The organism is Bradyrhizobium sp. WSM4873, assembly GCF_055811355.1.
The window spans coordinates 74,487-130,186 of sequence record NZ_JBVVPS010000009.1 but is presented as its reverse complement, the minus strand read 5'-3'; the positions used below and the strand labels follow the sequence as shown (position 1 = coordinate 130,186).

The 55,700-nt window shown below is 64.5% G+C and carries 57 protein-coding genes, 1 tRNA gene and 1 pseudogene (1 of these 59 only partly in view); 26 read left to right on the top strand and 33 right to left on the bottom strand.

Features of this window, described 5'->3' with window-relative positions; translation table 11 throughout:
- The 3 genes in view from AC0L21_RS15175 to AC0L21_RS15165 are tightly spaced (at most 6 nt apart) and all read left to right on the top strand, a layout consistent with a single transcriptional unit that may run on beyond the window.
- Positions 1–1,082 carry the 3' portion of a CaiB/BaiF CoA transferase family protein gene (locus tag AC0L21_RS15175; RefSeq protein ID WP_473262647.1) on the top strand. It extends 85 nt beyond the left edge of the window, so 1,082 of the gene's 1,167 nt are visible here — the last part of the coding sequence; its start codon lies off the left edge, out of view; its stop codon occupies positions 1,080–1,082.
- Positions 1,083–1,084: 2 nt separating this feature from the next.
- Entirely contained in the window at positions 1,085–2,008 is a 924-nt protein-coding gene (locus AC0L21_RS15170; RefSeq protein ID WP_473262646.1) for an HpcH/HpaI aldolase/citrate lyase family protein, read from the top strand.
- A 6-nt stretch (positions 2,009–2,014) separates the two neighbouring features.
- Positions 2,015–2,959, top strand: coding sequence for an AEC family transporter (locus AC0L21_RS15165; RefSeq protein WP_473262645.1), 945 nt, complete (start codon positions 2,015–2,017; stop codon positions 2,957–2,959).
- Between the two features lie 32 nt (positions 2,960–2,991).
- Here the strand turns inward: AC0L21_RS15165 and AC0L21_RS15160 are convergent, their stop codons facing one another.
- The 3 genes from AC0L21_RS15160 to tenA all read right to left on the bottom strand — a co-directional run bounded on the left by AC0L21_RS15160 (position 2,992) and on the right by tenA (position 4,966).
- Positions 2,992–3,432, bottom strand: a complete 441-nt coding sequence (locus AC0L21_RS15160) for an RES family NAD+ phosphorylase (protein WP_473262644.1) — start codon at positions 3,430–3,432, stop codon at positions 2,992–2,994.
- Positions 3,433–3,441: 9 nt separating this feature from the next.
- Positions 3,442–3,963, bottom strand: coding sequence for a type II RES/Xre toxin-antitoxin system antitoxin (parS, locus tag AC0L21_RS15155; RefSeq protein WP_210183136.1), 522 nt, complete (start codon positions 3,961–3,963; stop codon positions 3,442–3,444).
- Between the two features lie 328 nt (positions 3,964–4,291).
- Complete coding sequence (tenA, locus tag AC0L21_RS15150; protein WP_473262724.1) at positions 4,292–4,966, bottom strand: thiaminase II; 675 nt, start codon at positions 4,964–4,966, stop codon at positions 4,292–4,294.
- Between the two features lie 484 nt (positions 4,967–5,450).
- On the opposite strand from tenA, the gene AC0L21_RS15145 reads away from it, so the two are divergent.
- Positions 5,451–5,855 carry a nuclear transport factor 2 family protein gene (locus AC0L21_RS15145; RefSeq protein ID WP_473262643.1) on the top strand — a complete coding sequence of 135 codons (405 nt, stop codon included), beginning with the start codon at positions 5,451–5,453 and terminating at the stop codon, positions 5,853–5,855.
- 660 nt (positions 5,856–6,515) lie between these two features.
- Entirely contained in the window at positions 6,516–7,166 is a 651-nt protein-coding gene (locus AC0L21_RS15140; protein WP_473262642.1) for a hypothetical protein, read from the top strand.
- A gap of 65 nt (positions 7,167–7,231) precedes the next feature.
- Here AC0L21_RS15140 and AC0L21_RS15135 read toward each other — a convergent pair.
- Positions 7,232–7,308 (bottom strand) — tRNA-His (locus tag AC0L21_RS15135).
- 194 nt (positions 7,309–7,502) lie between these two features.
- Positions 7,503–7,934 (bottom strand): phasin, encoded by a 432-nt coding sequence (locus AC0L21_RS15130; protein WP_473262641.1) that lies wholly within the window; start codon positions 7,932–7,934, stop codon positions 7,503–7,505.
- A gap of 651 nt (positions 7,935–8,585) precedes the next feature.
- Between AC0L21_RS15130 and AC0L21_RS15125 the strand changes: the two genes are divergently transcribed.
- Positions 8,586–12,017: a PAS domain-containing sensor histidine kinase gene (locus AC0L21_RS15125; protein ID WP_473262640.1), complete on the top strand. Its 3,432-nt coding sequence runs from the start codon at positions 8,586–8,588 to the stop codon at positions 12,015–12,017.
- Positions 12,018–12,150: 133 nt separating this feature from the next.
- Here the strand turns inward: AC0L21_RS15125 and AC0L21_RS15120 are convergent, their stop codons facing one another.
- The 11 genes from AC0L21_RS15120 to AC0L21_RS15070 form a co-directional block, all read right to left on the bottom strand.
- Positions 12,151–13,323, bottom strand: a complete 1,173-nt coding sequence (locus AC0L21_RS15120) for a thiolase family protein (protein WP_473262639.1) — start codon at positions 13,321–13,323, stop codon at positions 12,151–12,153.
- A 153-nt stretch (positions 13,324–13,476) separates the two neighbouring features.
- Positions 13,477–15,066 carry a phosphoglycerate dehydrogenase gene (gene serA, locus AC0L21_RS15115; protein ID WP_247358003.1) on the bottom strand — a complete coding sequence of 530 codons (1,590 nt, stop codon included), beginning with the start codon at positions 15,064–15,066 and terminating at the stop codon, positions 13,477–13,479.
- A 134-nt stretch (positions 15,067–15,200) separates the two neighbouring features.
- Positions 15,201–16,373: a phosphoserine transaminase gene (locus AC0L21_RS15110; protein WP_473262638.1), complete on the bottom strand. Its 1,173-nt coding sequence runs from the start codon at positions 16,371–16,373 to the stop codon at positions 15,201–15,203.
- Between the two features lie 79 nt (positions 16,374–16,452).
- Entirely contained in the window at positions 16,453–16,659 is a 207-nt protein-coding gene (locus AC0L21_RS15105; protein WP_473262637.1) for a hypothetical protein, read from the bottom strand.
- Positions 16,660–16,817: 158 nt separating this feature from the next.
- The gene (locus AC0L21_RS15100) at positions 16,818–17,282 is read right to left on the bottom strand and encodes a GNAT family N-acetyltransferase (protein WP_473262636.1); all 465 of its coding nucleotides are present in this window, start codon (positions 17,280–17,282) and stop codon (positions 16,818–16,820) included.
- Between the two features lie 15 nt (positions 17,283–17,297).
- A complete protein-coding gene (locus AC0L21_RS15095) occupies positions 17,298–17,897 on the bottom strand; it encodes a glutathione S-transferase family protein (RefSeq protein ID WP_473262635.1) in 600 nt (199 codons plus the stop codon).
- A 70-nt stretch (positions 17,898–17,967) separates the two neighbouring features.
- Positions 17,968–18,795, bottom strand: coding sequence for an outer membrane protein (locus AC0L21_RS15090; protein WP_473262634.1), 828 nt, complete (start codon positions 18,793–18,795; stop codon positions 17,968–17,970).
- A gap of 167 nt (positions 18,796–18,962) precedes the next feature.
- Positions 18,963–19,790: an outer membrane protein gene (locus tag AC0L21_RS15085; protein WP_473262633.1), complete on the bottom strand. Its 828-nt coding sequence runs from the start codon at positions 19,788–19,790 to the stop codon at positions 18,963–18,965.
- A gap of 236 nt (positions 19,791–20,026) precedes the next feature.
- Positions 20,027–21,274 carry an MFS transporter gene (locus tag AC0L21_RS15080; RefSeq protein WP_473262632.1) on the bottom strand — a complete coding sequence of 416 codons (1,248 nt, stop codon included), beginning with the start codon at positions 21,272–21,274 and terminating at the stop codon, positions 20,027–20,029.
- Positions 21,275–21,409: 135 nt separating this feature from the next.
- The gene (gene glmM / locus AC0L21_RS15075) at positions 21,410–22,753 is read right to left on the bottom strand and encodes a phosphoglucosamine mutase (protein WP_027565344.1); all 1,344 of its coding nucleotides are present in this window, start codon (positions 22,751–22,753) and stop codon (positions 21,410–21,412) included.
- A gap of 220 nt (positions 22,754–22,973) precedes the next feature.
- Positions 22,974–23,141, bottom strand: a complete 168-nt coding sequence (locus AC0L21_RS15070; protein ID WP_473262631.1) for a hypothetical protein — start codon at positions 23,139–23,141, stop codon at positions 22,974–22,976.
- Positions 23,142–23,276: 135 nt separating this feature from the next.
- Between AC0L21_RS15070 and AC0L21_RS15065 the strand changes: the two genes are divergently transcribed.
- Positions 23,277–24,413 (top strand): alpha-hydroxy acid oxidase, encoded by a 1,137-nt coding sequence (locus AC0L21_RS15065; RefSeq protein ID WP_473262630.1) that lies wholly within the window; start codon positions 23,277–23,279, stop codon positions 24,411–24,413.
- A gap of 229 nt (positions 24,414–24,642) precedes the next feature.
- On the opposite strand, the pseudogene AC0L21_RS15060 reads toward AC0L21_RS15065, so the two are convergent.
- The 8 genes and pseudogenes from AC0L21_RS15060 to AC0L21_RS15025 all read right to left on the bottom strand — a co-directional run bounded on the left by AC0L21_RS15060 (position 24,643) and on the right by AC0L21_RS15025 (position 33,239).
- A pseudogene (locus tag AC0L21_RS15060) lies at positions 24,643–25,265 on the bottom strand (single stranded DNA-binding domain-containing protein).
- A gap of 15 nt (positions 25,266–25,280) precedes the next feature.
- Complete coding sequence (locus AC0L21_RS15055) at positions 25,281–25,907, bottom strand: hypothetical protein (RefSeq protein ID WP_473262629.1); 627 nt, start codon at positions 25,905–25,907, stop codon at positions 25,281–25,283.
- Positions 25,908–25,974: 67 nt separating this feature from the next.
- Positions 25,975–26,808: a shikimate dehydrogenase gene (locus tag AC0L21_RS15050; protein ID WP_473262628.1), complete on the bottom strand. Its 834-nt coding sequence runs from the start codon at positions 26,806–26,808 to the stop codon at positions 25,975–25,977.
- A gap of 93 nt (positions 26,809–26,901) precedes the next feature.
- Positions 26,902–28,656, bottom strand: a complete 1,755-nt coding sequence (locus AC0L21_RS15045; RefSeq protein WP_473262627.1) for a SulP family inorganic anion transporter — start codon at positions 28,654–28,656, stop codon at positions 26,902–26,904.
- A 109-nt stretch (positions 28,657–28,765) separates the two neighbouring features.
- The gene (locus AC0L21_RS15040; protein ID WP_007614761.1) at positions 28,766–29,038 is read right to left on the bottom strand and encodes a helix-turn-helix domain-containing protein; all 273 of its coding nucleotides are present in this window, start codon (positions 29,036–29,038) and stop codon (positions 28,766–28,768) included.
- A 155-nt stretch (positions 29,039–29,193) separates the two neighbouring features.
- On the bottom strand, positions 29,194–31,242 hold the full coding sequence (locus AC0L21_RS15035) for an elongation factor G (RefSeq protein WP_473262626.1): 2,049 nt from the start codon (positions 31,240–31,242) through the stop codon (positions 29,194–29,196).
- A gap of 151 nt (positions 31,243–31,393) precedes the next feature.
- Complete coding sequence (locus tag AC0L21_RS15030) at positions 31,394–31,873, bottom strand: DUF992 domain-containing protein (RefSeq protein WP_473262625.1); 480 nt, start codon at positions 31,871–31,873, stop codon at positions 31,394–31,396.
- A gap of 163 nt (positions 31,874–32,036) precedes the next feature.
- Entirely contained in the window at positions 32,037–33,239 is a 1,203-nt protein-coding gene (locus AC0L21_RS15025) for a pyridoxal phosphate-dependent aminotransferase (RefSeq protein ID WP_007596745.1), read from the bottom strand.
- A 523-nt stretch (positions 33,240–33,762) separates the two neighbouring features.
- Here AC0L21_RS15025 and AC0L21_RS15020 point away from each other — a divergent pair.
- The 6 genes from AC0L21_RS15020 to AC0L21_RS14995 all read left to right on the top strand — a co-directional run bounded on the left by AC0L21_RS15020 (position 33,763) and on the right by AC0L21_RS14995 (position 37,661).
- Complete coding sequence (locus tag AC0L21_RS15020) at positions 33,763–34,413, top strand: glutathione S-transferase family protein (protein ID WP_473262624.1); 651 nt, start codon at positions 33,763–33,765, stop codon at positions 34,411–34,413.
- A 157-nt stretch (positions 34,414–34,570) separates the two neighbouring features.
- Positions 34,571–34,747 (top strand): hypothetical protein, encoded by a 177-nt coding sequence (locus AC0L21_RS15015; protein ID WP_007614766.1) that lies wholly within the window; start codon positions 34,571–34,573, stop codon positions 34,745–34,747.
- Between the two features lie 73 nt (positions 34,748–34,820).
- Positions 34,821–34,979 carry a hypothetical protein gene (locus AC0L21_RS15010; RefSeq protein ID WP_007596748.1) on the top strand — a complete coding sequence of 53 codons (159 nt, stop codon included), beginning with the start codon at positions 34,821–34,823 and terminating at the stop codon, positions 34,977–34,979.
- A 129-nt stretch (positions 34,980–35,108) separates the two neighbouring features.
- Positions 35,109–35,921 (top strand): PAS-domain containing protein, encoded by an 813-nt coding sequence (locus AC0L21_RS15005; RefSeq protein ID WP_473262623.1) that lies wholly within the window; start codon positions 35,109–35,111, stop codon positions 35,919–35,921.
- A gap of 66 nt (positions 35,922–35,987) precedes the next feature.
- On the top strand, positions 35,988–36,443 hold the full coding sequence (locus AC0L21_RS15000; protein WP_473262621.1) for a GNAT family N-acetyltransferase: 456 nt from the start codon (positions 35,988–35,990) through the stop codon (positions 36,441–36,443).
- Between the two features lie 276 nt (positions 36,444–36,719).
- Positions 36,720–37,661, top strand: coding sequence for an aldo/keto reductase (locus AC0L21_RS14995; RefSeq protein ID WP_473262620.1), 942 nt, complete (start codon positions 36,720–36,722; stop codon positions 37,659–37,661).
- Positions 37,662–37,679: 18 nt separating this feature from the next.
- Here AC0L21_RS14995 and hmuQ read toward each other — a convergent pair whose 3' ends face one another.
- From hmuQ to AC0L21_RS14980, 3 genes are all read right to left on the bottom strand, one after another.
- The gene (gene hmuQ / locus AC0L21_RS14990) at positions 37,680–38,003 is read right to left on the bottom strand and encodes a heme-degrading protein HmuQ (RefSeq protein WP_473262723.1); all 324 of its coding nucleotides are present in this window, start codon (positions 38,001–38,003) and stop codon (positions 37,680–37,682) included.
- A 77-nt stretch (positions 38,004–38,080) separates the two neighbouring features.
- On the bottom strand, positions 38,081–39,298 hold the full coding sequence (locus AC0L21_RS14985; protein ID WP_473262619.1) for a DUF1501 domain-containing protein: 1,218 nt from the start codon (positions 39,296–39,298) through the stop codon (positions 38,081–38,083).
- A 2-nt stretch (positions 39,299–39,300) separates the two neighbouring features.
- Positions 39,301–40,866: a DUF1800 domain-containing protein gene (locus tag AC0L21_RS14980; RefSeq protein ID WP_473262618.1), complete on the bottom strand. Its 1,566-nt coding sequence runs from the start codon at positions 40,864–40,866 to the stop codon at positions 39,301–39,303.
- Between the two features lie 114 nt (positions 40,867–40,980).
- Here AC0L21_RS14980 and AC0L21_RS14975 point away from each other — a divergent pair, with 114 nt between their 5' ends.
- A complete protein-coding gene (locus tag AC0L21_RS14975; RefSeq protein ID WP_473262617.1) occupies positions 40,981–41,193 on the top strand; it encodes a cysteine-rich CWC family protein in 213 nt (70 codons plus the stop codon).
- A 65-nt stretch (positions 41,194–41,258) separates the two neighbouring features.
- Here the strand turns inward: AC0L21_RS14975 and AC0L21_RS14970 are convergent, their stop codons facing one another.
- The gene (locus tag AC0L21_RS14970) at positions 41,259–41,957 is read right to left on the bottom strand and encodes a glutathione S-transferase family protein (RefSeq protein WP_473247176.1); all 699 of its coding nucleotides are present in this window, start codon (positions 41,955–41,957) and stop codon (positions 41,259–41,261) included.
- A 181-nt stretch (positions 41,958–42,138) separates the two neighbouring features.
- On the opposite strand from AC0L21_RS14970, the gene AC0L21_RS14965 reads away from it, so the two are divergent.
- Positions 42,139–43,254: an MBL fold metallo-hydrolase gene (locus AC0L21_RS14965; protein WP_473262616.1), complete on the top strand. Its 1,116-nt coding sequence runs from the start codon at positions 42,139–42,141 to the stop codon at positions 43,252–43,254.
- 26 nt (positions 43,255–43,280) lie between these two features.
- Positions 43,281–43,862 (top strand): SCO family protein, encoded by a 582-nt coding sequence (locus AC0L21_RS14960; protein ID WP_473262615.1) that lies wholly within the window; start codon positions 43,281–43,283, stop codon positions 43,860–43,862.
- Positions 43,863–43,888: 26 nt separating this feature from the next.
- On the opposite strand, the gene AC0L21_RS14955 is transcribed toward AC0L21_RS14960, so the two are convergent.
- On the bottom strand, positions 43,889–44,119 hold the full coding sequence (locus AC0L21_RS14955; RefSeq protein ID WP_473247179.1) for a hypothetical protein: 231 nt from the start codon (positions 44,117–44,119) through the stop codon (positions 43,889–43,891).
- Entirely contained in the window at positions 44,116–44,895 is a 780-nt protein-coding gene (locus AC0L21_RS14950) for a TSUP family transporter (protein WP_473262614.1), read from the bottom strand. The genes AC0L21_RS14955 and AC0L21_RS14950 overlap by 4 nt, the downstream gene beginning before the upstream one ends.
- A 311-nt stretch (positions 44,896–45,206) precedes the next feature.
- On the opposite strand from AC0L21_RS14950, the gene AC0L21_RS14945 reads away from it, so the two are divergent.
- From AC0L21_RS14945 to uvrB, 7 genes are all read left to right on the top strand, one after another.
- Positions 45,207–46,124: a LysR substrate-binding domain-containing protein gene (locus tag AC0L21_RS14945; protein ID WP_473262613.1), complete on the top strand. Its 918-nt coding sequence runs from the start codon at positions 45,207–45,209 to the stop codon at positions 46,122–46,124.
- 125 nt (positions 46,125–46,249) lie between these two features.
- Positions 46,250–46,477, top strand: coding sequence for a hypothetical protein (locus tag AC0L21_RS14940; RefSeq protein WP_007614796.1), 228 nt, complete (start codon positions 46,250–46,252; stop codon positions 46,475–46,477).
- A gap of 56 nt (positions 46,478–46,533) precedes the next feature.
- Positions 46,534–46,764 carry a hypothetical protein gene (locus tag AC0L21_RS14935; RefSeq protein ID WP_473262612.1) on the top strand — a complete coding sequence of 77 codons (231 nt, stop codon included), beginning with the start codon at positions 46,534–46,536 and terminating at the stop codon, positions 46,762–46,764.
- A 169-nt stretch (positions 46,765–46,933) separates the two neighbouring features.
- Positions 46,934–47,302: a hypothetical protein gene (locus tag AC0L21_RS14930; protein ID WP_473262610.1), complete on the top strand. Its 369-nt coding sequence runs from the start codon at positions 46,934–46,936 to the stop codon at positions 47,300–47,302.
- The gene (locus AC0L21_RS14925; protein WP_473262609.1) at positions 47,265–47,741 is read left to right on the top strand and encodes a hypothetical protein; all 477 of its coding nucleotides are present in this window, start codon (positions 47,265–47,267) and stop codon (positions 47,739–47,741) included. Before AC0L21_RS14930 ends, AC0L21_RS14925 begins: the two co-directional genes overlap by 38 nt.
- 15 nt (positions 47,742–47,756) lie before the next feature.
- A complete protein-coding gene (locus AC0L21_RS14920) occupies positions 47,757–48,683 on the top strand; it encodes a DNA/RNA non-specific endonuclease (protein WP_473262607.1) in 927 nt (308 codons plus the stop codon).
- Between the two features lie 86 nt (positions 48,684–48,769).
- Positions 48,770–51,745, top strand: a complete 2,976-nt coding sequence (gene uvrB / locus AC0L21_RS14915) for an excinuclease ABC subunit UvrB (RefSeq protein ID WP_473262606.1) — start codon at positions 48,770–48,772, stop codon at positions 51,743–51,745.
- Positions 51,746–51,791: 46 nt separating this feature from the next.
- Here the strand turns inward: uvrB and AC0L21_RS14910 are convergent, their stop codons facing one another.
- The 3 genes from AC0L21_RS14910 to AC0L21_RS14900 form a co-directional block, all read right to left on the bottom strand.
- The gene (locus AC0L21_RS14910; protein ID WP_473262605.1) at positions 51,792–52,157 is read right to left on the bottom strand and encodes a hypothetical protein; all 366 of its coding nucleotides are present in this window, start codon (positions 52,155–52,157) and stop codon (positions 51,792–51,794) included.
- A 7-nt stretch (positions 52,158–52,164) separates the two neighbouring features.
- Complete coding sequence (locus AC0L21_RS14905) at positions 52,165–52,551, bottom strand: hypothetical protein (RefSeq protein ID WP_473262604.1); 387 nt, start codon at positions 52,549–52,551, stop codon at positions 52,165–52,167.
- Positions 52,552–52,669: 118 nt separating this feature from the next.
- Positions 52,670–52,912, bottom strand: a complete 243-nt coding sequence (locus tag AC0L21_RS14900; RefSeq protein WP_473262603.1) for a hypothetical protein — start codon at positions 52,910–52,912, stop codon at positions 52,670–52,672.
- Between the two features lie 283 nt (positions 52,913–53,195).
- Here AC0L21_RS14900 and AC0L21_RS14895 point away from each other — a divergent pair, with 283 nt between their 5' ends.
- The 3 genes from AC0L21_RS14895 (at position 53,196) to AC0L21_RS14885 (ending at position 55,435) form a co-directional block, all read left to right on the top strand.
- Entirely contained in the window at positions 53,196–53,648 is a 453-nt protein-coding gene (locus AC0L21_RS14895; RefSeq protein ID WP_473262602.1) for a nuclear transport factor 2 family protein, read from the top strand.
- A gap of 214 nt (positions 53,649–53,862) precedes the next feature.
- The gene (locus AC0L21_RS14890) at positions 53,863–54,303 is read left to right on the top strand and encodes a nuclear transport factor 2 family protein (protein ID WP_473262601.1); all 441 of its coding nucleotides are present in this window, start codon (positions 53,863–53,865) and stop codon (positions 54,301–54,303) included.
- Between the two features lie 214 nt (positions 54,304–54,517).
- On the top strand, positions 54,518–55,435 hold the full coding sequence (locus AC0L21_RS14885; protein WP_473262600.1) for a hypothetical protein: 918 nt from the start codon (positions 54,518–54,520) through the stop codon (positions 55,433–55,435).
- The last annotated feature ends 265 nt before the right edge of the window (positions 55,436–55,700 follow it).

The window sequence follows — 55,700 nt, the reverse complement described above, 5'->3', positions numbered from 1 at the left end:
GGCATCTCGCGGACTGGGGCGCGCGCGTCATCAAGATCGAGCGGCCGGGCGATGGCGATTTCTGCCGCGACTACGATCACGTGATGAACGGGATGTCGAGCCAGTTCGTCTGGACCAACCGGTCGAAGGAGAGCCTCGCCATCGACATCAAGAGTCCTGATGGTCAGGAGGTGCTCGAGGCCCTGCTGCCGCAGGCCGACGTCTTCATTCAGAACCTGGCGCCCGGCGCGGCGGAGCGGCTGGGCCTCGATGCCGCATCGCTCCTGCAAAAATTTCCCCGGATCATCGCCTGCGACGTTTCGGGCTATGGCGCGGGCGGCCCCTACAGCAACAAGAAGGCCTACGATCTCCTGGTGCAGTGCGAGGCCGGCGTCCTCGCCATCAACGGCACCGAGGCGGAGCCCGCCAAGGTCGGACTTTCGGTGGTCGATATCGCCACCGGCATGTACATCCTCAACGGCGTGCTGATGGCGCTGTATCGCCGCGAGCGCACCGGCAAGGGCACCGCCTTCCAGGCCTCGCTGTTCGATTCCATCACGGACTGGATGAGCTATCCCGCCTTCTACACGCAGAGTACGGGCCGGCCGCTGCCGCGAACCGGGGCCAGGCATGCGACGATAGCGCCGTATGGGCCTTTCCGCGTCGGCGACGGCAACACGATCTTCTTCGGCATCCAGAACGACCGGGAATGGCGATCGCTGTGCGCCATCGTGCTTGGCGATGCCGCCTTTGCCGATCACCCCCGCTTCCGCACCAATCCGCTGCGCATGCAGAACAGGGACGATCTGCAGGTCCATATCGAGCAGCGTTTTGCGGCGATGACCAGTGACGAGGTGCTGCGGCTGCTCGACGAGGCCTCGATCGCCAACGCGCATCTGAATTCGGTCGAGGCATTCCTGGAGCACGAGCAGCTCCGCTCCCGCGCCCGGGTGCAAACGGTGGGATCTCCCTGCGGCCCGGTGATGAGCTTCCTGCCGGCTCTCACCATTCCCGGCCTGTCGCCCCGGATGGATCCGGTGCCTGACGTCGGGCAACACAACCAATCCATCCTCAGCGAGCTCGGTCTCGCAAAGGAGACATGACGATGGCGCCTCAACGGCCGACGCGGGTTTATCTGGCCGTTCCCGCGCATCGCTCCCGTCTCGTCGCCAAAGCTGCCGCCTCGGCCGCGGACGCGGTGTTCATGGATCTCGAGGACGCGGTGCCGCCATCAGAGAAGAGCGCGGCGCTGGAGGAAGCGGCGCGGGCGCTGTCCTCGCTGGATTGGGGCAACAAGGTCGTAGCGGTCAGGGTCAACGCCGTCGACAGCCCCTTCATCGCGCAGGAGATCCGCAAGCTCGCTGCGCTCCCCCGGCTGGATTCGGTGATCGTGCCGAAGGCGGAGCGCGCGAGCGACATCGCCGCCATTGCCGATCAGCTGCGCGCGGCCGCGCCCGGTCGCCCCTCGCCTGTCGCGCTCGAACTGCTGATCGAGACCGCGCTGGGTCTCGTCAATGTCGACGCGCTCGCCGCCGCGCACGACAGCGTCGCCGCCCTTCATCTCGGCGTCGGGGATTTCGCTGCCTCGATCGGCGCCCGCTCCTCGGAAATCGGCGCGTCGCCGGACGGCTACCGCCACGTCGGCTCCGCCGAGAGCGGCTATGCCTCCGCTCCGCTCGACCTGTTCGCCTATCCGATGATGCGCCTGCTGGTGGCCGCCCGCGCGTTCGGCCTGCGCGCGATCGACGGCCCCTGCGGCGCGTTCCGGGATGCCCAACTGACGGAAAGCAGCGCGCTCAAGGCGGCTGCGATGGGTTTTGACGGCAAGCAGGTGATCCATCCCGACCAGATCGAGCCGACGCTGCGGGCGTTCGTCCCGTCCGACACTGAGCTCGCGCACGCGCGGCGCGTGGTCGAGGCCATGGAGCAAGCCGAGGCGCAGGGCCAGGGCGCGGTGACCCTCGACGGCAAGATGATCGACTATGCCAATGTCCGCATGGCGCGCCGGATCATCGAGATGGGGTCGTAGCGGCGCATGGCCACCATGCTGATCGTCGCGCCGGTGTTTGCGCTGATCGCGGCGGGCTATGCCGCGGTGCTGTTTCGCTTCGTCTCCGAGACCGCACACAAGGGCATCTCCGAATTCGCCTTCAGCATCGCGATCCCCGCTTTGCTGTTCCGCACCATCGTCGTGTCGGAATTTTCCGGCGTCAGCCCCTACCGGATGTGGGGCGCCTATTACGGCGCGCTCGCGCTCACCTGGATCGCGGCGCTGGTGCTCTCGGCCCTGCTGCGGAAGCGGCGCGAGGACCGCGAGGACGGCGTCGTGTTCGCGATCGGCTCGGTCTACGGCAACATCGTGATGCTCGGCATTCCCCTGACGCTCTCGGCGCTGGGCAACGAGGCGGGAGGCCCGATGGCGCTGATCCTGTCGGTGAACACGCCGCTGCTCTGGCTCTGCGGCACGCTGCAGATGGAGCTGGTCGACCGCAAGCAGAAAGCTTCGGCCGCCTCGCTGATCCTGCCGGTGCTGCTGGATCTCTCCCGCAACCCGATCATGCTGGCGATCGGCTTCGGCCTCGTCTGGCGCCTCACCGGCCTCGGCCTTCATCCCGTCGTCGACCGGACCGTCGAGCTGTTGGCGCAAGCGGGTTCGCCGGCGGCGCTGATCGCGCTCGGCATCAATTTGTTCAGGTTCGAGGTCAAGGGCGAGATGTTGAGCGTCGTCGTGATGAGCGCAGTCAAACTGCTGGCGATGCCGGCAGCCGCTTTCGTGCTAGCAAAACTGCTCGACCTGCCGCCGCTCGCGACCGGCGTCGTCGTGCTGTTCGCGGCGATGCCGACCGGCGCGAATGCGTATATCTTCGCGGTGCAGTATCAGCGGCTGGTGAACCCGGTGTCGGGCGCGGTGGCGCTGGGCACGCTGCTGGCGGCGGTGACGCTGCCGGTGGTGGTGTGGGTGGTGGCGGGGGTTAGGTAGCGTTGGCCGGCCGTTGGCCGAACAGCCTGAGGTCATGGGGATAGCGCGCGACATGCGCCACGCGGATGCGCGCCGCGTCCTTGTGCCCTGGGATTGATGAGGTAGTTTTGCGCGAATGGCACGATGACCGATGGCACCGACACCATCGCCGTGCGCACCTCGGTGAACCAGGTCCGCAACACATCGCGGCTCACCCTGGGATCGTCAGCCCAATCCGGCGATATACTCTCGATGTCGGCCCGGCTCACCGTCTCGACGGCGAGGTCGTCCGGCACGTCGAGGCCGAGCAGTTGGTAGCTCGTCGGCAGGTCCTCGAAATCGATTTCCAGATGCACCATCACTTCGAGCAGTGCCGACGCCGGATGATCCGCTGCGTAGACCGCGTGCCGGCCGCGATCATGCCAGCGGCCGTCGGCCTTGAGCCCGCCCACGCCAGACAGATCGTCGAAGTTGGAGATCCGCCAGATCCTCACGCCAAATCCTTACGCAAGGATGCCGTGATCGATCCGGTGCAGCATCTCTTCGACGACGCGCGCGCCCGCTTCCGTCGCGAGGTAAGCAAGTGGCGTTTCCCCGCGAAGCAACTTCTTGGGCTTGCGCAACCAGCGGTGCGCCTTCGCAGGCTCGCCGAACACGTTGGCGGCCAATCGGTCAACCCGCGCCAGCCGCACGGCTTTGTCGGTCTCCTCGACCGTCAGCGGCTCGCCCTCCGACAGCCGCCGCGCCAGCGTGCGCTTCGGCACGACAAGCGCGTGAATTTCGTCGTCGCTGTAATTGGCGAGGCGCTTGAGCGCGGCAGGTTCGATGCGAAACAGGCTGTTGGCGTCGATAACGACATTGAACAGCTCGGCCGACGGCTGCGATTCGTCCGCCCCGCCCCTGCCCAGCCCGAGCGAAGGCGCGTCAGTGACGGTGGAGAGCCCCGTGACCGCATCGAAATGCCCCTGCACGACAATGGCGCCGGCTTGCGGTTGATAGGTGTGGTCCTGCTCGGCGGCGAACAAGCGTTCAATTGCCGTCCCCCCGCGCGATTTGTCGGGAGGAGATTTGTGCGTCGGCTTCGATGACGGCTTGCGGTCAGGCCGCTGGGTCAGGGCTGCCGCCGCGATCGTCTTGATCTGTTTGTTGGTCAGCGAGCCGGGGGCACGAAGCCCGCGGGAGGTTGAACCAACGCCTTTGCCAGTCCGCTCGTTCTTTGCCATTGGGACCGCCGTAATGCCAAATGCCTAAAAAATACAGCCAAGTGGCATTTAAGCACATGGGCTGCCGGATACAAGCGCGGCGGCGCTCTCGCGACCTCATGCCGGGAAGCTCTGACAATGCCTGAAAGAGCTATTGAATACGCTGGCCCGCGCGCCAAGCCATCTGCCAGAAGTCTGCCTCGAGTCGGGTGGCTTCCTTGAAGATCGCAATCAGTTCCGCCTCGCGCGCCGGCGTGGCGTAGAGATCGGCGAGATGCTCCATATGCGCCCGCGCTTTGGCCGCGACCTCCTGGTACGGGGCGCCGGCGTACTCGGCGATCCAGACGCGATAGGCGTTCGTCGCGGCGTCCGCGAGGGGGAGCGAGGCGAGCCGCGTTGCGATCTCCGCGTACCCGATCACGCAGGGGGCAAGCGCCACCTTGAGTGCCAGCAGGTCGCCGCGCATTCCCGCGTCGAGCACGTAGCGTGTATAGGCCAGCATCTCGGCCGCCGGAGGGGCCTGTTCAAGGTCAGTCGGGGACAGACCCCAATCGGCACAGAGCTTCACATGCAGATTCATCTCGACATCGAGGATGGCCGAAAGGCCGGCCGCGGCTTCACGCATGTCGGCAAGTCGGGGCGACTTGTAGACCGCGAGCGCGTAGGCGCGCGCAAACTCGATGAGGAACAAATAGTCCTGAACGAGATAGTGACGAAACGCCGCTTCGGGGAGCGAGCCGTCCGCCAATCCGTTCGTGAAGGGATGCTCGGTGTAGGCCCGCCACTCAACGGACGCTGCTGTCTTGAGACGCTCGAAGAAACTCACGATCTGCCCGGCCTGCTTGTCCACGAACGCCCTTGGTTTGCTACCGATAGCGTATTGCGAACCGGGGAGCTACGGTGACCGCGGACAGAATTGGTTTTGAGCAGCGTTGCGGGCACTCCCCGCGTCGGGGGCTTTGTGCACCGTCGCCGGAATGCTCGAGAGTGCGCCGCACCACCTGCCAAATATCCAATCAGCGCAGGCCCAGGAACGAGAGCACCACACCAATCACGACGACGAGTCCGACCAGATAGATAATTCCATTCATGTCTCAGCTCCTCAGCGTTGTCAGTCCTGCCGCAACACAAACACCTAAGGTCGTGAAAAGGTTCGGCGTAGCCCGACACCGTTTTCTCCTGAAATCGGGGAACGAAAGCGAGCGCCCCGACATCGTGGCGTGCTGAGCCCTCACCCCTCATTTCGATGATTTTGCATCTGCACGCAAAGGTGGCTAGTCTGCCGTGATACGTCATGCGGGGAGGGTAAGATGGGACAGCGTGAAGAGATGCTGGCATTGATCAGAAGCGCTTACGCGGCACGCGACGGCGGTGACGCCGAGGGCTTGGTGACAGCCTTTCATCCCGAGGGTCTGTTCACCCTGATGGGCGACAAGAGCGCGCTCGCACTGACAGGGAGTATGCAGGGGCATCCGACCCTGCGTGGGGCCTTCAGTAAATTGATTGATGAATTCGGTTTCGAAGGTCGCGAAATCCTGGCTGAGCTGGTGGACGGAGATCGCGTCGCCGTTCATTCCCGCGTCGTCGTTCGACACCATCCGACCGGGAAGGCTTCCGGCACGGAGATCCTGGACCTGTTCAGATTTCAGGACGGCAAGATCGTTGAACTGATTGAGTTTGCGGACACTGCGCAGATCAAGGCGATGATCGCCTGAGGGGCGTCGCCTGACGTTGTTGAGTTTCGGGCACTGCAATTGCCAGCTCGGAAGCTATAGATGTCCACCAATGCCGCAGCACTTCCGGCCTGATTGCGGCTGGACTGCAATACGACTTGTTGTAGAGTAGCTATCTTTGGTTGCGGTATACGCCCGCCACTAGCATTTAATTGGGTACGTACTTCGAAGTTTGGAGACTGGGGACATGGCTGGGGAAGAGACGGAAGGGGCGTTGGGCCGCCCTCCGAGAGAGACCACGTCGACCATAACGATCCGGGCACAGTCACCTTACTTCAGAGGTAGATCTAGAGAGGAGTTCTGGGCAGGATATCGAGATTACGTCGAGAATATTCATCTGAGTTTTCCTCTACCAGACGGAAGCGGCGATCTTGAACGTCGCATCAGGGAGTATTTTCCCAACTTTTTGCGAGAGCGCTTCAAATCGTTTCTGCGGAGGGCCTACCCGCCAGGAACGTCCGATCCAGGAAGAGAAACAAGGCGCGAGCAAGCCTTGGGTGCCGTCCGATTTTCGGTGGAGGATATTTGGTACGGCTCGATCGATATCAAGACAGTCATAGAGCACTTAGATCAGATAATTGACGCGTTTGTCTCACCGTCGAAGTAGTGACCACAATATTGAGCGCAAACGCACCGGGTGCCTTGGACGAAGCACTTGGCTCGTCGGGAATGGAATGGAATATCACGCTTCCGGTTTTCGATATTCGGACTCCACCGCCGCCCGCGCTTCAACGACAGTCGGAAGGTGCGAACCGCGGAGGAATTCTCTCGCGTTTCTCGGGCCCAGCGTTCGCATGGCAATTGTTGAACGCGCTGTATATAGTTCCGATCGCAATTGCCCTGTTTGTCTTTATGTCTACGTCCCGGGAGATGAAGGAAAGAATCTCGGCGTACGACACCGACCTTCTAAAGGTAAAAACCGACGAAATTGCACGCGTCGCTGCCCGATCGGACAACTTCGATAAGCAACACGAACTATCATTGCAACGTCAGGAGAATAGCCAAGCTTCCGAAGAAATGGCTGCGAAGGACTATGGACGATACAAGCAGTTCAAAAAGAAAATGAAAATTGAAAGCTTGTCAGAACTGCAACGTGTGTTCGACACCGATCTACTGCTCGTGCTCGAATACCTCCAGTTGATCGAAGGCAATCAACATCAGCGCCTGCGTCACTGCTTCGATCTGCGCAATCAAAGCGCCCATCCGGGCCTAGCACCTATCGAGCCGGAAAACGTCTATGCCTTCTACTCAGACATCACCAAGATCGTGTTGAAGAATCCTAGCTTTTCATAAGCCGAGCACTTGCATGCTCAAGAGAATGAACCTTGGGCCGGCATTAGTTAAGTTGCTGATTTAATTGGTACAGTTGGGTGGGCTCGAACCACCGACCTCCTGTTCCACAGACAGGCGCTCTAACCAACTGAGCTACAACTGCATCCTTGCGAGCCGCCCGAGGGGCGCCCTTGATAGGGCCGGTCACCGAGGGGGGCTGGACGGGGCGGAAACTAGGTGCAACGGGCGTTTTTGGCAAGGCCGCAACACCCTCAAAACGTCCCGCAAACGAGGTTATTTCCAAAGCAAAACCCGGGCTCTAGGCCCGGGTTTCTTAATTGAGACGACCCGGCCAGATCAGGCGGCAGGGTAGAGCTTCGCGGCGGAGGCCTTGATCGGCTCGACGGTCGCGGTGGCGACGCGCTGGGTGATCTCGGCGAGCTCCCGGGCCTGGGCCTGGAAGGTCTCGAGCTGCGTCTTGGAATGGTTGGTCCACAGCGCAAACGCATCCTGCGGCGCCTTCACGCTGAACAGCTCCTGGGTGAAGTCGAGATGGGCCTTGGTGTTGGCCTTCGCGAACTCCATCAGCTTGGCGGTGTATTCGCTCACGCCCTTGTGGGCGGACGAGAACACGGCCTCGACGGTGCCGTTGTGGGTCTCGGCGGCGTCCTTGAACTTGGCGTAGTTCTCGCGGGCCTGCGACACGCCCTTTTCGGCGAACGCACGCACCTGCTCGGGGACCTCGAACGGAATGATCGAGGCAGAAAACGGATCAGTCGCACCTGTCATGGTTTGTCCCTCACACTAATGAAAAAACGGAGTGAGCCTTCAGGCGCGCCCGCCGGCCGACCGGGTGACGGGTGCGAAGACTGGAAACACGAAACGAATGATGGCTCGCCCAGCGCGAGGACCATGCCTGCCTAAAATGTCAACATTGTGCATCGCAACGGGTTTGAGGGTGCGTTGCGCAAATTTAATCTCGGGGAGGATGAGGTTCCCGGGCAGGGGAACCGGTGGTTGAGGTAATTGAGTGCGCCGGCAGCGCTCTCTCCGTTCCCTCCCCCCTTGTGGGGGATGGTCAGGGAGGGGGGTGCCACACGGGGATTCTGTCCGTCGCGCTTCGGCCTCGGGGCAACGACTGGCAGCTTTTGCTGGGCTTACCCCTCTCCCTAGCCCTCCCCCACAAGGGGGGAGGGAACGCAGCTGGGTTGGGGCGCGAGTTCGGGTTGACGCGACTGACCATTTGCCACGCGCGAATCCTGCGGATGCAGCGCGGCTGCGCCTTGCGGGCCTGGGGACATTAAGGTTATCGCGGCTTTAGGCCTTGGCGCATAGGCTTGGGACGTGGACCTGCCCGCGGCTGCGGGCGATACTAACCCTTTCTTAAGGCTGCCATTCCCGGCAGCCTGATGCGCACAAGCGGGACGCGAAGCCGGTCGGATGACGAGTTCGGATTTCCAGTTGCGAGGCGTGGGCGATCCCCGGCTGGCCGTGCACGCGACTTCGCCGCTGCCCGCCTGGCTCTGGTCGATCGACGGCACACGCGTGCTCTGGGCCAATCCGGTCGGGGCAAGGCTGTTCGGCGCGGCCAATGCCACGGCGCTGGCGGACAGGATTTTCGGCCCTGCCGACAGCCACCGCCGCCAGATCGTCCGGCTGGCCGGCCGGCTGCCTGCGAACGGGGCCATCCGGCTCGAACGGCTGCGCGGCTTCGGCGCGCGGCTCGGCACGCTGATGACCTGTGCCTGTGCCCGGCTGGAGTTCGCCGATGGCGGCCGCGCGGTGCTCGTTACCGCGATGGACCCCGGCTTACGGTCCATGCCGCTGGTCGAGCGGCTGCTTCGTCTCGTCGACGGCGCCAAGACGCCGATGGCGGCGTTCGCGCCCGATGGCCTGTTCGTCGGCGCCAGCGAAACGGCCCGCACCCTGCTCGGCTTCCGCGACCTCGGCGAGGCCGGCCTCGAACAGGCGCGCAGCGATGCGCTCAGCCTCGGCCGCGCCGAGACGCCGATCGGCATCGGGCAGATGGTGCTGCAGCGGGTCGGCAGCGGGGCCGATGTCGGCCTGGTCGCGCTGATCGAGCCTGCCGTGCAGCAGGCGGCGGCAGCCAGTGATGAGGTCGAAGCCGGGGCTGCTGAGGAGGTCGCGCGCGAAGACATTGTCCAGCGCGAGGCTGCGCCGCCCGCTGCTCCCGCCGCCGTGCCGGAGCATGTTCAAGCAGCGCCGTCGCACGAGGCGCCATCCGAAATCGCGCTGTTCGATGCCTTCGCCGAGGACGCGCCGGAAGCAACGATCGCGCACGAACCGCCCGCGCGCGAGCCGGCGACCGAGATCGTGACGATCCAGCAAGCCGTCGAGCAAGCGGCCGAAGCCGCGCCAGAAACTCCGGTTGAAAACTCGGCCGAAGCCATGGTGTCGCCGCAGGCCGCGCCGACCGTGACCGGCATGGTCGAGCCGCCGTCGGGCCATGAAGAGCCGCCCGCACCGCGTCAGCATCCGCTGCGCTTCCTCTGGAAGGTGGATGCAGAGGGCCGCTTTGTGCTGCTCTCCGACGAATTCATCCACTTGATCGGTCCGCGCACGGCCGCCGGCTTCGGCCGCCCCTGGCGCGAGATCGCCGACGCATTCGCGCTCGACCCTGAAGGCCGCGTGGCGCAGGCGCTTGCGAGCAAGGATACCTGGGCCGGGGTCACCGTGAACTGGCCGGCCGACGGCGGCGAGCATCTGCCGGTCGAGCTTGCCGGGCTTCCGGTTTACGACGGCGACCGCAACTTCGCGGGCTTCAGGGGTTTTGGCGTCTGCCGCGATCTCGACGGCCTCAACCGGCTCGATGCGCTCAGGCGTTTTGAGCTTTTGGCCGCACCGGCGGCGCCGCAAAGCCTGTCCGCCGATGTGATCGAGCCGGAGCCCGAGCCAGAGTCAGTGCTAGAGGCGCCGCCGCCTCCGCCGATCGAGCCGCCCGCACCTGAGCCTGAGCCTGAGCCTGAAGCTGAAGCTGAAGCTGAACTGCCCGAACCCACAACCGACGCGAATTCACATCCAACCGATCCGGAAACGCCAGTGGAAACGCCTCCCAATGTCCTGCCGTTCCGCGCGCCCGGCGACACGCGATCGCCGACACTGACGCCGGTCGAGAACAGCGCGTTCAACGAGCTCGCCCGGCAATTGTCCGAGCGCCTCGAACGCGACAAGGAAACCATCGCGGCATCGGCCGAGCCGCCGGATGCCGAGATCACGCCTGAAGCGCCGACGCCGGAGCGCGAGCCCGAGTTTGAGACGCCGCATGCGCCGGCCGAATGGCTGAGCGAGCCCGCGCCGCCCGCGCACGGCCACAGCACGCGCGACCGCGCGCTGCTCGACCTGCTGCCATCAGGCATCCTGATCTATCGGCTCGACCGCCTGCTCTACGCCAACCCCGCGTTTCTCGCGCGCATGGGCTATGCCAGCCTCAGCGCACTGGAGAATGCCGGCGGGCTGGACGCGCTCTATGTCGAGCCGGGCGTGTCCGCGGCCAGCAGCACATCGCAAGCAGGCACGCCTGTTACGATCAGCGCCACGCTCGCCAATGGCGAAGCGCCGCTGCCGACCACCGAGGCGCATCTGCACGCGATCGACTGGGACGGCGAGAGCGCGCATGCGCTGATCTGCGCGCTGCCGCAGGCCGCGCCCGTTGCGCCCCTGATCGCGGAGACCGTCGTCGCCGAGGCCATTGCTCCCGAGACCTTTGTTCCGGAGATATTGCCCACCGAGCCCGACGTCGGCGAGGCGGACGCGGAAGATCTCGCCGCGATCCTCGACACCACGGCCGAGGGCATCGTCATGTTCGACGCCGAAGGCAACATCCACGCCTGCAACCGCAGCGCCGAGGCGCTGTTCGGCTATGACGGCGAGACGCTGATGCAGCAGAATCTGGTGACGCTGTTCGCGCCGGAGAGCCAGCATGTCGTCATCGACTATCTGGAAAACCTCAAGAGCCAGGACATCGCGAGCCTGCTCGACCACGGCCGCGAGGTGCTGGGGCGCGAGAAGAAGGGCGGCGTCATTCCGCTCGCCATGATCATGGGCCGCACCCGGCCCGACGGCCCGAACTTCTTCGCCGTGTTCCGCGATCTCTCGCACAGCAAGCAGGGTGAGAGCGAGCTGACGCAGGCGCGACGCCTGGTCGACGGCGCGGCGAATGCCAAGGCCGACATGCTGGCGCGGATCAGCCACGAGATCCGCACGCCGCTCAACGCCATCATCGGCTTTTCGGAGGTAATGATCTCGGAGCGCTTCGGCACGCTCGGCAACGAGCGCTACGGCGAATATATGAAGGACATCCGCGCCTCCGGCGAGCGCGTCATCGCCATCATCGACGATCTGCTCGAGCTGTCGCGGATCGAGACCGGCAAGCTCGACCTCACCTTCGCCAACCTCAACCTCAACGATCTGGTCGAGGCCTGCGTGGTCGTGATGCAGCCGCAGGCCAATCGCGAGCGCATCATCATCCGCACCTCGCTCGGCCATGCCCTGCCGCAGGTGAGCGCGGATGCGCGCGCGATGCGGCAGATCACCATGAATCTGATCTCGAACTCGATCCGGCTCGCCAGCGCCGGCGGCCAGGTCATCGTCTCGACCGCGCTCACCGACCGCGGCGAGGTCGCACTTCGCATCCGCGACACCGGCCACGGCCTCAGCGAGCGCGAAGTCGCCGCCGCGATGGAGCCGTTCCGCACGCCACCGCCCGGCGACGCCGAGGACAATTCGGCGCTGAGCCTGTCGCTGACCAAGGCCCTGGTCGAAGCCAACCGCGCCCGCTTCAACATCAAGAGCGCGGCGAACTCCGGCTCGCTGATCGAGGTGGTGTTCGCACCGGCGCTGGCGCAGGCTTGAGCCTTCACCACATCGTCGTCCCGGCGAAGGCGGGACGACCCGCGTTGAGAGAGCTCGCAAGCCCAAATCACCCAAACAAAAAGGGCACGGCGTTTGCGGCGCCGTGCCCTTCGCATTCAATGAGGCTATCGTCTCAGCTGTAAATCTCGAACAGTCCCGCGCCGCCCTGGCCGCCGCCGATGCACATCGTCACGACGCCCCATTTGGCCTTGCGGCGCTTGCCTTCCTGGAGGATGTGGCCGGTGAGACGCGCGCCGGTCATGCCGAAGGGATGGCCGATCGCGATCGAGCCGCCGTTGACGTTGTACTTGGCGGGATCGATGCCGAGCTTGTCGCGCGAATAGAGGCACTGGCTGGCGAAGGCTTCGTTGAGCTCCCAGAGATCGATGTCGTCGATCTTCAGGCCATGACGCTTCAACAGCTTCGGCACGGCAAAGATCGGGCCGATGCCCATCTCGTCCGGCTCGCAACCTGCCGCCGCCCAGGCGACGAAGCGGCCCATCGGATTGAGGCCGCGCTTCTCCGCGTCCTTGGCCTCCATCAGCACCACGGCCGCGGCACCGTCCGACAGCTGGCTGGCGTTGCCGGCCGTGACGAACTTGCCGGGACCCCTGACGGGCTCGAGCTTGGCGAGACCTTCCAGCGTGGTCTCGGGCCGGTTGCACTCGTCGCGGTCGACGACGTAATCGACGATCGACTCGGCCTTGGTTGCCTTGTCGACCACTTTCATCTTGGTCTTCATCGGGACGATCTCGTCCTTGAACTTGCCCGCCTGCTGCGCGGAGGCCATGCGGCGCTGCGACTCCAGCGAATATTCGTCCTGATATTCACGGCTGAGATTATAGCGCTCGGCGACGATGTCGGCGGTGTCGATCATCGCCATGAAGATCGCCGGCGCCGTCTTGAGCAGCTCGGGATCGATCGATTCCTTCGGCGTCCCGCCGCCCGGCATCGAGATGCTCTCGACGCCGCCTGCGACGATGCAGTCGGAACCGTCCGAGCGGATCGAGTTGGCGGCCATCGCAATGGTCTGGAGACCGGACGAGCAGAACCGGTTCACCGAGACGCCCCCGGTCGATTTCGGCATTCCTGCCAGCAGCGCGGCCTGGCGGCCGATGTTCGGCGCGCCATGGGCGCAATTGCCGAGATAGCAATCCTCGACATAGTCCTTCTCGACGCCGGCGCGGTCGACCGCGTGGTGAATGGCGTGGGCCGCGAGCGACATCGGCGGGGTGATGTTGAACCCGCCGCGGCCGGATTTCGCGAGGCCCGTGCGTGCATAGGAAACGATGACGGCTTCACGCATTGTTTTCTCCCTTTTCGAACGATTTTGACCGGAGCGCCGGTCGAGGTCTTCTCGGCGCCATTGGTACACAATGTCCAGTGGTCGCGGGAGAAATAAAAACGCCGCCCTCGCGAGAGGGCGGCGTTGTTCCGCGGGTCGGAATATGTCGGCGTATCAGAACGTCAGGGCCTTGACCTGCTTGACCTGCGGCAGGGCCTGCACCTTGGCGAGCAGATCGGCCGGCACCGCGCCGTCGACCTCGATCAGCGCGATGGCATCGGAGCCCGGCGCGACGCGGCCGAGATGGAAGGTCGCGATGTTGATCTTGGCATCGCCGAGCAGGCTCGCGAACTTGCCGATGAAGCCCGGCTTGTCCTCGTTGGTCACGTAGATCATCGACTTGCCGAATTCAGCGTCGACGCGGATGCCCTTGATGTCGACCAGGCGCGGCTTGCCGTCGGCATAGACCGTGCCCGAGACCGACCGCTCCTGCCGCTCGGTGGTGACGGTGACGGTGATCAGGCTTTCATAGTCGCTCTGGGCGGCGCGGACGATCTCGTCCACCACCATGCCGCGCTCCTTGGCGACGACGGGCGCGGAGACGACGTTGACCTCGCCCAGCATCGGCCGCAGCAGGCCGGACAGCACGGCGGAGGTGATCGCCTTGATCTTCATCTCGGCGACGTGGCCTTCATAGGTGATCTCGACCTTGAGGATGCCGCTCTCGGTGAGCTGTCCCGCGAACGAGCCGAGCTTTTCGGCGAGCGCGATGAACGGCTTCAGCTTCGGCGCCTCTTCCGCCGTGATCGAGGGGAAGTTGACGGCATTCGAGATCGCGCCGGTGAGCAGGTAATCCGACATCTGCTCGGCGACCTGAAGCGCGACGTTCTCCTGCGCTTCGGTGGTGGACGCGCCGAGATGCGGCGTGCAGATCACGTTGGGATGACCGAACAGCACGTTCGCGGTGGCGGGCTCCTCGACAAAGACGTCGAATGCGGCGCCGGCGATGTGCTTGGAATTCAAGGCGTCGACCACGGCCTGCTCGTCGACGAGGCCGCCGCGGGCGCAGTTGATCAGGCGCACGCCCTTCTTCATCTTGGCTATCGCGGCTGCGTCGATGATGTTCTTGGTCTTCTCGGTCAGCGGCGTATGCAGCGTGATGAAGTCGGCGCGCTTCAAGAGATCGTCGAGCTCGACCTTCTCGACGCCGATGTCCCTGGCGCGCTCCGGCGACAGGAACGGATCGAACGCGATCACCTTCATGCGCAGGCCGAGCGCGCGGTCGGCGACGATCGAGCCGATGTTGCCGCAGCCGACGACGCCGAGCACCTTGCCGGTGATCTCGACGCCCATGAAGCGGTTCTTCTCCCACTTGCCGGCCTGGGTCGAAGCATCCGCCTGCGGAATCTCGCGGGCCAGCGCCAGCATCAGCGTGATGGCGTGCTCGGCGGTCGTGATCGAATTGCCGAACGGCGTGTTCATCACGATGATGCCCTTGGCCGTGGCGGCGGGAATCTCGACGTTGTCGACGCCGATGCCGGCGCGACCGATCACCTTGAGATTGGTGGCCTTCTCGAGGATCTTCGCGGTCGCCTTGGTCGCGGAGCGGATCGCGAGGCCGTCGTAATTGCCGATGATCTCGGCGAGCTTGTCCTTGTCCTTGCCGAGATTGGGCTGAAAGTCGACCTCAACGCCACGATCCTTGAAGATCTGCACGGCGGCGGGAGAGAGCGCGTCGGAAATGAGAACTTTGGGTTTGGTCATGGGAATGATCCCTGATGGTCGATAAATCTGAGACCGTCATCCGCAGGCTTGACCCGCGGATCCATTCTCTTCGATGGATGGCCGGGTCAAGCCCGGCCATGACGAGATGAGATAGCGCGACGAGCGAAGCTTGCTTACGCCGCCTTGGCGAGCGTGGCCTTGGTCTCGGCAAAGGCCCAGTCGATCCACTGGGTCAGCAGCGCGACATCGCTGGCCTCGACGGTGGCGCCGCACCAGATGCGCAGGCCGGCCGGCGCATCGCGGTAGTAGGCGAAGTCGTAGCCCGCGCCTTCCTTCTCGACCAGCGCCACCAGCTTCTTGGAGAAGTCGGCCTGCGCGTCCTCGGAGAGCGAGGTGATCGCGGGGTCGGTGAACTTCAAGCACACCGACGTGTTGGAGCGGATCGCGGCGTCCTTGGCGAGGAAGTCGATCCAGGGCGTCTTCGCCTTCCAGTCGGCGAGCACCTTGGTGTTGGCGTCGGCGCGCGCGATCAGCGCCTTCAGGCCGCCGATCGACTTGGCCCAGTTCAGCGCGTCGAGATAATCCTCGACACAGAGCATCGACGGCGTGTTGATGGTCTCGCCGATGAAAATGCCTTCGTTGATCTTGCCGCCCTTGGTCATGCGGAAAATCTTCGGCAGCGGCCAGGCCGGCTTGTAGGTTTCGAGCCGCTCCACCGCGCGGGGCGACAGGATCAGCATGCCGTGCGCGGCTTCGCCGCCGAGCGCCTTCTGCCAGGAGAAGGTGACGACGTCGAGCTTTGCCCAGTCGAGGGGTTGCGCGAACGCGGCCGAGGTGGCGTCGCAGATGGTCAGGCCTTCGCGGGTCGTGCTGATCCAGTCGGCGTTCGGCACGCGCACACCCGAGGTGGTGCCGTTCCAGGTGAAGACGACGTCGGACTTCGGATCGACCTTGGAGAGGTCGGGGATCTCACCGTAAGCCGCGTTGAGCTTGGTGACGTCCTTGAGCTTCAATTCCTTGACGATGTCGCTGACCCAGCCCTCGCCGAAGGATTCCCAGGCGAGCGTGGTGACGGGCCGGGCACCCAGCATCGACCACAGCGCCATCTCGACCGCGCCGGTATCGGAGGCCGGCACGATGCCGATGCGATAATCGGCGGGCACTTCGAGCACCTCGCGCGTCAAATCGATCGCGAGCTTGAGCTTGGTCTTGCCGACCTTCGCGCGATGCGAACGGCCGAGCGCTGCGTCCTTGAGATTTTGGGCATTCCATCCGGGGCGCTTGGCGCAGGGGCCGGAGGAAAAATGCGGCACGTTTGGCCGCGAAGCGGGCTTCGCTACAGTCATCGTCTACCCTTCCAGATAGTAAGCCTCCCGTTGGGGGGAGGTGTCCCGCCGCGGCTGATACGGGAATCGGGAAGGGTCGTCAAGGAAGTTCCGGGGCCTCACGCGCGAGTGATGTTGTCTCCGGTGCGATTTTGGGGGATTCGACGGCGGCGAGCGCGTTCAACAAGTCCGTGGCATCGTTGATCAATTGCGCGGCGCGGCGGCGGCTGCCGACTTTCAAAATGCATTTGTCATTGGCCTGCACGACGTAGTCGTTACCGACCTTGATCATCGAATAGCTTGTCATCGAAATCCCCGAACCGATCGAGCCCGGTTTCAGACGCTCGCGTAGCACCGTTCGTTCCTGGTTCCACGTGAACGTCGAACGGGTAGTTTATCAGCTCTTAAGATGAACGTATGCGCGATCCGATTTCGTTGATCGCGCAAGGCGCATAGCGTGCTGCGTCAAAAGCGGACAGTCATGCCGACGTGACTCGCCGTGAACCCAAGCCGCTTGTAGAAGCGCTGCGCATCCGTTCGCGTCTGATGCGTCAGCAGTTCGACCAGATTGCAGCCGCACGCTTTCGCTTCCGTCATCGCCCATTGCACCAATTGCTCGCCGATGCCGCGGCTGCGGCAATCGGAGGCAACGCGGACGTCTTCGAGCAAACCGCGCAAGCCGCCTTGCGAGCTGAGACCCGGCAGGATCGCGAGCTGCAGGCAGCCGACTACCCTGCCCTCGCTCTCGGCAACCACGAGCTGGATATTTTGGTCGCGATCGACCCGCGCGAATGCCTCGTAATAGGACGCAGGCAACGGATCTTCCACGCGCTCGCGTGCGCGCCCGAGATGATCGTCGGCGAGCATCGCCACGATCACAGCAATATCCTCGCGGCGCGCGGGACGAATGGAGACGGATTCGCCGTTCATTGAGTTACTCCTGCCTCAGCGCGCCTTAGCGCACTTGGGAAGGCCGAGAAAGGTCTCGGCTTCGCCGATCCAGCGGCGGATGGCGGCATAACGACCGAGATCGAAGCCGCCTTCATGCGCGACGCGCGTATAGGCAAGCAGCGAGACGTCGGCAAGCGAAACGTCATCACCGGCGAAGAAGCGGCCTGCCGCCAGATGCTGCTCCATGCGATCGAGCGCCGCATAGCCGCGCTTGACCTTTTCGGGATCGAGCTCGGAGGCGTTCTTGCCGAGATAGACGATCTGGAAGCGGCACACCGCGATATAGGGCTCGTGGCTGTATTGCTCCCAGAACAGCCATTCGTCCATCTTTGCGGCAGTGAAGGCATCGCGCGGAATGAGCGCACTGTCGCGCGCGAGATAGCGGATGATGGCATTGGATTGCGCCAGCGTGCGACCTTCGTCGAAGGCCACCGTGGGCACCTGGCCGGCGCCGTTCATCCTCAGGAATTGCGGCGTGCGGCTTTCGCCCTTGCGAGTGTCGATCTCGATCCACTGGTAGGGCAGCGCGAGCTTGTCGCAGACCCACTTCACCTTCAGACAATTGCCGGAATTGGTATCGCCGTAGATCCGCATCGCTGCCCCCGCGTTCAGCGACAGAGCATCAGGACGGAGGCGGCCTGTCAATCGGCGGCGCGCACGCGCGTCAGAACTTGTAGCCGAGACCGGCGCGGACGGTATTGATGCTGGTGTCGACCGCCGAGCTGAAGCGGATATATTCGTACTCACCGCGGAAGAACAGCCCACCGACCAGATTGACGTCGACGCCAAGACCGGCGGTGTAGCCGTAGATCAAATGGTTATGCTGAGCGTCCGTCGAGCTCAGTGGCGCGAGTGGAGTATAGGGACCTAATAGGGTCGCGCTGATGCGGTCCTGCGCACTGACCGTGCGGATGATGTCGGCATTTCCGAGTGCGAGACCCGCGAACATGTAGGGCAGAAAGCATCCCCAGGCGTAAGCTGCGCGGCCGCGGAATGTCGCCATGTCGCTGATGTTGATCGACGACGTGGAGGTCGCCGTGACGTCGTGAAAATTGTTGTCGGACAGGACGAGGGCGCTGACGCGCCGCTCCGAGGCTGACGCCGTTCCACCGAACTTGCCGTGCAGGTAGCTCATTTCGAGGCCGAGTACGACATCGTCCCACTGGGCATTGTAGCCGACGAAAGCGCCGTAGCCGCTGGTGCGCTGTGAAGCCTTGCCAAGTCCGAGGTTCCACTGCGATACGCCCATCTCACTTTCGATCAAGGTATCGGCCAACAACGCCGCCATCATATTGCTGGTCGAGCCTCTGAAGTTCTCATCCGACGAGCCATAGCCGCCCTGGGCGCCGATATAGCTTCCCTGCCAGTTGACGCCGGACTTGCTCAGGCCGTCGGTGAAGCTGCCGCGCAGGATGGGCAAGTCAGAGAGATCGGCCGCTTGCGCCGCAGACACCGTCCCCAACATCGCCGCCGCCAACAAAAGCCTACGCATCGAACGCTCCATCGAACTCGAACTTTCAGCCGTGATCATGGCTCGTTAACCTTAACCAATGGTTGCGCCGGAGCCTTTCGTCGCCGCGCGCCATGAAAAATTCGCAAAGCAAAACGGCGCGGGATGATCCCGCGCCGTTAAGAGAGGTTAAGCGATGAGGCTGCCGATCAGCCCTTGGTGACGAGCGGCGGCATGTAGGCCGGCGGGCTGTTGAGATCCCAACGCACGCCGAGCTTGACGTCGTGCGAGGTGAGCTCCTTGATCTTGATCGTGGACGGACCCGAAGCGCTGTTGTCGAACAAGCGATAGTTGCCGGGCGCCGCGTCGCCGAGGTTCATGTAGCTGTAGGCCAGTTCGACGGTGAACCCGGGATTGACCTTGTAGGCGAGACCGGCGTGGGCGGCCCAGGCAAGGTTCCACTTTCCGTTGTCGGCGAAGTAAGCGACGCTGTTGTTGAGCCCCGGGCTGTACGACACGCCGTCGTCGCGGAAGCCGCTGATCTTGTTGTAGGAGCCGCCGACACCGGCGCCGATGAACGGGGTGATGCACCACCAGGTGCCGAGATCGACATAGGCATTGGCCATGACGACCCACTCGGATTTGCTGCCGCTGTAATTGTTGACGCCGACGAAGCCGGGTCCAATGACGTTGTCGCTGCCGTGCAGATTGGCCCTGCCCCGGTACTGGCCGATCACGTCGCCACGGAACCAGTTGTTGAAGCGGTAGCCGACGCCGAGATCGAACAGCGTGGCCGAGTCGAAGCCGAGTCCCTCCGTCGTCTTCGTAAACCCAGGCGCTATGGCGCCCTCGATGCTCTTGGCGCGCTGGTTGGTCATGCCGACGTCGCCGCGCAGATACCAGCCGCCGAAATCGGCGGGCGGAGCCGGGGGCGCGTACATCGGAGGGGGCGCCGCGATCGGCATGTCGGCGGCGAACGCCATCGAGGAGATCAGGGTTGCCGCACCCGCGGCAAGGAGAGACTTAACGCTACGCATTGGCTTCGTCCTTTTGGCCGGTGAGGCAAATACGGCGCCTCACGTTCTGGAAACTCACGGCCCGGACGATGCCAGCAAATGTTTAAGCGCCACTTAACCCTAATTTTTAAGGTTGATTTTTTCTGACCGCACGCGCGCATGCGGCGCGAGCGTTGCAAAAATGCAGCGCCAAATGCGACGGCTTCGCCGCATTTCCTAACGATGTATGAAGCCGCGTTGCAGCAGGACAGGATATGTTAACGCGCGTGCCGCGGCAGCTTGGGCAGGAACACCGCAAGCAGGCCGATCGCGGGCAGATAGGCGCAGACCTGATAGACGAACGCGATCGAGGTGTGATCGGCGAGCTTGCCGAGCACGGCTGCGCCAAGGCCGCCGATGCCGAACGCGACACCGAAGAACACGCCGGAGATCATGCCGAAGCGATGCGGTACCAGCTCCTGCGCGAACACGATGATCGACGACGTCGTCGAGGAGATGATCAGGCCGATGATCACGGACAGCACCGCGCTCGCATAGAGCCCGGCATAGGGCAGCGCCAGCGTGAACGGCAGCGCCCCCAGGATCGAGATCCAGATCACGATCTTGCGGCCGAAGCGATCGCCCAGGGGACCGCCGAGAAAAGCGCCGACGGCGTTCGCCGCAAGGAAGATGAAGAGATACATCTGCGCGGCCTGCGTCGACACGCCGAAACGGTCGATCAGATAGAAGATGTAGTAGCTCGACAGGCTCGAGACGTAGAGCTGTTTCGAGAACAGCAGCGCGACCAGCACGAGGAGCGCAACGACGACGCGACGCGAGCTCGGCGCGTCGGGATGGGCTTCAGCCACCGCGGTCTTCTTCGCCTTGATCTGCGGTTCGTACCAGCGGCCGATGCGCCAGAGGATGAGGATCGCGAGAAAGGCGATCGAGGAGAACCAGGCGATGCTGCCCTGCCCGAACGGCACGACTATGACCGCGGCGAGCACCGGTCCCATCGAGGTGCCAAAACTGCCGCCGAGCTGAAACACCGATTGCGCAAAACCGTAGCGCCCGCCGGAGGCGAGCCGCGCGATGCGCGCCGATTCCGGATGAAAGACCGCCGAGCCGAGGCCGACCAGCGCGGCGGCGACGAGGATGACCAGATATTGGTGAGCGGCACTGAGCAGCAACAGACCGAAGAAGGTCGAGGCCATGCCGATCGACAGCGAATAGGGCTGCGCCTTCTTGTCGGTGTAGTGGCCGACCACCGGCTGGAGCAGCGAAGCCGTGAACTGGAAGGCCAGCGTGATCATGCCGATCTGCGCGAAGTCGAGCGCGTAGGTGTCCTTCAGGATCGGATACACGGAAGCGATCAGCGACTGCATGGTGTCGTTGAGGAAGTGCGAGAAGCTGATGCCGGCAAGCACGACATAGGCCGGCCCTGCGGCCTTGGCTGCTTGTGCCACGTCGCTGACCACGACGGGCTCGGTCAGCGTTTCCTCTGAGACGACGACTGGCTTGTTCAATGGAGCATCCCGGCCGGCGCGGCAGATTGCCGCGACAAGCTAGTTACGCTGCGCGCGGCGACCGATCCACCGCCAATCGTCGATGGCTGGGATGCGCTTCGCTCCATCCTTTGCGGGAATTCGTAGCGTAGCGCCTCAGGCCGCGGCCTGCCCGAGCGCCGAGACGATGGTATCGACGACGTCCTCGACCAGGATGCGATCCTCGCCCTCGCCCATGACGCGGATCACCGGCTCGGTGCCGGAGGAGCGGATCAGGAGGCGGCCGTGGCCGTTGAGCCGCTGCTCGCCGTCGGAGATCGCCGATTTGACGTCGGAATTGTCGAGCGGCTTGCCGCCCTTGTGACGGACGTTCTTCAGGATCTGCGGCAGCGGATCGAAGCGATGGCAGACTTCGGACACCGGGCGGCGCAGCTTCTGCACCACGGCAAGCACCTGCAACGCGGCAACGAAGCCGTCGCCGGTGGTGGCGTAGTCGGACAGGATGATGTGGCCGGACTGCTCGCCGCCGAGATTGTAGCCGCCGTTCAGCATCTGCTCGAGCACGTAGCGGTCGCCGACCGGCGTGCGCACGAGATCGAGCCCCTGCGCATTGAGGAATCGCTCGAGCCCGAGGTTCGACATCACGGTGGCGACGATGCCCGATCGCGAAAGCCGGCCGTCTTCCTTCCAGCTCTGCGCGATCACCGCGAGCAGCTGGTCGCCGTCGACGATGTGGCCGCGCTCGTCGACCAGGATGACGCGATCGGCGTCACCGTCGAGCGCGATGCCGATGTCGGCGCGCATCTCGCGCACCTTCTTCGACAGCGCCTCGGGCGAGGTGGAGCCGCATTCCTTGTTGATGTTGAAGCCGTCGGGCTCGACCCCGATCGGGATCACGTCGGCGCCCAGCTCCCACAGCGCTTCCGGCACCACCTTGTAGGCGGCGCCATTGGCGCAATCGACCACGACGCGCAGGCCGTCGAGCGACAGATCGCGCGGCAGCGTGCGCTTGGCGAATTCGATGTAGCGGTCATGCACGCCGTCGATGCGGCGGGCGCGGCCGAGACTGGCGCTCTGGGCAAGACGCTTGTCGATGGGCTCATCGAGCAGCTGCTCGATCTGCTTCTCGACGTCGTCGGAGAGCTTGAAGCCCTGCGGGCCGAACAGCTTGATGCCGTTGTCCTCGAACAGATTGTGCGAGGCGGAGATCATCACGCCGAGATCGGCGCGCATCGACTTGGTCAGCATCGCAACCGCCGGCGTCGGCATCGGGCCGACCAGCAGCACGTCCATGCCGACCGAGGTGAAGCCCGCCACCATCGCGTATTCGATCATGTAGCCGGACAAGCGCGTGTCCTTGCCGATCACCACCCTGTGGCGGTGGTCACCGCGCTGAAACGCCAGGCCTGCGGCCTGGCCGACCTTGAGCGCGAGCTCCGGCGTGATCAGCCCGTTGGCGCGGCCCCGGATCCCGTCCGTCCCGAAATATTTGCGGCTCATATCGTCCCCCACGCGACAACCAGGGATCCCCAAGACAACCTGCGGGTGCCCTGGCGGGACCCGCATCCCTGATTTGCTGAGGTCTTATAAAGCCATCGCGGCTAACTTGGCTTCAAAAAATATGATGAATCATTACGGAACCGGACGTACCCCGGTGCCGATAACGCCTTGTTAACACTATATTTCCAGCAAGGACGCCGGAACAGGGCGGAACCCGAGCCTAGTCCGAGCGCTTCACATGGCCGTCCCCGCGGCTCGGCGCCGGCTGGGTGACACTGACGGGATCGGAGCCCGGAAAGGTCTCTTCCAGACCTTCCTCCAGCGCTTCCTCGAGATCATGCTTCTCCTTGATCTCCTCCGGCGTCGGTCCGGTGTGCGGCCTGGTCATGGCGCCCTCCTCTCCACAAAGAATTTGCAAACGATTTGGCTATGCATCCAACCATGCTAGATGACCCCTCGATCTTCCGATGCAAGAGTCTTCCAATGCGAGACTCTTCCGACAAGACGGGCCGGGGAAACGTTCATGAAGCACATCACCTGTATCGACGATCTTCGCACACTGCATCAGCGCCGCGTGCCGAAGGCGTTCTTCGATTATTGCGACCGCGGCTCCTACGCCGAGGAAACGCTGCGCGCCAACCGCGAAGACATGCAGGCGATCAAGTTCCGCCAGCGCATCCTGGTCGACGTCTCCAAACGCGACACCGCGACCACGATCCTCGGCGAGCCCTCGACCATGCCGCTGATACTCGCGCCGGTGGGCCTGCTCGGCATGCAGCATGGCGATGGCGAGATCCATGCCTGCCGCGCCGCGCAAGCCGCCGGTATCCCGTTCACGCAGTCGACCATGTCGATCTGCTCGATCGAGGACATCGCGGCCAATGTCGAGAAGCCGTTCTGGTTCCAGCTCTACGTGATGAAGGACCGCGGTTTCATCAAGGAATTGATCCAGCGCGCGATCGCGGCGAAATGCTCCGCGCTGGTGCTGACAGTCGATCTCCAGGTCATCGGCCAGCGCCACGCCGACATCAAGAACGGCATGACGGTGCCGCCGGAATGGTCGCTCTCGAAGCTGTTGGATTTCGCCAGCAAGCCGACCTGGGTCTCCGGCGTGCTGCAAGGCAAGCGTCGCACCTTCGGTAACATCGCCGGCCATGTGAAGAACACCGGGGACCTCAATCGCCTCGCCGAGTGGACGGCGTCGCAGTTCGACACGTCCCTGAACTGGAAGGACGTCGAGTGGGTCCGCAGCATCTGGCCGGGCAAGCTGATCATCAAGGGCATTCTGGATGTCGAGGACGCCGAGGAAGCCGCCAAGACCGGCGCGCAGGCTCTCGTCGTCTCGAACCATGGCGGCCGTCAGCTCGACGGCGCGCCGTCATCCATCGAGGTGCTGCCCGAGATCGCCGAGGCGGTCGGTGACAGGATGGAGATCATGTTCGACGGCGGCATCCGCTCCGGCCAGGACGTGATGCGCGCGCTCGCGCTCGGCGCAAAGTCCTGCATGATCGGCCGCGCCTACGCCTATGGCCTGGGCGCCGGCGGCCAGGCCGGCGTCGCCAAGGCGATCGACATCATCCAGAAAGAGCTGCTCACCACCATGGGCCTGTGCGGCGTCAACAGGATTGACGAGATCGACGAGCATATCATCGCGATGTGAGCGTCTACCGGGATGCAGCTGCAACAACAGCTATCGTCCCGGACAAGCGCAGCGAAGCGGAGCGCTGATCCGGGACCATAACCACAGGGAGACGTGGTTACGGGGGACTCGGAGCGACCTGCATCGCGCAACAACTTCTCCCTGTGGTTATGGGTCCCGGATCTGCGCTTACGCTTGTCCGGGACGACAGTGGAATTTGTTGCGGCAGTTGCGCTCTATATTTCTCGCCTCACATCGGCGGCGTCACCCCATCCCTGCCGACGTTGACGCGGTTGGCTTCCAGCGAACCATCGTCCTTCTTCACCGCACCGAAAATGATCAGCTTGGCGCCCGGCTTGAGCTCGGATTTGTCGCTGGCGACGAAGGTGACGATCGGTGTGTCCGGGGGCACCACGACTTTCTTCTCACCGTCCTTGTACTTCACCGTGATGTTCTGGCCGTCGGTGCCCTTCACGGTTGCGCCACGGTGGCGTTGGTCATGGTCGAGTTGGCGCGTGCGTCCCAGGGACGAAAACCTTCGGCCGCGCCGCGCTGGTTTTCGGGGAAGATGTGCACCGCGATCGCCTTCTGGGTACCGTCGGGCTCGGGCAGGCCGGTGACGCCGATATACGAGCCGTCCTTGATCTCCGACAACGACGTCTTCACCACCGCGAAGACGGCGACGTTGTCGGTCATGCGCACCTTCACGTCGCTGCCTTCGCGGGTCTTGATGCCGAGCGTGTTGCCGTCGACGCTCTCGATGGTGCCGCGGATGCGGACCGTCGGCGTCTGCTGCGCCAGGGCGGATGACGTGACGATGCAGGCGGCGAATGCGGCCACGCCGAGGCGTGATATCCAGCTTCTCTTCGACATGTTGTTAGTCTCCATTTACATCGGCGGCGTCAGGCCGTCGCGGCCGACGCTGACGCGGTTGGTTTCGAACGAGCCGTCCGGCAGCTGCTTCATGAAGGCGATCACCTTGGCGCCGGCCTTCAGATCGGATTTGTCGCCGGGCACGAAGGTCACCACCGGCGTATTGTCAGCGACGAACACCTTCTTCTCGCCGTCCTTGTACTTGACCAGCAGCGTATGGCCGTCATTGCCGACCACGCTCTCCGACACGGTCGCATTGGTCATGCTGGAGTTGGGCTTGAGGTCATAAGGTCGCGAGCCCTCACCGGTGCCGCGCATGCTCTCCGGAAACACGTGGACCTCGACCGCGTTCGCGCCGCCGTCGGGTCCCGGCACGGTGGTGGCGCCGACAAAGGAGCCGGGCTTGATGTCGGCAAGTGAAATCCTGGTAATGCCGGACACGTTCACGTCGGAAGCGATGTGCAGCTTGACATCCTCGCCGCTCCGCGCCTTGACCTGCATCGTGTCGCCATCGACGCTTTCGATCGTGCCGCGCACGCGCGTCGGCACCGGCGCCCTTTGCGCAAGTGCCGAGAGGGTCGAGACGGCCACCATCGCGACGGCGATAAGCGGACGTGTGAAAGTTGCACGTTGAACAGACATGATGGTCTCCGATTGTCCCTATTGTCCCCTTACGGACATAGAACTCCGGAGGTTACGCGCTATTCTCTCAAGTCTTTGTGAGATCGGCCTCGACCAGCGCGCGCAGCTCGACCGTGACCTGCGGCCGCTGGCCGAACCACAGCTCGAAACCGCGGACCGCCTGATGCAGCAGCATGCCGAGCCCGTCGGCGGTCTTCAGCCGGCGCGCCTTTGCGGCCGCGAGCAGCGGCGTCACCAGCGGGACATAGACGAGATCGGCGACCACGGCGCCATCCGGCAGGCGCGCCACGTCAAGGTCGAGTGAAGGCTGACCGTGCATGCCGAGCGAGGTCGTGTTCACGAGAAGTTTTGCACGCGGCAGGATATCTTCGATCCGCTCCCACGCAACAGGATGCACCTTCGGTCCGAACTGCCTTGCAAGCGTCTCGGCCCGGCCGATGGTGCGGTTGGCGAGATGGACGCGCTCGATGCCGCGTTCGAGCAGCCCGAACACAATGGCGCGCGAGGAGCCGCCGGCGCCGAGCACCAGCGCCTCTTCGGCTGCGTCCCAGCCGGGCGCACTGGCGTCGAGATTGCCGATAAAGCCCTCGACGTCGGTGTTGGTCGAGCGCAGCTCGCCGTCCGCAAACCACAGCGTGTTGGCCGCACCGACCGCCTGTGCGCGGGCGTCGGGCGACGAGAGCTCGAGCACGCCTTCCTTGTGCGGAATGGTGACGTTGGCGCCGACGAAGCCGCGCAGCGACAGCCGCAGCACGAAATCGCGCAAATTATCGGGTGGAACCGCCTCGATGACATAGCCGCCCTCGATCCCGAGCGTACGCAGCCAGTAACGATGGATCAGCGGCGAGCGCGAATGCGCAGCCGGCCATCCGATCAGGCAGGCTGCGGGAGCCTTGGTCACGGTCGTCCTCCCCTGGGGTCGTTTCGGAGGCGATCCATTTCGCGTCCCGCAGGCCCTGTCAAGCGCGCGGGCCGTCTCATGAGAGGCTCGACCTCAGGTCGTGCCCGCCTCACCGGCCGCGGGCTGCGCCGCGCCACCCTTGATGTCGGCAACCGCACGCGCGATGGTCTCGCGATAGCGCGCGCGTGGCGGCGTGACGCCATGGGTGAGCAGCGCGCGGCGAACCGTTGGCGATGCCCCCGTGATGAACAGCCGGATGCCCTGGCGGTGGGCCTTGGCGGCGACGCGGCCGAGCACGTTGGCCGCGGTCGAATCCAGGAACGGCACCGCGGCGAAATCGACCACAAAACCCTTGCGCTTGTCGGCGATGCCGTCGAGCACGCTGCCGATCGCCGAGGCTGCGCCGAAGAAGAACGCGCCGGTGATTCGATAGACCAGCACGTCGCGATCGACCGCGAGCGCGGGGTCGTAAGGCACGCGCTCGCCATTTTCGTCATCGGGACGATCGGCGGCCACCATCGGCGAACGTTCCTCGATGCCGGTCATTTCCGCCATGCGATGGATGAACAGGACCGCGCCAAGCGCGAAGCCGACCAGAATGCCTTCGGTCAGATCGCGGAAGATGGTGAGCAGGAAGGTTGCGAGCAGCACGACGGCATCGCCCCATGACGAGCGCAGGAGCGTCGCGAATTCGTGCTTCTCCGCCATGGTCCAGGCCACCACGACGAGCACGGCGGCGAGCGCGGCCAGCGGGATGTAGCTCGCGAGCGGCGCTGCGATCAGCATGAACAGCAACAGGAAGACCGAATGCAACATGCCCGCGAGCGGCCCCCGCGCGCCGGCGCGGATGTTGGTTGCGGTACGCGCGATCAGCCCCGTGACGCAGATGCCGCCGAACAGCGCCGCGCCGACATTGGCGGCGCCTTGCGCCACCAGCTCGCAATTGGAGCGGTGACGGCGTCCGGTCATGCCGTCGGCCACCACCGCCGACAGCAGCGATTCGATGGCGGCGAGCAGCGCGAAGGAGATCGCATCGGGCAGCACGGCGGTCGCCTTCGCGAGCGAGAATGCAGGCAAGGCCGGCGAGGGCAGTTCGCGCGGAATGCCGCCGAAGCGCGATCCGACGGTCTCGACCGGCAGCGACAGCACGGCACATGCGACCGCCGCGAGCACGACCGCGATCAGGATGCCCGGCCAGGACGGCCGCCAGCGACGCAGGCCGGCGATGATGGCAATGCTGACGATCGCGACTGCGACGGCGGACGGATTGACGGTGTGCAGGCCGCCGGCAAGCGCGACCAGTTTCGGAACGAACTCGCTCGGCTCCTTCGCGAGGAGCGTGATCCCGCCGAGATCGCGCAGCTGGCTGGCGAAGATGATGACGGCGATGCCGGCCGTGAAGCCGACCGTCACCGGATAGGGAATGAACTTGATATAGGTGCCGATCCGCAGGAAGCCCGCAGCGATCAGGAACAGGCCCGCCATCAGCGTGGCCAAGATCACGCCGTCGACCCCGTGACGGTCGGCGGTCGCCGCAACCAGCACAATGAAGGCGCCGGCGGGACCACCGATCTGGAACCGGCTGCCGCCGAGCAGTGAGGCAATGAAGCCGCCGACGACGGCGGTGTAGAGTCCGCGGTCCGGCGTCACGCCCGAGGCGATCGCGATCGCCATCGACAGCGGCAGCGCGACGATCGCGACCGTGAGGCCGGCGAACACATCGGCGCGAAAATCCGATAGACCATAGCCCTCGCGCCATACGGTGACGAGCTTTGGCAGATAGAGTTCGGTAAAGGTCGGCCGACGAAGCTGGTGCAGCTTGCCTGCGTGTTCGCCTGTGATGCTCATTTCAGCAAAATGCTCCGCTGCCCACAACGCTCCGATGCATCGTGCGGCCGCGTATTGGGGCGCGACGGTGCGTTAGTTAAGACTGCTCCCGAGCATGATCATTGCGGGATCATGCTCCCACCCGACGCGGCGGCCCCGGCTCCTTGAGCCGAACGCCACGTCCGCCGCCTTCGCTGCGCGCCTGTTCGCCGATCAGCTCGACGCCGGCCCGATCAAAGGCTTCGACCACCTTCATCAAGGTCTCGACCACGCCGCGAACGTTGCCGGTGCTCGCCTCCATTCGCTGAATGGTCGGCAGCGATACGCCTGCAAGCTCCGCCAAGGCCCTCTGGTCAATGCCGAGCAGCGCACGCGCGGCCCGCATCTGGAACGACGTGATCACCCTGGCCTCACGTATGAACGATTATAAATGATGTCTGGAGCATGTACAATGATGTAAAATACATCATTCTCCGCCGAACGCAAGCCTTAACCTCTCCCCGTAAGAACGGGGAGAGGGAGTGAGACAGTGATGCGTCCCTTACTTCGGCAGACCGATCACGCCGCGTGTTGATGCGCGGCGATGATCTGGTCGGCGGCGCGGCCCGTGACTTCGGCCATGTGGTCGAACTGGCGGGTGAAGCTGCCGGCGCCTGCCGTGGCCGAGCGCAGTTCGACGATCAGCTCGCCGATCTCCGCTTCCGGCATCATGGCGCGGACGCAGTCCCATCCGCTCCAGCCGTCGCGGGTGTCGAAACCGAGGATCTGGCCGCGCCGCGCCGACAGGATCGCGTTGATCTTGGCGGTGGCGTCGGTCGGGCAGACGATCTCGACCACGTGGATCGGCTCCAGCAGCACCGACTGGCATTGCGGCAGGCCCTCGGTGAGCCCGACCCGCGCCGCCGTGCGGAAGGCGAGGTCTGAGGAATCGACGCTGTGATAGGAGCCGTCGGTCAGCGTCACCTGCAAATCGGTGACCGGGAAACCGAGCGGGCCGCGTGCGAGCCCGTCGACGACGCCCTCTTCCACCGCGCCGATGTAGTTGCGCGGCACCGCGCCGCCGACCACCTTCTCGGCGAACTTGAAGCCCTCGCCGCGCGGCAGCGGCCTGATGTCGAGCACGACATCGCCGAACTGGCCATGTCCGCCGGACTGTTTCTTGTGGCGACCGCGCTGGACGATCGGCTTGCGGATGGTTTCCTGATAGCCGATCGCGGGGGGATGCGAGGCGACCTTGACGCCGAAACGGTCGCGTAGCCGCTCGCTTGCGACGCGCAGGTGCATCTCGCCCTGACCACACAGCACGGTGTCGTGGGTCTGCGCGTTCATCACGAAGATGAGCGAGGGATCCTCCTCGTGCAGCCGCATCAGCGCCTGGCCGAGCTTGACGTCGTCCTTGCGGTCGGTGGCCGCAACCGAGATCGCGAGCACCGGCGGAGTGGGCTCAACGGCGGCAAGCGCTGCCGGCTGGGTCTTGCCGTTCGAGACCGTGTCGCCGGTCTTGATCGGGTCGAGCTTGGCGAGCGCCACCGTGTCGCCGGCTTCCGCCGCAGCACGCTTGGTGTCGTAGGCCCCGGTGACGGCGAGAATGCCGGAGATGCGACTGGCCCCACCTGAGGAGGATTGCAGCGTGGCACCGTCGTCGAGATGGCCGGCGAGCATGCGCGTCAGCGACAGCTTTCCGCCGTGCTGCGAATGCAGCGTCTTGAAGACGAAGCCGAGGGCGTCCCTGGTCTCGGGAACGCCGAGACGTTTTGCGGTCTCCGCGATACCGGGCGCCTCGTGACGCAACGCTTTCATCAAACGCAGCACCCCGTTTTCGCGGGCGGCGGCGCCCAGCAGCACGGGGCAGATCAGCCCGTCGCGCAGTTCGCGGGCGAGATCGTCGAACACGGCATCGCGCGGCGGCTGGATGTCCTCGAGCAGCTGCTCCATCAGCGCATCGTCATGATCGGCGAGCTTCTCCAGCATCGAGAAGCGCGCCTCCTTCTCGCGATCGAGATCGCCGCCTTGAAGCGCGACCACTTCGGAGGCCTTGTGCTCGCGGTAAATGAACGCGCGCTCCAGCGCGAGATCGACGAAGCCCTCGATCAGCTCGTCCTTCCAGATCGGGATCTGGCGCAGCACCAGCGGCACGCGCGAGGCGGGCTGGAGCATCTCGAGCGTCTCGCGGATGCGCTTGTTGGCACGGTCGATCTTGTTGAGGAACAGGAAACGCGGGATCTTCAGTTCCTCCAGCTCGCGCAGAATGATCTGAAGCTGCGGCAGCTTCTTCTCGTCGGCTTCGCAGACCACGATTGCGGCATCGACCGCAGGGAGCGCGGCGCGCATGTCGTGGGCAAATTCGACGGAACCGGGACAATCGAGGAAGGTGTAGCTGTCGCCCATGAAACTCGTGGTGACGGCAGTCAGCCCGACCGTCATCTTGTGATGACGGGCCTCTGGCGCGGCGTCGCCGACAGAGGTCCCGGCGTCGACGCTGCCGGCGCGCGGGATGGCGCCCGTTCGCGCCAGGATGGCTTCGAGAAGTGTGGTTTTACCGCTTTGGAAAGGGCCCACCAGCGCGATGCACCGTGGACCTCGGGGACTTCTGACGTCTTGTCCCATTCGCCGCCTCCTTGGTGTGGAGCTCGGCCCATGATTGGGTCGGCAAACGCCGATGCTCTGCCCGTCCCCGAGATTTGGCAAGCATCAAACGTCGCTGCGGTGCGTCGTTGCCGGAATCGCGTCGGAGCGACGCGATTCACACACGGAGTTGTTAACGGCCCGGGCGCAGTTCCAGGCTCTCGAGGCCGGCGGCGACGTTGAGGCCGACCTGGCCCTGCACGCTGAGCGGCTGGAGCGCGATCGAATTGTTGGAGCCGCCGACCAGCACGTTGCCGCCAAGGCCGACGCCGACCGAGGCGCTGCCCTGCGCACCGGCGTAGGTGCCGGCGAGGTCGCCTGGTCCGAGCCGGTTCACCGGCGCGAACACGCCCCAGGCGAGTGCCGTTTCCTGGGTGATGCCGAGGTCGAGGCCCACCTTGCGGATCGTCGCGACGTAACGGTCGTCCGGCAAACCATCGACGCGCAGCACGCAGCCGAGATTGGTCACCGATCCCACGATGAAGCCCACGCTGGCGCCGCCGCGGCATTCGAGCACGCCCACCTGCACCATCCGGGACTGCGCGCTGGCGCCCGCAACGGAGGCAACGAGGCTCGCAGCGGCAAGCCCGGCGAGGAGGAGTGAACGGCGCATGAATGTCTCCGGCGATGAATGTGACGCGAGCAGAGAGAGCGCCCTACCCGTGATGCGCGACGGTCTATGCCACAACAGTTCCGGTGGCGCCAGCTCGCGTAGACTTGAAAGAAAAAGGACCCGCATAGCGCGGGCCCTTTCATGTCACATCATGTCTGCAAGCTTACCGCAGATTGCCGCAGAAGCGCTGGATGCGCTTGCAGGCGTCTTCGAGGTCCGAGGTTTTGGTCGCGTAGGAGATGCGGAACGCCGGGCCGAGGCCGAAGGCCGAACCCTGCACCACGGCGACGCCTTCGGTCTCCAGCAGTTCGGTGACGAACGTCTCGTCATTGTCGATCACCTTGCCCGACGGCGCGGTCTTGCCGATGGTGCCGGCGCAGGACGGATAGACGTAGAAGGCGCCCTCGGGCCGCGGGCATTCGATGCCCTTGGCCTGGTTGAGCATGGAGACGACGAGGTCGCGGCGCTCCTTGAAGACCTTGTTGTTGGCCGGGATGAAGTCCTGCGGACCGTTCAGCGCCTCGACCGCGGCCCATTGCGCAATCGACGACGGGTTCGAGGTCGACTGCGACTGGATCGTCGACATCGCCTTGATGAGCTGCGCCGGACCGCCGGCATAGCCGATGCGCCAGCCGGTCATGCAATAGGCCTTCGACACGCCGTTCACGGTGAGCGTGCGGTCGTAAAGTTTCGGCTCGACCTGCGCGACCGTGGTGAACTGGAAGTCGTCATAGACGAGATGCTCGTACATGTCATCGGTCATGACCCAGACGTGGGGATGCTTGACCAGCACGTCGGTGAGCGCCTTCAGCTCGGTCCTGGTGTAGGCAGCTCCCGTCGGGTTCGACGGCGAGCACAGGATCACCCATTTGGTCTTCGGCGTGATCGCGCGCTCGAGCGCCTCGGCCTGGAGCTTGAAGCCGGTCGCGGCGGTGCAGACCACCGGCACCGGCTCGCCGCCGGCGAGCGCCACCATCTCTGGATAGCTGACCCAGTACGGCGCGGGGATGATCACCTCGTCGCCCGGATTGATGGTTGCCATCAGTGCGTTGTAAAGCACCTGCTTGCCGCCGGTGCCGACGATGATCTGGTTCGCCTTGTAGACGACGCCGTTCTCGCGCTGAAACTTGGCGATGATGGCTTCCTTCAACTCGGGAATGCCGTCGACCGCGGTGTACTTGGTCTTGCCGGCTTCGATGGCGTGGATCGCGGCCAGCTTGATGTTGGCGGGCGTGTCGAAGTCGGGCTCGCCGGCGCCAAGACCGATGACGTTGCGGCCCGCCGCTTTCAGCGCACGTGCTTTATCCGTGACCGCGATGGTCGCGGACGGCTTCACACGGTCGAGCGCAGCGGCAAGGAAGGACATCGTCATCTCCTGACAAGCGTCGTGAACCCTTTGGCTTCACGACTCCGATTGTGGGAATGAGCCACCCTAAAACGAGTGCCGTTGCACCGCAAGAAACTTCGGTCCGATCCCGCAAAAGTTTACGTGTCTGCGCGCATCAAGGCCTGACTTTCCGCAATTTTCCGCAACTTTGCCGGGCAAATCCCACATATCCGACAACGCGTGTCCTCGGAGCAATTTTGCGCCCTTCAAGACGCCCATGAAGCTGACGGCAGTCCGGCGCTCGAGAGACCAGCGGTCGAGGCGATCACGACCGTTCGACCTTCTCACACAAATGCTCCGAGCGATGAGGCCGCGTTGACGCAAGCGTGAACTGAGTTGGATGGTCGCACGGAAATGATCTTCCGCCGCATTGCAATGCGGTAGGGTTTTCGAGTTTTTCTATTGGCCGGGTCTTGCGGCGGATTCGCATCGGCATCATTGTTTAGCCGCGTTGCGGGGCAACAAGCGCCGCGCCTTCCCGTCTTCCGGAATCATCCTCAGAATGTACAAGCTCTATTCGATGCAGCGCTCGGGCAACAGCTACAAGGTCCGCCTTGCGCTGGCGCTGCTGAACTTGCCTTACGAAGCGGTCGAGGTGGACATTCTGCGCGGCGAGAGCCGCACCCCGGACTTCCTGGCCAAGAACCCGTCAGGCCAGGTGCCGCTGCTCGAGGTCGGCGACGATCGCTATCTCGCCGAGTCCAACGCCATTCTCTGGTATGTCGCCGTCGGCACGCCGCTCGCGCCGGAGAACCGCATCGATCGCGCCGACGCGCTGCAATGGATGTTCTTCGAGCAGCACGCGCTGGAGCCGAACATCGGCGCGGCCTATTTCTGGCTGTCGCTGGTGAGGGGCGGCCGCGACCTCCAGACTCATTCGCTGGAGGACTGGATGGAGCGCGGCTATGGCGCGCTCCAGGTGATGGAGAATCATCTCAAGACCAACGCCTATTTCGCCGCCCGCCAGCTCACGGTCGCCGACATCGCGCTGTACGGTTATACCCACCTCGCCGAACGCTGCGACTTCGACCTCTCGACCTTCCCGGCGATCCGGGACTGGCTGAAGCGCGTGGAAGCGGCCCCCGGCTTCGTCGCGATGGACTGGCGGCCGGCCGACATCGAGGACCCCGCCAGCATCGCCGCTGGCGCCTGAGAGGGGCGATCGCGCTCTGGCGAATAGCGGGCATAAGGGTCGCCATTGCCGCAATCTCGCCGTTTTCGCTCAAATGGCCGCCGCAATATTGCCGATTGCAACAGCGAAATTGTTCGATGTCGCGGGTGATTCGCTCGCGCGTTGAAGGATTTAGACCATGATTCGGGCGTCCGGCACGGCAGGCTTTCAGGGCCCCCCCGCTACCGTTTCGTCTTCCCGGCTGACCAACGCGGTCGCGGCCTCGCTCGCCGTCGCCGCGCTCTCGCTGTGCCTGATCGTTACCCTGACAGTGCTGTCGACCAAGGCGACGATGGCGATGGGCCTGCCGGTCTGATTCCCGCTTCATCCTGGACCCGCCTTCAAGGCGCCTCGTGGCCTGCGCCGACCGGCATCGCGACAGGATTTCGATGAAATCACCTGTGGTCATCGTTGCAATCACCCTGACCGCGGCCATTCTGGTCGCGGCATCGCTGTTGATCTTCGTCGGCACGCGCAAGGGCCAGGGGACGTCGACGCTGAATGCGCCCGCGCTGCAACAACGTCTCAAGCACGCGCACTTGGTCTAAAATCATCCGAAAGCTTTGTGCATGACCCAAAGCGCACCTTAAGCACACCGCGCGAAACCGCATCGCAATGGCGCAATGTTCGGTCAGTGTTGCCGCCTTACCTCGTCCAGGGAGGAGCGAGACAGGCCCATGCGGTTGGGATGGCGTGCGATCTCCGGTCCGGCGCTGACGGCAGCGACTTTGCTGCTGGCGATGTTTTTCGATCGCTTCGTCCCCGTTCCCTCGCCCGCGCCGCTGCTCGCCTGTATCGTGGCGCTCGCCGGCGCGCTCTCGGGTCCTGCTTCCGCGGTCGCCAGCGCAGCCATCGCCGTCATCGGCGCGGCACTGCTGCTCCTCAGCCGGCACGGCGTTGCAGGCCTGACCACGGCGGATATGATCCAGCTCGGCCTCCTGGCCGCGACGGCGGCGGGCACCGCAGGCATCACCGGCCTGATGCGCCAGCGGCTGCTCGGCACGTTTGCCGCCGAGCGTCGGAGTCACGCCATCGCCGCGCGGCTGTCGGCCGCGCTCGACCAGGTCGACATCGGCATCGTGCTGCTCGATGCCGAGACGCGCGCCGAATTCATCAACCGCGCGTTCCGCGATTATTTTGCGGTGCCGGACGACATCGCCGACGACAAGCCGCCGTTCATCGCGCTGATGTATCACGGCCGCGACACCGGCGCGTTCGAATTACCCGAGGACGAACTCGGCACCTTCATCGCACAGCGCATGGAGATGGTGCGGATCGGCGATGCCACGCCGATCAACATTGCCTTGCGCAATGGCGAGGTGTTGCGCTTCGTCTGTGCCGCGCTGCCCGATGGCGGGCGCATGCTGAGCTACACGCCCGTGACCGACCTCGTGCGCCACACCGATGCGCCGTCCCACGCCGACTACTACCGCTCGCTGCGCGATCCCGCGGGCCGCAAGCTGATCCGGTATCTGCGCGTGGCGGAGTGATGCGCGATTGATCGGCACGTCCATGATCACGTATGAAGGACGCCTCATCGATCGCGGGAATTTCATATGTCGCTCACCATTCGCTCCGTCACCAGGCAGGACTACGATCAATGGCTGCCGCTGTGGGACGGCTACAACGCCTTCTACGGCCGCTCCGGCCCGACCGCCCTCTCGCCCGAAATCACGCGCGTGACGTGGCAGCGCTTTTTCGATGCCTATGAGCCGGTGCACGGATTGGTCGCCGAGAGCGACGGCCGCCTGCTCGGGATGACGAATTATCTGTTTCACCGCAGCACCACCGCGATCGAACCATCCTGCTATTTGCAGGACCTGTTCACGACCGAGGCCGCACGCGGCAAGGGTGTCGGGTCGGCGCTGATCCATGGCGTCTACGAGCGCGCAAAGCTTGTGGGATCGCCGCGCGTGTACTGGCAAACACATGAGACCAACGTGACGGCGCAGCGCCTGTACGACAAGGTCGCCGAGCGTTCCGGGTTCATCGTCTATCGCAAGATCTTCTGATCCTCGCGGTCGCGAGGCCTGTGGATAACTCTGCCTGTCACCCGCGCGTAACATAGCGGGACTAGGCTGCAGCTGCGTCTGGTCAGCCCCCCGTCACCGATCAAGCGCCCCAAAGCGGTCCCCGTCAGTCGCCGCGTCTGACAGGGGCCGCATTTTTTTGTCGGCAGTCCTTGTCGGAAGCGCCTTCTAGGCATGGCAGCAACGCGGCGCGCCGCTTGCTGCGGCGGCGCACCGCAGTCACAATAAGCCCCTGGCCATCTCCGACAGGGATCTCCCATGGAAATTCGTAATCTCGGCGCCTCCGGCCTGCGCGTGTCTGCGGTCGGACTCGGCTGCAACAATTTCGGCCAGCGCACGGATTTGGAGACCTCGCGCAAGGTGATCCATCGCGCGCTCGATCTCGGCATCACGCTGTTCGACACCGCCGACATCTATGCCGGCATGGGCGGTTCGGAAACGGTGCTCGGAACCGTGCTCGGCGACCGCCGCAAGGACATCGTGCTCGCCACCAAATTTTCCAAGCCGATGGCGACCGACGGAACCAAGCAGGGCGCTTCGCGCCGCTACATCATGAACGCAGTCGAGGCGAGCCTGACGCGGCTCAAGACCGACTACATCGATCTTTATCAGCAGCACGATTACGACCCGCTGACGCCCATGGAGGAGACGCTGCGCGCGCTCGACGATCTCATCCGTCAGGGCAAGGTGCGCTACATCGGCAATTCCAATTTCCCGGCCTGGCGCTTGGCGGAGGCCGAGTTCACCGCGCGCGCGATGAAGGTCAGCCGCTTCGTCTCCTGCCAGGATGAATACAGCCTGCTTGTGCGCGACATCGAAAAGGACCTGCTGCCCGCCGCACAGGAGTACAAGCTCGGCCTCCTGCCGTTCTTCCCGCTCGCAAGCGGGCTGCTCACCGGCAAGTACCAGCGCGGCGCCGCCGCCCCGACCGATACGCGCTTCGGCAAGGTACCGGCGCTACGCGACCGCTACGTCACGCCGCGCAACGAGGACATCGTCGAGAAGCTCACGGCCTTCGCGAAGGCGCGCGGGCACAGCATGCTCGAGCTCGCCTTCTCCTGGCTCGCCGCGCGCCCGCAAGTGTCGAGCGTGATTGCCGGCGCCACCCGCGTCGAGCAGGTCGAGGAGAACGTGAAGGCGATTGCCTGGAAGCTCAGTCCGGAGGAAATGGCGGAGATCGACAAGATCACGCTGGGCTGACCGTTGAAGCGCGGCGCGCTACTTGGCGCCGTGTCCGACCGTCTGGATCACCTCAAAGCCCTCGAACTGGGGATGGCCGAGATAGGTCGGCTTGGTGTCGCCGGCCCGCGCATGCGCGGCACGAAAAGCATCCGATTTGGTCCAGGCCTCGAACGCCGCATGGTTCGCCCACACCGTGTGCGAGGCGTACAGCGTGTGGTCCTCGAGCTCGGGGCCGCGCAGCAGATGAAACTCGACGAAACCCGGCACCTTGTCCAGATGGGTATCGCGCGAAAGCCAGACCTGCTCGAAGGCGGCCTCGGAGCCCTTGGCGACGCGGAAGCGGTTCATGGCGATGTACATGGGGATGATCTCCTGATGTTCGGCTGATGATGTCGTCATTCCAGGACGCGCCGCAAGGCGCGGGCCCGGAATCGCAGTTAAGTAACCAGCCCCTTCATCGGACGCGCGCTTGCGCTATCCGGAAACACCGTCTCGGCCAGCACGCGATCCGACAGGCCGAACTGTCCCTGCAGCACGCCCTTGATCACGGAGCGCAGATCGGTGGTGGGCTTGAGATCGCGGGCCTCGAAGAGGTTGGCGGGCTTGAGGCCGGGCCAGTCGGCGATGACGCGGCCGCCCTTCACCGCGCCGCCGGCGAGCAGCGCGATCGTTCCCGTGCCGTGATCGGTGCCGTCGGTGCCGTTGATGCGCGCGGTGCGGCCAAACTCGGTCGTGACCACCACGGCGGTGTCGCGCCAGCGGTCGCCGAGGCCGCTTTCGAATTCGGCGAGCGCACCGTCGAGCCCGCCGAGCAGGAATGCGAGGCGACCGACAGGCCCGCCTTCATTGGCGTGCGTGTCCCAGCCGTCGAACGCGAGCGCCGCGATGCGCGGGCCATCGTCGGACGCCATCAGTTTTGCGGCGCCGCGCGCCACCTGCCGCATCTGCGCGACCGCATTGCCCGGCTTCGGCTTCATGTCGTCGCCGCTCGCGGCCTTTTCCAGCGCAAGGCCCTGCGACAGCACGGCCGCCAGCGCGGGATCGCGGTGACGATAGAGCTCGACCAAGCGCATGGCGGTATCGTCATCGGCTTGCGGCAGCGCCACCGGCGCCCAGCCGACGGTCGGCGCATTGCCGCGCAGCACCAGCGGCGTGGTCGGGCCGACGGCAAGAGCACTCGACACCCGCTCACCGCGCGGCAGCGCCTCCAGCGCGCGGTTGAGCCAGCCGGATTGCACGCGACCGGGACCGGCATAGCCGCTTTCGAGCACGTCCTGGCCGTCGAAATGCGAGCGGTCGCGATAGGGCGTCGCGACCGCGTGGATCACCGCGGCATGCTTGTCGCGATACATGCGTGCGAACTCAGGCATCGACGGATGCATTCCAAAGAACGTATCGAGCATGATCGCGGGATGCGCGCCGTCCGCCGTGAGCGCGATCGACCCGTGCAGGCCGGCATAATCGGGATCGCCGACCGGCGCGACGGTCGAAAGCCCGTCAAGCGCGCCGCGCAGGATCACGACGATCAGCCGGGAATCGCGACCGTCCGCCGCGCGTGCAAATTTTGGCAAATAGGCCCACGCCGCGAAAGAGGCGCCGCCGAGCAGGAGGCCGCGGCGCGAGGTGAGGAGCCGGTTCTCGACGCAGTCGATCATCATCATCTCCTCTGCATTTCCGGTGACATCAACAGCAGCGCCAGCGCCTGCTGCCGCGACTCGGCGCGCTCGATGGTGCGCCGTGTTTCGATCGAGGCCGCATCGGCCGCGGCGAATTCCAACAGATCGAGCGGGTCGATGTTGGGCCCGAGCCGCGCGCCCATCTGCGCGGCAATGTCGAGCCGGAGCTTGATGCCTTCGGGCGCAGCCCACGCCGCGTTGGTGTCGGCGAAACCATTCGGGCCGGCCGGCGACCACAGCGGCTGGCCCAGCAGATTGAGGTTGTTGAGATAGGCGCCGGGATCCTCCGGCACGCGCGCGAGCAGCCGGCCGCTCGCGACCAGGAAATCATAGGGGCTGCGCATCTTGGTCAGCGACGCCTTCCACGCCTCGTCGGACTCGACCAGTGCCGTTGCGAGCGCCTTGAGATCCCCGTCGGTCTTGATGAAGACATCGCGCAATCGCGCCACCAGCGCCGGCGGCGGATCGTCAGCGACGAAATGGCGGACGAATTTGGTGGCGATGAAATTCGCGGTCGCGGGATGGTGCGCGATGTCGGCGAGTGCGGCTTCGCCTTGCGAAAGGCCGGTCGGCTCGTAGGTCTTGCCGAGCAGCATTTGCGGCCCGGGCTGGTGCGCATTGACGTTGAACACGAACGAACCGGGCGCTCCCAGCTGTCCCTGCCGGCCGGCGAAGGTCCAGCCGGTGATGATGCGCGCGAGCGAGGTGACGTCGTCCTGCGTGTAGCCGCCGCCGACGCCGAGCGTATGCAGCTCCATGATCTCGCGCGCGAGATTTTCGTTCAGCCCGCGCTTGCGGTTCTGGCCCGCGCGCGAGTCCGGTCCGAGCGATTGCTGGTTATCGAGGAAGAACAGCATCGCCGGATGCTGCTCCACCGCCTTCAGCATGTCGGCGAAACGCCCGAGCACGTGCGGCCTGATCGCCTCGCGCTCGAACGCGCCGGCCCATATCCGCGCCAGCTCGCCCTTGCTGGCGGAGATGCAGAAATGGTTGGACCAGAACACGACCAGGCGTTCGGTGAAGCCGCATTCGACCAGGGTCGCGCGCTGCAACCGCGCCAACGCCTCGGCGCGAAAGGTCTTTTGGATGACGTTGAGCGGCTGCGGGGCGGGTTTTGCCGCAGCCGGCGCGGCCGTGTTGGGCTGCATGGTGTCCGGCTTGGCCATATTGTCCGCCGGCTTATTGTCAGTCGGCTTATTGTCAGTAGGTTTGGCCTCAGCCATCTGGCCGGCGATCTCGGTTGCCACGGCGTTCAGCGAGAGATTGCGGCGCGGTCCGGGCTTCTGATCGGTCGGCGCGCCGGCTTTGGCGGCGGCCTCGCGCGCCTGCTTGACCTGATCCTGATAGGCGAACACGGCCTGCCCGAGCTGCGGCGTGGATTGCAGGCCCGGCGCCTCCAGCAGCACAGCGTTGGGGCGGGCGAGTTCCGCCTTCACAAAACCGCGAGGATCGGAGGCCGCGTTGACGAGATCGCCGGATGCGCCGCCGCGGGCGCCGAAGCCGAAACGGTTGAGCGCGACGAGCGCGGCTTGCGAATCGCGGGCCATCGATATGTCCTTCGCGCGTTGCCAACCGCTTTCCGAGTCTGTGCGCGAGGCATAATATACCGCAGCGGGAGATGAACCCGGCATGAAAATGACAGCACAGCTTTCGCGCAAATCATGACAAATCCGCAAGACATTCCAGTGCAGAAACCGCGCCGCCTCGCCTGCTCCCGTTGCGGCGCCGAGTTCGGCTGCGATCTCTCAGGCACGTGCTGGTGCGCGGAAGAAACAGCGCGGCTGCCGATGCCGGTCAAGGGCGAGGATTGCTTGTGCCGGGCTTGCTTGCGCGAGGCGGCGGCGACGCGTAGCCCGGATGGAGCACAAGCGTAATCCGGGTTCGTGCCACGCATTGCGACCGTCCCGGATTGCGCTGCGCTCCATCCGGGCTACGAAGCTTACACCGCGTGCCCCGGCGATTTCCGCGCCATGCCGTCGAACGCATCCAGCAGCTTTTCGCGCCAGGCGTAGACCGGGTCGTCCGCTTCCAGCAGCTTGAACGGGCTCGTCACGCGCGCCCACTGAAAACCACCGAACACGATGTAATCGGCATAGTTCGGTGCGGCGCCGCCGATGAAGGGCTGCTTCTTCAGGGTCTGCCGCATCACCTCGAGCGATTTGCGGAAAGCGACCACGCCGGCATCGCGGCTGGCCATGATCTCTTCAAGCGTCTTGCCGCCGAAACGCGCCTCGCGCGACTGGCGGAAATAGGCGGCGTCCACCTCGTCCAGATTCTTCGGGATGTCGGCGATGATCAGCGGAAAGATGCCGCCGACGATGGCGATGTCGCCCCAGGCGTTGAGCATGCGCGCCATGGCGCGGCCACCCTCGCCCCCGAACAGCGACGGACGGTCCGGAAACTTGTCTTCGAGATAATTCGCGATCGTCCAGGAATCGACCACCGGCTGGTCGTGATGCAGCAGCACCGGTACCTTCTCCGAGCCGTGCGGCGCAATCGCGCTTTTCTCGGTGAAGCGCCAGGGCAGCGTTTCCGCCGAAAGGCCCTTATGCGCCAGCGCCATCCGCGTGCGCCAGCAGAACGGGCTGAACGGTCGCGAGGCGTCAGTGCCGACGAGTTCGAAGAGTTTAAGCGACATGATGGGCCTGCCCTGCAATGATGCAGCTGCATTAGTTTCGTAACATCGTACCACTCTGTCAACCGCCGAGCTTGCTCGCGCTCGTGAGACTGACGACGGGAATCTACCTGAGGCTTGTTGAGGGCATTCCGGATTGGACCTAAGCTCGGGCCTTTCCAGCATTCATACGGAAGGAATTGCAATGACCAGAAACCTGCCACGACGCGATTTCCTGTTGGGTTCGGCAGCGCTCGCAGGTGCTGCGGCTGCCAATGCGTTCACCTGTGTCGAGATCGCGAGCGCTGCGCCGATTGCCGTCCCGACCGTGGACAAGGTCTCGATCCGCGTGCTGGTGGATTCGAGTTTCGACCTGTTCTTCCGTCCCAAGCAGATCAACGGCGTCTCGATCGCACCTGCGCCGCGCGGCAGCGATTTCCGCAAATCGCTGCACAACGAATGGGGTCTGTCGCTCTGGCTGGAATCTGAAGGCGGCGGCAATCAGCGCACGCTGATGCTCGATTACGGCTACACGCCCGAGGTGCTGCTCAACAACATGGCGCTGATCGGCGTCGATCCGGCGAAGCTCAACGCGCTGATCGTCAGTCACGGCCATTACGATCATTTCGGCGGCCTGAACGGCTTCCTCGACAAATTCCGGGAAAAGCTGCCCGCCGACCTCAAGCTTTATGCGGGTGGCGAGGATAATTTCTGTCATCGCGTCAACCCGACCCCGACACAGGGACAGTTCGCGGATTTCGGCACTCTCGACCGCCGGCAGCTCGCGGCACAGAAGGTCACGACCGTGCTGTGCGAAACGCCGACTTTGATCGCTGACCATGCCTTCACCACGGGCAAGATCACACGCCGCAGCAGCGAACGCGTGCTGCCGAACACTCTCGTCGAGTTTGGCATCAAGGACGGGCTTGGCTGCAATGTCGGACACTATCTCCCGGCAGAGATGGAGGGCAAGATCGTGCCGGACGAGCACACCCACGAGCACGCCACCTGCTTCAATGTGCGGGATCTCGGTCTGGTCGTGATCTCGTCCTGCGGCCATGTCGGCATCGTCAACTCGGTGAAGCAGGCGCAGGAAGTGTCGGGTATCGAGAAGGTGCACGCCATCGTGGGCGGCTTCCATCTCGGCCCGGCGCCCAAGGACTACCTCACGCAGGTCGTGAGCGAGATCAAGGCGCTCAATCCTGACGTCGTGGTGCCAATGCATTGCAGCGGGCTCAACTTCGCGCAGGAAGCCAATGTCCAGATGGAGGGCAAGGTCGTGGTGACGACAACAGGCAGCCGCCTCACCTTCGGGCTGTGATGCGACGTGTGAGCGCGGGGCTATTGATGATGCTGGCGCTCGCCTGCGGGGCGGCAGCGGCGCAGGCGCGCTCGGCCGCGCAGACCATGGACGTCCTGATGTGGAATCGGGAGCCGGTCGGCGGACCGTTCGAGTTAATCGACCAGACCGGCAAGCTGCGCAGCGACCGCGACTTTCGCGGGCAGCTTATGCTGGTCTATTTCGGCTTTACTTACTGCCCTGACGCATGTCCGACCGACCTGATGGCGATCGGACTGGCGCTCGAGCAACTCGGTCCGGATGCCGACGCCGTGCAGCCGGTCTTCATCACACTCGACCCCGAACGTGACACGGCCGAGCATCTTGCCGAATATGTGCCGCTGTTTCACCCGCGGCTGCTCGGGTTAACCGGCAGCCTTGACGCAATCGGGACAGCGGCAGACGCCTACAAGGTCTATTTTGACAAGATTCCGGTCGGCAAGGAGGCCGGAGACTACACGATCGACCACACGTCCTTCATCTATCTCATGGACCGCGACGGAAAATATCTCGGCTTCTTTCCGCCGGGCACCTCGGCCGAGCGCATGGTCGAGATCATCCGACCGCGGCTTGCGGCGCCTTCGCGCTAGCAGGAGTGGCTCAGACCGGACCCGAGTCACCGCCCGTTCGAGCGCAGCAGCTTCTCGCCGTCCCTTGTCACCGCGATGATCAGCCCCATTCCGGGCAGCGTCTCGCGCGCGACATAGCCGCGGTCGGCGGCGTCTTCCCAGATGGTGAGGCGCGGGCACGAGGTCTTCCAGGTCGCGATCACCTCGGCATAGGCGCGCGGCTCGCGCGCAACCCATTCGACGAAGTCCAGCACCAGCGGGTCGGCAGTCTCGCTCATTGCAAACCTCCCTTGTCGAAGGCTGCCAGCACGGGCGTGCGGACCAGCAGCCAGCTGCCGTAGGCGATGTAGTAGCAGGCGATGGTGGTGATCAGCTTCATCGACCAGGCCACGAATTGCTGGTCGGTCATGGCTTCCAGGATGCGCCGCGCCAGCGTGGTGCCGAGCATGGACGCTGCGATCGCGACGGCCGCGAGCACGGGATCGAGCGTCGCCGCCTGGTCGATCACGCCGCCGAAATAGATCAGCTTGATGAAATGGCTGACGAGCTGGCACATCGCCTTGGTCGCCACCTTCTCGCGCCGGCCGAAATCGCCGCCGAGGAAGAAGGTGTCGAGCAGCGGCCCCGACACGCCGGTCATCAGCATGAGCCCCATGCAGATCGTGCCGTAGACGGTGCCCTGCCAGAGACGGTCGGGATCCGGCTTGATGTTGGCGGGCAGCAGCCGCGCCATGAACGGGGTGATGCCGAGCAGCAGCAGCGCGACCGGCTTGTCGGGTACGTATCGCGTCAGCGACCACGCCGCGAGCGCGACAGCCGCGCCGACCATGTAGTTTGCGACCGGCCGCCAGCGGATATGCGCGCGCCAGAGAAAGGCCCGCCAGCCGTTCGAGGCCATCTGCGTGATCGCATGCAACACCATCGCAGTCGGCAGCGGCATCAGGGCCAGCAGCACGCCGATCAGGATCAGCCCGCCCGCCATGCCGAACAGCCCCGACAGGAACGCGGTGCCGACCATCAGCAATCCAAGGGCAGCAATCATGATGGGCGTCACGCGATGTTCTCCGGGTGTGGCATGTAAGGGACGCAAAGGTGCTTCACTCCCTCGCCCCGCTTGCGGGGAGAGGGTGGGGTGAGGGGGAGTCTCCGCAAGGGAGCCAGCAGTGGGACTCGCGGAGAGCCCCCTCACCCGAAATCCAAGCTGCGCTTGGATTCCGGCCTCTCCCCGCACGCGGGGAGAGGCGAAGGGCACCGCCTCCGCTTCAGCAAATCAGCATGAATTGCGCCGATATTTCTGCCGCGCTTGCCCCGTCTACGCAAACTGAGTTATCTTGGCCTGGCATCAGCTTTTCTGAGGGTCGTCATTTGCGGCGCCTGCTGTTTCTCAACGGCATCAAGGCCTTCGAAGCCGCGGCGCGGGCCGGCAGCTTTGCCGCGGCCGGCCTCGAGCTGAGCGTATCGGCGGCGGCGGTCAGCCGCATGGTGCACATCCTGGAAGAACGGCTCGGCGTCGCGCTGTTCGAGCGCAAGGCCAACAAGCTGCTTCTCACCCAGGCGGGCCGCGCCTACCAGAGCGGGTTGACGCCGATCTTCGACGCGCTCGCAAGCCTCACGGCCCAGGTGACGGCGCCCTCGAGCGTCCGCGTGCTCACCATCGGCATCGGCCACACCTTTGCGATGCGCTGGCTGATCCCGCGGCTGTCGGAGTTTCGAAACGAGGAGCCCGACATCGAGGTGCGCTTCACCACCGGCGGCGCGTCGGTGCCGTTCGGCGAGGACTGGAGCTGCGGCATTCAGCTCGGGACCGGCGACTGGCCGGGGCTGGTGGCGGAGCCGCTGTTCGCCGGCGATCTCACACCGGTCTGCGTGCCCCGCCTCGCCTCCTTGCTGAAGCGCCCGGCCGATCTCAGGGGACCGAGCCTGATCCGCGTCGCGCATTCGCCCGAGGACTGGCCGATCTGGCTCAAGGCCGCGAACCTCGCGCGCATCAACGCCCGGGGCCCGGAGTTCCAGTTTTACGGCCAGGCGCTTCAGGCCGCCGCCGACGGGCTCGGCATCGCCATGGGCATCCGGCCCTATATCGACGACGATCTCGCCGCCGGCCGGCTGGTGGCGCCATTCGACCTCTCGGTGCCCAAGGGCATGCGCTGGTACCTGCTCTATCGCAGCTTCCAGACCGAGCAGCGCGACTTTGCCGCCTTCCGCCGCTGGATCATGCGCGCGGCGTCGGAACCCGCCGCCCGCCCCGTGCGGCGGACCGGCCGCACCAGCGCGCGGAACTGACGCTGCAATCGGCCTTTGGACAAAAAAGGCCGCCGCTTGTGAACGGCTTCACATCCCAGAATCCGCAAATGTGGTCCCCTGACCCTCCAACAAGGCGCTCGAACAAAACATTTTTGGGGACTGCAATGACGACCCTCTACGACGGCTTTGACATCGAATCCTTCGAAGCTGGCAAGGGGCTGTGGCACGCCCGTATCAGGCGTGCCGATTTCAGCCCGGTTGCCATCGACGGCGTGCTGTTTCCGGCCATGGAAGTCGGCTTCGCCTGGCCCGATCCCGATGCCGCGATTGCCCATGCCAAACATCACATCGATCGCTTCCGCCGGCGCGCCGACGACAGCGACGACGAATAAGCGAGCGGGACTGCAGGCGACCAAGGAACGCGCAGGGTCAAAGGGGGAAACCGGTCATGTCAGTCATCGAATTCGAAGACACGTCGCGGCCGAGGATTTACACCCGCAATGTGTTGTCGAGCTGCCCGGAATGCGACGGCGATCTCACGGTGCTCCGGGTGATCGGCGGCCGTGCCGGATGCGAGTATTGGGCCATGCGCTGCACCGATTGCGGCGGCATCCATCTCGACATCCTCGAGCTGCGTCAGGCGGCCGGGGACGATGAGGGACCGTTGCCGGCGGCCTGATCGCGGGTTCGTAAGCCTAGCGGCCGCAGTTCCTGACGCGGACGAATGCTGACGGAGTGAGGTGACTCGATCTGCCGAGGCGACGCTTGCTTGGACATCTCGGAGCTCCACACCCCCCGCTCTTGCGCACTACCTTTGATTGCATCCGGCCATCCGATGTGGCAGAATCTTGAGCGGAGCCCCGGGGCTGATGACAGCAATTGGCAAATTTCTGGCCTTTGGCCTGATCGCCTGGTTCGGCGCGATGCTGTTGCTCGTACTCATTCGTGTGCTGCGTGACGAAGTGGCGTCAAGCGGCCTGCTCGTCAGCGACATCTCCAAAGACGATAGCGTCAATCCCGAACGAGTGGTCGCAGCCGCCATCGTTCCCGCGGTGCTGGCCATCTATACGATTCACGCACTCAACACCGGGATTGTCACGATGCCAACCGGAGCATTGTCGATGCCGGATCTGTCGGAGGAGCTTGTGACGCTCCTGACCGGCGGGAACGGCCTCTATCTTGCCGGAAAAATCGCACGAAGGAGTGAACGAAGCTAGCTTTTCAGGAGGTAATTTCATGACCGCACAATGGATTTCATGGTGGGGCTTTGTCGTTATTTCGATCATTCTGCTCGGGTTCGCCGCGCTTGTTCTCTGGAAGTTGTTCAGCGACTCCGGAGCTCTCGCGGGATTGCTGTCCGAGCCGCAAACGCCCAATGACACCTCGCCGCCGAAGGCGAGCCTCTCCCGCTTCCAGTTCCTAATCTTCACATTCGTTATCGCTGGACTCTATCTGCTGCTGTCCATCGAGGCCGGAACGCTGATCGAAATTCCGGGCAATGTGCTGGCGCTGCTCGGCATCAGCGGCGGCACCTATGTCATATCGAAGACCGTGAGCTCGTCGGAGCGCAAGCAGGAGCAAACTGCAGAGGCCGCGGCAAGCAAACCGGCACGGGGCCGCAAGCCCACGACCACGCCGCCCGGCGCGGCTGGTTGAGTCCGGAGGCGAGCCATGTCGAAATTCTCGCGTCTGTGCTGGCTCATCTGCCTCGGACTGACCCTGTGTCAGCCGGTCCGGGCGGATGTTTGTGAAACAGCTCCGGCAAAGCCGGTGAACGATCCCGACACTTGCCGTGCGCTCTGGGAAAAGATCGGCCTGCCGACCGGTGGCGACGATCTCGACTCCACCACCGTCTGTCACACCCGCTACGTCCTCCTGCACAACAACGAGGCCAAGACGCCGTTCTGGGTGATCGAGGCGCTGAACAAGAAGCAGGTCAGCGGCAAGTTCAAGCGTCCGGAGAGCAAGAAATTCAAGTCGGAGGAGGACGTCTGCGATTCGGCGCAGGCCAAGGACGCAGACTATACCGGCAGCAAACTCGATCGCGGGCATCAAGCCGCCTCCGCCGACTTCAGTTTCAACGCCGACTGGATGGACGAGAGCTTCATTTTGTCGAATGCCGTTCCACAGCAGGGCCTCGGCTTCAATCGGGGCATCTGGAAGGAGTTTGAACAGCTGGTTCGTACCCTCACCAAGGATCGGGGCGAACTCTACGTCATCACGGGACCAATCTATGCCGACGACGAAGACAATCTTCCCGAGGTGACCCGGAAGAACAACGCCTGCAAGACCGAAATCAAATTCAAGGCCCCAACAAGGCCAGCCATTTGCGGCTCAAAGAAGAAGTGCGACGCTGGCGTGGGGGTTCCGATTGCTCTCTTCAAAATCATCTATGATCCAGCCACCAAGCGCGCCAACGCCTACGTTTTGCCAAATATCGATCATCGGGAGTTCGAGGATAAGGACGCGCTCGAATACCTCAAGGGCTTTCGAACCACGGTGAAGGTGGTCGAGCGCCTTACCGGATTCCAGTTTCTGCCGGATATTCCGGGGCGGCGGGCGCAGGTCGAGGAGTGCGTCGCGACAATGCTTCATTGAGGTTCTACTGCTTCCGCCTTGCTGACATCTGTTGCCAAGCGGAGAGACCTCTTTCCTGAGAGCCGGACTCGCCCCATATTCGGAGCATGGCGAAGAAACCTGCGTCCCCCGAAAAATCCGGCAAATCCCCGAAGGCCAAGGCTCCGAAAGCGAAGGCGCCCAATTCCAAGGCGTCTCGCCCCGACGTGCAACCGATCGGGCCGGCGCTGGCCGAGTTGCTCAATCCGGCGATCAATCGCGGCGATGCCGGGCTCGGATCGGGCACCGGCCTGCAGCCGCCGCCGGACAATTCGCGCGACCGCCGCTCCGGCGGCGAAGCCGCCGCGCATCGCGCGCGGGCCTCGACGCCGAAGGAGTTTCCGCAGGACAATACGAGGCCGATGCCGCTGCGGCCCAATCCGCAGCCGCCCGGCGCCCGCGACGCGGGCTTCGACGAGGCGCCGCAGGCCAATTACGGAACCGCGGCCACGATCCCGACGCTCGATCCGGAACTGGCCCGTCAGCTCGGCCTTCCTACGGAAGAGGACGATGCCGAAGCGTTGGCGCGTCCGCCGCGCAGCAAGATGGAGGCGCTCGGCGTCAAGGCGACCGCTGACGCGCTGGAATCGCTGATCCGCGAGGGCCGGCCGGAATTCCGCAAGGACGACGGCTCCACCAGGGTGTGGACCCCGCATCGGCCGCCGCGCCCGGAAAAATCCGAAGGCGGCGTGCGCTTCGAGATCAAGTCGCACTACGAGCCGCGCGGCGACCAGCCGACCGCGATCGCCGAGCTGGTCGAGGGCATCAACCGCAACGACCGCTCGCAGGTGCTGCTCGGCGTCACCGGCTCCGGCAAGACCTACACCATGGCCAAGGTGATCGAGGCGACGCAGCGCCCCGCCATCATCCTGGCGCCGAACAAGACGCTCGCCGCCCAGCTCTATGGCGAGTTCAAGAGCTTCTTCCCCGACAACGCGGTCGAGTATTTCGTCAGCTATTACGATTACTACCAGCCGGAAGCGTATGTCCCTCGCACCGACACCTACATCGAAAAGGACTCCTCGATCAACGAGCAGATCGACCGCATGCGCCACTCCGCGACGCGCGCGCTGCTCGAACGCGACGACGTCATCATCGTTGCGTCGGTGTCCTGCATCTACGGTATCGGCTCGGTCGAAACCTACACCGCGATGACCTTCGCGCTGAAGAAGGGCGAGCGGATCGACCAGCGCCAGCTGATCGCCGACCTCGTCGCGCTGCAGTACAAGCGCACCCAGGCCGATTTTACCCGCGGCACATTTCGCGTGCGCGGCGATGTCATCGACATCTTCCCGGCGCACTATGAAGACCGCGCCTGGCGCGTGAACCTGTTCGGCGACACCGTCGAGACCATCGAGGAGTTCGATCCGCTCACCGGCCACAAGCAGGACGAGCTCGAATTCATCAAGATCTACGCCAACTCGCACTATGTGACGCCGCGCCCGACGCTGGTGCAGGCGATCAAGTCGATCAAAGCCGAATTGAAGATGCGGCTCGACCAGCTCCACGACCAGGGCCGCCTGCTGGAAGCGCAGCGGCTGGAGCAGCGCACCACCTTCGACCTCGAGATGATGGAGGCGACCGGAAGCTGCGCCGGCATCGAGAACTATTCGCGCTATCTCACGGGGCGCCTGCCCGGCGAGCCGCCGCCGACGCTGTTCGAATACGTGCCTGACAACGCGCTGGTGTTCGCCGACGAGAGCCACGTCACCGTTCCCCAGATCGGCGGCATGTTCCGCGGCGACTTCCGCCGCAAGGCGACGCTCGCCGAATATGGTTTCCGGCTGCCCTCCTGCATGGACAACCGTCCGCTGCGCTTCGAGGAATGGGACATGATGCGGCCGCAGACGATCGCGGTCTCGGCCACGCCCAGCGCCTGGGAGATCAACGAGAGCGGCGGCGTGTTCGTCGAGCAGGTGATCCGGCCGACCGGCCTGATTGATCCTCCCGTCAACATCCGCCCGGCCCGCACCCAGGTCGACGATCTCGTCGGCGAGGTCCGCGCCACAGCCCAGGCCGGCTATCGCTCGCTGATCACGGTGCTGACCAAGCGCATGGCGGAGGACCTCACCGAATATCTGCATGAGCAGGGCATTCGCGTCCGCTATATGCACAGCGACATCGACACAATCGAACGCATCGAGATCATCCGCGATCTGCGCCTCGGCGCCTTCGACGCGCTGGTCGGCATCAATTTGCTGCGCGAAGGCCTCGACATTCCCGAATGCGCGCTGGTCGCGATCCTCGATGCCGACAAGGAAGGGTTTTTGCGCAGCGAGACCTCGCTGATCCAGACCATCGGCCGCGCCGCGCGCAACGTCGACGGCAAGGTGATCCTCTATGCCGACCAAATGACGGGCTCGATGGAGCGCGCCATCGCCGAAACCGACCGCCGCCGCGAGAAGCAGGTCGAGTACAACACGGCGCACGGCATCACGCCGGAGAGCATCAAGAAGTCGATCGGCGACATCATGAACAGCGTCTACGAGCGCGATCATGTGCTGGTCGAGATCGGCGGCCACGACATGACCGACGACGTCATCTCGATCGGCCACAATTTCGAGGCCGTGCTCGGCGACCTCGAAACCCGCATGCGGGAGGCCGCCGCCGATCTGAACTTCGAGGAAGCCGCGCGCCTGCGCGACGAGGTCAAGCGCCTGCGCGCCACCGAGCTCGCGGTGGTCGACGATCCCACCGTCAAGCAGCGCACGGTGCAGGGCAAGGCCGGCGCCTATGCGGGCGCGAAGAAATACGGCGACGCCGCCAATTTGCCGGTCAGCGCGCTGAAGAACAAGAGCGCCGCTACGGCGCTCAAGGCCAGCGGCGGCAAGGGCTCGAGAATCCACAAGCCGCATCTCGACGAGATGCACGGTCCAGAGTCGTTGCCGTATCGGGGAGACCGCGCGCTGCCCTCAAAACCGTTCGGCGGCGAGAGCCGCATCATCCAGCCGACGGATTCACGGCAGTCGGGCCCGGAGTTCGGCCCATCGCCACGATCGAGCGGAGGGGCCCCGGGGCATCGAGGTGGGTGGAAGAAGAGGTAGGGGCGCGGAGAGCCGGGGCCGCCCATGGTTATTGGTGGCGGCGAACTCACCCCACGCTTGCTGTCAGTAGCGACAGCAGCAGCACTGAGGCCGTGAGCTGCATCGACGTCGCGGGCTTGGCGCGCCAGCGGGCGATCTTGTCGGAGAAGGACAGGCTGGCGTCGAAGAACAGCGGTTCGTAGGCGTTCTTTGCAAATCCCGGGAATGTCGATCCCGCCCAGATGGCGAGACAGCTGTAGAAGATCGACGCCATCGCAATGGTGAGTGCGTGACTGCCACCGCGGTCATGTCCCAGGAGTTTTACCATCAGCGACGCCGCGGCGAAGATCGGGAAGCCCTGAAGGATCGTGGTGAGCGCAAAGCCTTCGAGCCAGTTGAGCGGGCCCGATTTCGACGCCGTGATGAAGGGCATGATGCGATCACCCCACACTCGCCGTCACCACTGCCATCACCGACAGCAGCAGCACGATCGTCATCAGTTGCAGCGAGGCGGCCGGCTGGGTGCGCCATGCCGTGATCTTCTCAGTGAGCGACAGATGGGCCTCGAAGAACTTCGGTTCGTAGACGGTCTTGAACAAATGCGGGAAGTTCGGCCCGAAGGTCACCGCAAGCAGCGCATGGCCGAGTGAGGCGATGGCGACGAAGATGGCGACGCCGGGATCGCCGACCAGGTCGTGATTGCCGACCAGCTTGAGCAGGAAAGCCGCGGCGGCGAAGGTCGGGAAGCTCTGCAGCGTCGCAGTCAGCGCAAGGCCTTCGAGCGCGTTGTGCAGGCTGGACTTTCTGACTGTGGCGATGGCGGCCATGGCGCGTCTCCCTGATGACTTGCGGATAAATCTAGCCGCCATCAGGGAGGCCTGATGTGAGATGCGTCACGCCCCTTTCCTCTGCGGGAACAAGGGGCTCGTCAGGAATGACCAGGAATTACAGCTTGCCCTGGCCGTTGACCTGGCTCTGCTGTTGTCGCTGCCTCTCCTGCTCTTGCTGCTCCTTGGCATGGTGGCGGCCGTAGAGGCAGCCGGCGGCGGCGCCGAGGACGCCGTGATGGCCGGCATAGTGGCCGGCGACGCCGCCGACGACGGCGCCCTTGATGCAGCCCTTGGCGTCGGCGGCGGAGGTCGCGCCAACCATGAGAAGCGCGGCGGCGATGGCGGCAAGGGATTTCATGGGTCGATGTCTCCGAATGCGGGTCGCAATCTCAACGGGCACGGACCCCTCCCGGTTCCCGTGTCCGCTGCCGCGCGTTGGGCAGCGCGAGCCCATGCAGCCGAACGCCGTGCGAATTCGTGCAGGCGCGCGGTAACTCAACCGCCAATTGCAGCCATGAACCTGGCATTGCGTTTGCGCGTCAAATCGTCTGCAACATCTCCTGTGGTTTTGCGGATTGCCGGTGTCCGAAGCCGCGCGTTAGGCTTGCGCAAACTCCACACGGCCAATGAGGACGGGCGGAATGACGGTCGAGAAGCTCAATCGCCAGCGCGTGCTGCATCTGCTCGACGCCATCTCACGCAGCGATCTCGAGGGCGCGCTGTCGTGCTGCACCGACGACGTCGACTTCCTCACCCACGCGCCGATCGACGTGCTACCGCACATGGGCCCCTGCCACGGCAAGCAGGAGCTCGGCGAATTCTGGCGCACCGTGGGGGAGCGATACGCCGAAATCCGTTACGAGGTGCCGCAGATCGTCGCGGAAGGCGACACTGTCGCGGCCTATCTGCGCGCGTTCTTCAGGAAGCGCAGCCACGACCGCATCATTCAGGTCGACATGGCCATATTCTACACTTTCCGCAACGGCCAGGTGGCGCAGATCCGCGAGATCATCGATTCCTACGATTTGGTGCAGCAGGTGCTGGAACGTGAGATCGGCCCGCTGATCGTGGGCGAGCGGGTGGACGGGGGCTAGCTCCCTCGAACCGGCCGGACCGGGATAATACGGGGTTCTATTGTAAATCTCACACGCCGGGATCAATTGTGCATTGCGAAAACGTGAATTGCGTTTTGGCCGAATTGGCGTATTTTGTTTGTATACAAATGAGTTGAGCGACCCCGCGGCACCTTATCCTGTGCGCTTGGGGTTGTTTTTCGTTTTTTCGCAAGCCAGCTTCAGGACTGCCCAAATGACAGAGCACAGCCTCTGGCGTTTCTCGCGCGCATTGCACCGCGCGATCAACGACCGGCATTTCGAGGACATCGAGGCCCTGATCGACGAGGACGTCGAGTGGGCGCTGTACGGCCCGATCGACATGTTTCCGTTCCTCGGCGCGCGCCAGGGCAAGGACGCCGTGCTCGACGTCATCCGCCAGCTCGCCGACAATTTCCAGGTCCGCCGCTTCGACCGCGAGAGCATCATGCTCGGCGTCGATTCCGCCGCCTCGATGCTGCGCTATTCGCTGACCGCGATGGATTCCAGCAAGCCGATCAGCTTGCGGGTGGCGCAGTTCGCACAGTTCAGGGCGGGCAAGCTCACCAGCATGCGCGTGCTGATCGACACGTTTGATCTGGTCGAGCAGGCACTCGGCCGCGCCATTCATCTGCCGAAGATGACCAGCGTCGGCTGAACGGAACACCAACGGGCCCCGCACTTCGGGACCGATGACTGATGCTCCCCGCGACGCGTCCTGGCCTCCAGCCCCGCCGGATGCAATCGTGGAGAAGCTCGTCATCGGGCGCGCGCCTTTCGCGCGGCCCCTTGGTTCGCGTTTGATGGAACCGCCACAATTTCGCAACGATGGTTCCGCATCCTCGGCGGGAACTGGGCTGACGGGCAGGACGATGGAATTCGCGACAAGGTTTGGCTGGACCAGGCTGCCGATGCTGGCGGCCGCTTTCATCCTGGGATCGGTGCTGACGGTTTCGGCGCAAATCATTCCGCCCTTCTCCCCCGGCCCGGCCGCAGTGTCCGACGAGGACTCCGAAGCGGCGGAGGCCCCTGATGTCAACGACCCCGACGTGCTGAGCGGCATCGACGTCGACAAGCTCGACTGGGGCCAGCTCGCGATCGACGCCGGCACGCTCAACGACATCGTCGCCGCCAAGAAGCGTGCGCAGGCCGCCGCCAAGGACGGGCTGAACTGGACGACGAACGCCAACGCCAACGGCTCCTCGGCGGTGACTGTGGAGCAGTCGGTATCCTCATTCTGGGACGCCCGCATCGGCGCCGACATGACGGTAACGAGCGAGCCGCGGACGATGTCCGAGCTGCTGGCGCAGAAGGCCACCAATGGCGGCAGCGTGCCTCAATCGTCCGGCAGCGCCTGGGCGGCCGCGACCGCGCCGGGCGCGGGCGCGATCTGGGACCAGACCGCGGTCGAAGCCCGCGTCGATCCCGGCGCCGAACAGAGCAAGCTCGGGGCGTCGCTGGTTAAGTCGGTGCCGCTGTCGGGCGACACGTCGCTGACGCTCCAGAACGGCTACAGCGTCAATCAGCAGGGCACCACGGCGCTCCCCGGCGTCGGCGGTCACATCACGCGCAATTACGAGACCGAGCAGTCGGCCAAGGTTACGCTCACCGACACCGGCACCAGCATCACCGCGGGCCAGTCGCTGTCGACCACCGACGACAAATGGCTGCGCAAGGTCGGCGCCGAACAAAAGCTCTTCGACAACGTCACCGTCTCCGGCTCGGTCGGCGAAACCTCGCAAGGGGCGATCAACAAGAGCCTGACGGCGGGTTTCAAGAAGAGCTGGTAGCTGGGCGCTGATCTTTCTCCTCATCCTGAGGAGCGCTCCGACGGAGCGCGTCTCGAAGGATCGAGGCCCCGCTGCCACAGTTGGGCCTGCATGGTTCTCGCGGCGGTGCGCAGCACCGTCCGCCGCGGGCGTGGCGCGCCGCACCAAAAGGAACCCCAAAATTAAACGCCGCCCCCGGGAGACCATCGGTAACCAAACCCCCCCCCAAACCCCCCCAATGACCCCCCCATGCGCCCCACCGCCCACGTTGGGGCCAAAAACACCA

Bases quoted from the DNA above. Each gene is read 5' to 3' on its own strand.
- AC0L21_RS15170 (WP_473262646.1), top strand. From the start codon at position 1,085: ATGGCGCCTCAACGGCCGACGCGGGTTTATCTGGCCGTTCCCGCGCAT.
- AC0L21_RS15165 (WP_473262645.1), top strand. From the start codon at position 2,015: ATGGCCACCATGCTGATCGTCGCGCCGGTGTTTGCGCTGATCGCGGCG.
- AC0L21_RS15145 (WP_473262643.1), top strand. From the start codon at position 5,451: ATGGGACAGCGTGAAGAGATGCTGGCATTGATCAGAAGCGCTTACGCG.
- AC0L21_RS15130 (WP_473262641.1), bottom strand. From the start codon at position 7,934: ATGACAGGTGCGACTGATCCGTTTTCTGCCTCGATCATTCCGTTCGAG.
- AC0L21_RS15125 (WP_473262640.1), top strand. From the start codon at position 8,586: ATGACGAGTTCGGATTTCCAGTTGCGAGGCGTGGGCGATCCCCGGCTG.
- AC0L21_RS15120 (WP_473262639.1), bottom strand. From the start codon at position 13,323: ATGCGTGAAGCCGTCATCGTTTCCTATGCACGCACGGGCCTCGCGAAA.
- serA (WP_247358003.1), bottom strand. From the start codon at position 15,066: ATGACCAAACCCAAAGTTCTCATTTCCGACGCGCTCTCTCCCGCCGCC.
- AC0L21_RS15110 (WP_473262638.1), bottom strand. From the start codon at position 16,373: ATGACTGTAGCGAAGCCCGCTTCGCGGCCAAACGTGCCGCATTTTTCC.
- AC0L21_RS15105 (WP_473262637.1), bottom strand. From the start codon at position 16,659: ATGACAAGCTATTCGATGATCAAGGTCGGTAACGACTACGTCGTGCAG.
- AC0L21_RS15100 (WP_473262636.1), bottom strand. From the start codon at position 17,282: ATGAACGGCGAATCCGTCTCCATTCGTCCCGCGCGCCGCGAGGATATT.
- AC0L21_RS15095 (WP_473262635.1), bottom strand. From the start codon at position 17,897: ATGCGGATCTACGGCGATACCAATTCCGGCAATTGTCTGAAGGTGAAG.
- AC0L21_RS15090 (WP_473262634.1), bottom strand. From the start codon at position 18,795: ATGCGTAGGCTTTTGTTGGCGGCGGCGATGTTGGGGACGGTGTCTGCG.
- AC0L21_RS15085 (WP_473262633.1), bottom strand. From the start codon at position 19,790: ATGCGTAGCGTTAAGTCTCTCCTTGCCGCGGGTGCGGCAACCCTGATC.
- glmM (WP_027565344.1), bottom strand. From the start codon at position 22,753: ATGAGCCGCAAATATTTCGGGACGGACGGGATCCGGGGCCGCGCCAAC.
- AC0L21_RS15070 (WP_473262631.1), bottom strand. From the start codon at position 23,141: ATGACCAGGCCGCACACCGGACCGACGCCGGAGGAGATCAAGGAGAAG.
- AC0L21_RS15065 (WP_473262630.1), top strand. From the start codon at position 23,277: ATGAAGCACATCACCTGTATCGACGATCTTCGCACACTGCATCAGCGC.
- AC0L21_RS15055 (WP_473262629.1), bottom strand. From the start codon at position 25,907: ATGTCTGTTCAACGTGCAACTTTCACACGTCCGCTTATCGCCGTCGCG.
- AC0L21_RS15045 (WP_473262627.1), bottom strand. From the start codon at position 28,656: ATGAGCATCACAGGCGAACACGCAGGCAAGCTGCACCAGCTTCGTCGG.
- AC0L21_RS15035 (WP_473262626.1), bottom strand. From the start codon at position 31,242: ATGGGACAAGACGTCAGAAGTCCCCGAGGTCCACGGTGCATCGCGCTG.
- AC0L21_RS15030 (WP_473262625.1), bottom strand. From the start codon at position 31,873: ATGCGCCGTTCACTCCTCCTCGCCGGGCTTGCCGCTGCGAGCCTCGTT.
- AC0L21_RS15025 (WP_007596745.1), bottom strand. From the start codon at position 33,239: ATGTCCTTCCTTGCCGCTGCGCTCGACCGTGTGAAGCCGTCCGCGACC.
- AC0L21_RS15020 (WP_473262624.1), top strand. From the start codon at position 33,763: ATGTACAAGCTCTATTCGATGCAGCGCTCGGGCAACAGCTACAAGGTC.
- AC0L21_RS15015 (WP_007614766.1), top strand. From the start codon at position 34,571: ATGATTCGGGCGTCCGGCACGGCAGGCTTTCAGGGCCCCCCCGCTACC.
- AC0L21_RS15010 (WP_007596748.1), top strand. From the start codon at position 34,821: ATGAAATCACCTGTGGTCATCGTTGCAATCACCCTGACCGCGGCCATT.
- AC0L21_RS15005 (WP_473262623.1), top strand. From the start codon at position 35,109: ATGCGGTTGGGATGGCGTGCGATCTCCGGTCCGGCGCTGACGGCAGCG.
- AC0L21_RS15000 (WP_473262621.1), top strand. From the start codon at position 35,988: ATGTCGCTCACCATTCGCTCCGTCACCAGGCAGGACTACGATCAATGG.
- AC0L21_RS14995 (WP_473262620.1), top strand. From the start codon at position 36,720: ATGGAAATTCGTAATCTCGGCGCCTCCGGCCTGCGCGTGTCTGCGGTC.
- hmuQ (WP_473262723.1), bottom strand. From the start codon at position 38,003: ATGTACATCGCCATGAACCGCTTCCGCGTCGCCAAGGGCTCCGAGGCC.
- AC0L21_RS14985 (WP_473262619.1), bottom strand. From the start codon at position 39,298: ATGATCGACTGCGTCGAGAACCGGCTCCTCACCTCGCGCCGCGGCCTC.
- AC0L21_RS14980 (WP_473262618.1), bottom strand. From the start codon at position 40,866: ATGGCCCGCGATTCGCAAGCCGCGCTCGTCGCGCTCAACCGTTTCGGC.
- AC0L21_RS14975 (WP_473262617.1), top strand. From the start codon at position 40,981: ATGACAAATCCGCAAGACATTCCAGTGCAGAAACCGCGCCGCCTCGCC.
- AC0L21_RS14970 (WP_473247176.1), bottom strand. From the start codon at position 41,957: ATGTCGCTTAAACTCTTCGAACTCGTCGGCACTGACGCCTCGCGACCG.
- AC0L21_RS14965 (WP_473262616.1), top strand. From the start codon at position 42,139: ATGACCAGAAACCTGCCACGACGCGATTTCCTGTTGGGTTCGGCAGCG.
- AC0L21_RS14960 (WP_473262615.1), top strand. From the start codon at position 43,281: ATGATGCTGGCGCTCGCCTGCGGGGCGGCAGCGGCGCAGGCGCGCTCG.
- AC0L21_RS14955 (WP_473247179.1), bottom strand. From the start codon at position 44,119: ATGAGCGAGACTGCCGACCCGCTGGTGCTGGACTTCGTCGAATGGGTT.
- AC0L21_RS14940 (WP_007614796.1), top strand. From the start codon at position 46,250: ATGACGACCCTCTACGACGGCTTTGACATCGAATCCTTCGAAGCTGGC.
- AC0L21_RS14935 (WP_473262612.1), top strand. From the start codon at position 46,534: ATGTCAGTCATCGAATTCGAAGACACGTCGCGGCCGAGGATTTACACC.
- AC0L21_RS14920 (WP_473262607.1), top strand. From the start codon at position 47,757: ATGTCGAAATTCTCGCGTCTGTGCTGGCTCATCTGCCTCGGACTGACC.
- uvrB (WP_473262606.1), top strand. From the start codon at position 48,770: ATGGCGAAGAAACCTGCGTCCCCCGAAAAATCCGGCAAATCCCCGAAG.
- AC0L21_RS14910 (WP_473262605.1), bottom strand. From the start codon at position 52,157: ATGCCCTTCATCACGGCGTCGAAATCGGGCCCGCTCAACTGGCTCGAA.
- AC0L21_RS14905 (WP_473262604.1), bottom strand. From the start codon at position 52,551: ATGGCCGCCATCGCCACAGTCAGAAAGTCCAGCCTGCACAACGCGCTC.
- AC0L21_RS14900 (WP_473262603.1), bottom strand. From the start codon at position 52,912: ATGAAATCCCTTGCCGCCATCGCCGCCGCGCTTCTCATGGTTGGCGCG.
- AC0L21_RS14895 (WP_473262602.1), top strand. From the start codon at position 53,196: ATGACGGTCGAGAAGCTCAATCGCCAGCGCGTGCTGCATCTGCTCGAC.
- AC0L21_RS14890 (WP_473262601.1), top strand. From the start codon at position 53,863: ATGACAGAGCACAGCCTCTGGCGTTTCTCGCGCGCATTGCACCGCGCG.
- AC0L21_RS14885 (WP_473262600.1), top strand. From the start codon at position 54,518: ATGGAATTCGCGACAAGGTTTGGCTGGACCAGGCTGCCGATGCTGGCG.